This window comes from uncultured Roseobacter sp. (genome assembly GCF_947499265.1).
GTDB lineage: Bacteria > Pseudomonadota > Alphaproteobacteria > Rhodobacterales > Rhodobacteraceae > Roseobacter.
The window spans coordinates 592,981-648,534 of sequence record NZ_CANMNK010000001.1; the positions used below are offsets into that span (position 1 = coordinate 592,981).

Below are 55,554 nucleotides of genomic sequence, written 5' to 3' on the forward strand. Positions count from 1 at the left end.
CGTTCGTGCGATTGGGTGGCGACGAATTCGTCATCGTTCTTGAGGATATCCCTTCCGAACTGGAGCTTGCCGCAAAACTTGAAGACCTGCGCGCCGCCATCTCCAAGCCGATTTGTCACGATGCCACCCGGGTGAGCGCAACGGTGAGCATGGGGGTCGCGCTCTTCGTGCCGTCGTCCGCCAATTATACGGCTATCATGCGCGAGGCGGACATCGCGCTTTATGCATCCAAGCAAACCGGGCGTAATCGCGCGACTTTCTTCAGTGACGAAATGGGCGCTGAAGCAAAAGCACGCGATATGGTCGAAATTGAGCTGAAGCGGGCCATCGAAAATCGCGAATTCATGTTGCACTATCAGCCGCGTTTCAGTCTGAAAAGCAGCAAGGTCGTGTCAGTCGAAGCGCTTGTCCGATGGCAAAATCCGGATCGTGGCTTGATTATGCCAGCAGACTTCATCCCGATTTGTGAAGAGACAGGGATGATCGAGGATCTTGGACAGATGATCTTGGAGATGGCCTGCGCCGAAGCTATTTCATGGCATCAGAACGGTTGTGATATCGAGCTTTCAATCAATATTTCACCGCGCCAATTCGACGACAAAAGACTGCTGCAATCTCTGGCATCATTTGCCGAGCGCTCGGATTTTCCGAGGGGAAAAATCGAATTGGAAATCACCGAAAACGTATTGATTGGTGATCACGATCTCATCGCGGAGAAACTGCAAGCCATCTCACAAATGGGATATCGAATTGCAATTGACGATTTCGGTACAGGCTATTCCAATCTTTCCTATATTTCGCGCTTTCCATTGAATTGCCTCAAGATCGATCAGTCGTTTATCGCCCAGCTTCCAACGTCAGGGCCTATTATCAGCCTCATCCTCACATTGACGAAACAGATTGGTGCGACGATCGTCGCCGAAGGCGTTGAAACAAGTGACCAACTCGATTGGCTTTGCAAACATGATTGTGATCAGGTTCAAGGGTATTATCTGTCGCAACCCGTGGAAAGCCGCGAGCTTATGGGCGTAATCGCAGAGCTGGATGCCATGGGGCTGACTGATGGTAAAAATGATCGCATTATCATTCCCTGAAGACTAAAAAATTGAGTGAGGTACGAAAAGTCACCTCAGGCCAACAAGCTCCAACCTCCGTAGACTGATGAGTAGCGTAATGCTGAAGTGATCAAGGGTGGCTCCGCCTTTATCATGAAAGTTTTTATGTGCCTCTAACAAAGTCCGAACTGCTCCAGGCGGTTTTGACAAGAGCACCTAAGCTATCTGTTCAAGTCGGACTTGCGTTAAAATTGAAAGCTGCTTCTGGTTTGGTTTAATTGCGTGATGGTTCAAATGGGGCCAATATGGTCTGTTCCATTTGTCGCCTGTGCCACCGTGTCTAGAGTCCAAAAGAAGCGCGGTCTATCATCGAAGCGGAGCCGCATTCAAACCGTATTTCTGTACACTTTCGGCCCATTCTTCAGAACGCTTCAATTGCAATATGGCCTCTTGGAGGAATTCATGCAGGGACTCTAAATGCGGTTGGACCATAATGTATCGTTGATAGGTGGAGTGAGGCTTTTTTGAAAAGTGAATCGCATCACTCAAATCTAGCTCTCTGACAAAGTAGCGTGCCGCTGAGTTGGCGATAATTGCGACCTGACCCCGACCGCTGGCGACGAAACGCATCAACTGGCCTTCAGCATTCAAGTCAATTCTGTCGACAAGGCCCTCTTCCACCAATCCGTCGACTTCCGTATAGCTATGGCCTCTGACCCCAATCAGGGTCATGCCGTGAAGCGATTGCGGCCCTTCATACTGGAATGACGCCCCCTTTGGTGAGACGATAACATTTTTGTCCGCCAGAATGGGATTGGTCCAAAGAAATCTGGTTCTGTCCGGGTCTCCGAACCAAACATGGTTCACCCACAGCACAATTCCCGGGTCTCCGGACATGAAGCGTTTTTCCAGCCTTGGCCTCGGGAGTACTTCTACATTGAACTGAAAACGTCCGTCCGACATTTCGGTTAGCAACCGGACCAAATCATAGCTAATGCCTTCCTTTTCGGTTGCGTTCACAATGTAGGGCGGAAAGTTGTGATAAACCCAAACAGAAACCTCCTCGGCTGCTGCCCTTGCTCCAGCCGATATGGTTGTCGCGGCGAAGAGCAGAAGGAAAAAGAAGTGCCGTGCCCGGGCATTTTTTGAGTCGTGCTTGATTATCTTGACCTCCAAGTCAGTGTCCAAAGGCATGTCTGACTTTGATGGTCCCGTATACCGCATTTTCCGCGTTCCCAGAACTTGTTCTCCAACGTCAGAAGATATTGCGCATTGGGGTGGTCGGGTTTTGGAGACTCAGGCTCGTTTATGTGATCGATCTTTCGCCTGTATCAGGTGCGTCTGCTTCAATATTTGGCACGCCATACCCCCGCCAGTTCACCATATGCTCAAGCGTCGCCTCGAACGCGCAGACAGAGTTTAGCAAGATTGTGGAGGGTGAGCGGGGACGGGAGCCATACGGGCACTAAGACGCCTCTTAGACGCGCGTGGAGTGTCGAGTTCGAGGCGCTCCGCGCAGCGCTTATCCGAAGCGGTGGCCAAGTTTACAAAATTATATGCTGCGAGCAGACCAATCCAGACGGCACGTGTTTTGCGTGGTTCGACATGAGGTCGTTTCCTGCGTTACCGCTGCTGGTAGTTGCGAGGTCAAATCGAGGTTGCTAACACATTCGCCCGCACATCGGCTTAACGACACGCGCAATGCAACCGGTTGAATTTAAAAGAACTCCTAAAGGTTCTGAGGCCGCTCAGACCCTGGCGTGTCTTCGCACAAGCACAAGGCCACCCAGTCCACCAATCAGAAACGGGAGCGTCGCGGGCAGTGGCACTTCAGGCACGCTGGCTACGACGAACGAGCCACTCTGTTCAAACTCAGATAGGGTCGTCGCTGGCACATTCACCAAAATCCCGGTCAAGACCCCCGTGTCGAAGCTGCAAAGACCATCAATACAGAAATAGATCGCTTCTGTATCATCATCATTTCTAAAGCCGCCAATGAAGCCTGGCGCGCTCGCAGAAAAATCGAAGACCAGTTTGTCCTCCGTCAGAATCCACGGCGAACCCGTCCCGCGCACAAAGTCGTAATTCGGACCGACAAACGTGAAATCAAAGCCCGGAACCGATACGTTCAAGCTAAAATCCAGGAACTCATCAACGCCATCGACCGCTCCCAGCGTGCCGTCGGTTGTGATGAAGCCGCCGACAGAAATGTCACCAGCGGTAAAGTCGACGTTGTAAGTAGTGGCATTGGCAGACGACGCAATGAATATTGCGGTTGCCGTTGCTAGGGCGGATTTGTACATGATTTTATCCCAAAATTGGATGACCGAAGCCGTATCTATGGTGCTTAGCGCAGCTACATAGAAGTGCCATCTCGGGCGCTGTGTCGATTGTCGGTGGCGAATTTGTCCGAAATATCACCATTTTTGTCCGATATGGAGCATGCGAGGCCTGTTTCAGGCTGATCCTATCTGCATCGGATAAAAGCTATGGTGTGGTTTTCCAGTATGGGTCCGTTAGTCGCGACGCACTTGGGCATCTGCACTTTACCGTCATCAAACAAAGGACAGTTCGCAACTCAATTCCAGAACGATGCGTCACGCGGCGCATCCAGCGGCATCTTATGCACCCGGGGGATAGCAAGAGCGTCCAGACGGCCCGTCAGCTCCAGCGCGTCAACCATGCTGCCAGCGATGGCGTACCCTTGGCCGCCGACGGGATCTAGCCTGTGCCGGTAATTTCGACTTTTCCCAAGACCTTCGCGCCACTCTCGGTGGTCATCGTCTCGGCTTTTACATCGGCCTGAACGCTGGATGTCGATGCAAACGTGACATCATCGCAATTCAGGCTGCCTTTGTGTTTACCTTCGATAACGATAGTCTTCGCAGACACCGCGCCCTCGATTGCTCCACCTGAGTTGATAACAACTGCGGTGGCAGTTACGTCCCCTAAAACGTTGCCTTTTATTTCCACGCTTCCTTCATTTGACTTGATGTTACCCTTTATCGTCAGTTCACTTTGAATGATTGAGCTAGCCACTTTGAGTTCCTTTATATGGCAATCTCAGCGACAGTAGATTGTGGGCAATGTTAAGCACAGGTCGCTTGGAAATGAGCTGTGCTCTGAGCAAAAGGCCGCCAAAAGCCGTGAACCAGGTCAGCGGGAATGGCTGCACGGTTGGTTACCTTCGTCGGTGGCAGCGTCCCATTAATGGCTAGTCACTTAGGTAGACGCAAGATTGGCTCAAAAGAGGAAAAGCCTGTCGCAAGGAAAAATCACGTGTCGTTTGGCAATTGGTGTCAGTAACGCATAAGAGTGCAATTTTTGACTCTCTCCAATCGAAAGAAACGTAACTAGCTGACAATATGAGAAAAATTACTACACTTTCGACCACCTAACCATATGTATACAGGCGAAACTCACAAGTTCGCAGAAATTCATGTGGGCCGAAAAGAAACACCCGTGAGCCCCAACTCAGTCATGGTGTGAATGTCACGTACGCTTGGCGAGGATTGAAAGAGATGTGCCTGAGATTCCTGCGTCGTCTGTCACGAATGGCCTTGCAAGAATTGGTTGCCAGCAAGCAGAAACTGCCTTCAAAGATTTCATACATGAGTTTTGGGGCAGCAGCGCGTACAGATCTGCCTTTCCAGTCCGATATTCAGCTGACGAACGGTTCAGAGTCCGGCAAGACGCTTGATGCAAGAGTTGATAGCCGCTGCACCGTGAGCCGTTCCACCAAGCTTCTCGACTGGCCGTGCGCGTGGGAGCGCATCTTCGGGATTATTGCTAGAAGTGGCCTGGACGGGTGAAATTGAGTAAGCTCCAGGGGCCTGGATTTCTTGCATGCAAGAGTGTACGACTGACTCTTCCTGACTAGGTGAGAATGTTGGGTGCACGGTACAGCCGGTTATGGTCAGAGCTGCAAATGATGCAACGAAAATGATCTCTTTCATTTTCCAACTGAACTTGTGCGATTTCGTTTTCATCTGAGCGTGAAGTGTCTCGTGAAGTTGGCTGGCGTGAGGTCTTCGTGCGTTCACAAGGGAGCTTTGTTGGAACGTGGGATCTAGTCGGATCGATCCGTAACACCCCATTTCAGCATCTTTGGGAGATCGCGCTTGCTTCGATTGAATGAAGCACACAGCCCGAATGGCCGCCATTTCCGCCGCGTTGCAAATAAATTTGTTACCGTAGTGCAACAAGAATTCTTCAGCGAGTGCGTGCAGCAAGATTTGGACACTTCGCTATGGGTTCGGTGCGGACTTTAGCGATCATAGGCAGAAGCAGCACAACTCCACCGCCTAGTTACTCCAGCAAACCCGCTTATCTGGGCTTCAAGGCCACATGCATTGCTGCGGGAACAAGTGGGCGTGGTCCATGCCAACCAAAGCCTGCGCTTCGGCTTCGCTATCAGGACGCACGTATCCTTGCCGTATGTTAGGTATTTGCGGATCTGGATAGATGCAGGCTTTCCAAACATTCATTTGGACATCTCGCTGAAACCAGTGTTAACGCCAAGCTAAATGCTGGTGGGCGGGAGAAAGCGCCTTTTCGCTGCGCTTGCGTGAATGTCAGCTTCTAACACTAGCTAACTGTAAGCTCATCGATTGACGATGCCAGCTTCACTAGGTCGGCTTCATAAAAGCCGGCGGCATTGATGCAATTCGTTTCAAGCATCTTCAATCCATCCTCGGTGCGACAGATGTCGATAACATAGGCGGGCGCGTAACTTGGGTTGGCCTCCACCAATCGCTTGGCAAATTCTAAAGCGTCCTCATCAATTTCGTGTCGGTAAACGACGCGCGCGCCCACTTTATATAGAGAGTACTTGACAATCTCATCTCTTATCGCCCAAAGTAGCTATTCTTTAAGCAAAGTAGCTATTCTCTAAGGATGCGAACGGGTTTGGTGAGCATCAATTCAGTATCGTGACGAATGAACCTTTAGGAATTTCGTGTTCTTCAAGCGCGAGCACCTTGTTAGCCAAATCAATGATTTCACCAGTAGACTTTACGTTTCCCGGCTCTTCTTTGCTGTCTTCTACTGGACGCAAGAACCATTATGTCCCATCATCGGTAAGGTGCTCGGGAACATCTCGCAATGCTAAGAAAAGCGCATCCGCGCCGTTAAGAAGGAACGGGTGCCACGGTGCTTCATGGACAAAGGGCCTTACCTTGAAGACGCCGGGCTTCAGGCCATTGGCCTGTGCATATCGCCATAGGGTATAGGAACCGAACATGACCACGGCGTTCGGGTCACTAACATCGGAGCGGGTGTCAGGTCACCTACGAAAGGAACAACTTTGTGCCATGTGTATGGAATTTCGAGCCGATCAAGTGCGTTAGCCATCTTCCGGGTGTCCTCAAAGTCCTGAAGTACCCATTCCATGTATCTGTGCGCAATTCTGATAATCTTTCTGCGCACCTAGAGAACACCATTCGGGCAAATGCTCAACAGCAGATTTCCGAGCAGCGCATGATCTCGGTAGGTAAGGACTCATCGCAGACATTGACTTCTAATGTTTCATCTCCCGATGTCGGCAACGCAGGACTAACCTGCCTTTCGGAATTCATCGGTCGAAGTCTGCTTCCGAAGGCGCCAGCGACGCGTGCGGCGGCATTTAATATCGAGAGTACAGCCTGTCTCCCCGCCTCTTTCCGTCGTCTGTTTGGAGTTGTCCATTCGGGCGCCCAGTGAATGAAGCGCCTGAATGGGGAGATGGTGTTATTCGCAGACCCACTTCATGGTGTGGAAGTTATACTCAAAACTCTGCATCGGCACCCATGTGAAGCCCTGCAGGCAGTTGTGGAACGCTTGCTGGCTGCGCTGGGTCAGCAGGAAGACCCCCACCTGATCTTTGACCAGCTTGCGTTGCAGGTCCTTGTAGATCGCGTTTTGCTCTTCAACGTCCGCCGTGGCGCGCGCGGCATCGATCATCGCGTCAACCTCGTCGCTCAGCACCCATTCCATAGACGCCCAGGTTCCCGCCGCGCGGCTGTGGTATTGAGGAAAGAAGAATGTGTCGGGCGACGGATAGGTGGCGCCATAGAACACTTGGTTGATCGCAGGCGTCGTTGCCACATCGCCCGCAAGTTCCGTCATCCGGTTCCACGGTTCAGGGCGAAGAATGGTGTTGAAGCCGATGGTGTCGAGGATCGATTTCATCAGCAGGCCAATCTCTTCTTCGAAAGCAAGGCCAGCAACATACATGATTTCCACATCAATCGGACCTTGCCCTGCGTAGCTGGATGCCTCGACATGTTCGCGCGCCTTTTCGAGGTTGAACTCCGGCATAGGAATGTCATCCGCAAAGGCGTCGGCAAAGATCGGCGCCATGGGGCCGGACAGCGGCTCACCCGGCAGAATCAACTCGCGAATGGTTTCGTAATCTGTGGCATAGGCGATCGCCTTGCGGATGTTTACATCATCCGTGGGGGCCCGGTGGTTGTTGAGCTTGAAGTAGAAATTCACCGCCGTCGCGTATTCCTCGATCCGGTAGTCTTCGAGCGCGCCGATACTGTCAAATGTTTCCTGCGCCTGGCTGTCGGCGGACATCGACAGTGTACCGGCAGCAGCGAGCGCCTTCACGGTTGCCTCTTCATTGGTGATGACAAAGCGTACTTCGTCGATGCTCTGTTCATCCCAGCCGAGATGATACCCTTCATAGGCCTTGATCGTCATGCTGGCACCGCGTTCCCAGCTGTCGAGCATGTAAGCTCCGGCCCCGACCGAGTTGCTGGCGACAAAGTCCTGCGCCCAGGGGTCGTCGTCGGTTGCATTCTCCGATGCCAGGTCAGCATTCACGACGAATAGAATAGGGGTTGTCGTCAGGAAGGGCGCATAGGTTTTTTCCAGCTGAAACTGCACTGTGCGCGCGTCAACCTCAGTGACGGACCCTACACTGAGGATGCCTTCAAACAGATAGGCGGGGCCCTCATTGATGCTGAGCAACCGGTCGACTGACCACACGACGTCCTTGGCTTCGATGGTGCTGCCATCCTGAAAGGTAGCGTCTTCTTTCAGCGTAAAAGTCCATGTCAGCCCGTCCTCGGACGCCATCCAGCTTTCGGCCAGAAGCGGCTGAATAGCGCCGCTTCCATCCAGCGTGGTCAGTCCCTCGTAGAGGTTCACACCGGCCATGTATTCGGTGTAATCGTTGATCTTTGCCGGATCGACGGTGCCGAAAATCTGGGTCGCATTGACCGTGATGACGTTATCAGCCGAAGCCATTCCTGCGCCAAGCAGCAAGGCCGATGCGGCCACCGCACTTATGCCTTTCGATCTCAGGGTTTGCATTGTTGGTACCTCCGTTCTGTCAGTTTTTTGCGTTAATGTCTTCGATGGGTTGGTAGGGAATGTCGTAACCAAAGTATTTTGGCCCAACCAATTCCAGCCCGTGATCCGTGCGCCATTTCGGATCGCTGGGTAGGCCGAACACGATCACGCGGTAGCCATAGGCCATCTGTTCTGTCGTGATCGGTTGCCCGGTTTCCAGATCGAGAAGGCAAATCAGATCAGGCGTAATCGCGGCAGGCGTGCCGTCTTCCTCCGCCAACAGGAACTCGTTCTGGAATTTCAGTGTCAGGCTGCGGCCCTGATAGGCTTCCAGCCCTTCGATCACCGCCTGACCGCGGGCAAAGCCACCTTCGGTGCGCCGGTCCACATCTGTGACGCGCCCCTCGAAGAGGCGCATGCCGCCCAGATCGGCGGCCAGCCTGTCGGCAGGGTTGCGATTGGCGGTTTGTTCAGCGGTGATGATCCGCCCGATGCTGGCGATCAGCGACAGGGAGTCCGGCAGGATTGCGCGTTTCGCCTGCGCCCCGGTCATCGGGTAAAGCGCGATCAGCCCGGCGCCACCCATTTCAACGGTAATGACGCGGGCAAACTTCTCCGTCGACAGATTATCGACGGTGTTGAGCACCAGCGCGTTGCCCTTCTCGTCTGCCATGGCCATCGGGCAGGCGTGGACATCAAACATCGTCATCGACACCATCTGCAGTTCAGGAAAGGCACGCCCCATGCCGTCACCATCCACGATGGGCAAACCTGCCGCAGCCGCGACCGCGATGGGAATGGTCGAATTCAAACCACCGGCCTCGATGCAAAAAATGGCATCTGCCTTGCGACCAAGCACCGCCTCGAGCGAGCGCAGCGCTGAGATTGCCTCGTCGCCGCGCGGGAGCTTTTCGAGCATAACTGTTGGCGCCCCCATCATCGCGACCGGCACAATAAGAGCGTCATCATCAAGCGAAGCGATCCCGATGACCGGGACCGGGCCGTTTTCGCCAATGGCCTGTTCTGCCATCAGCTTGCCAATGTAAGGGTCTCCACCGCCTCCGGTACCGAGAAAGGCGCCACCTAGGGCGACATCCGCCATGTCCGCGCGTGTGATCGTCTTGATCTTTTCCATTACGACGTCTCCATCGGGGTGAACGTGATGTCGTCATATCCAAAGGCCGCGGGCCCCACGACGGCCAGTGCTTCGGGTGAGCGCATGAGCGGGTGGGCCGGAAGGCCCAGCACGGCGATCCGCTGTCCGTAGCGCAGCATTTCGGTGGTGATCGGTAGCCCTGTGTCACTGTCGAGCACGACAACCAGATCGGGCGTGCACACCTCGACATTTCCATTGCGCCGAAAGACCAGAAACTCGTTCTGCAGATCAATCCGCCCGGTGTCGCCCGCAAAAGCACCAAACCCTTCCAGCGCCAGATGGCCCACCGCAAAGCCCCCTTTGAGGTGCCGTTCGAGATCGACAATTTTGGCCGTCATTAGCAACCGGCCACGCTCCTGATTGATGACCGTCTGAACCGGGTCGGCATTGGTCTGATGCGCGTTCAGCACGGCCCGGCCCAGGTTGAGCGCCTGCGTAATTGTTCCCGGAATGGCGGCGCGTTTGACGAATGCGCCGCGCATGGGTTGGGTCGCAAGGCCCGCCGCAGCCCCCATGGTCACCACAACCGCGCGCGCGATACGTTCCAGCCAGATGTCGTCCGGCGTGTCACGGATCACCACGATGGATCCCTTTTCGTCAGCCATGGCGGCCGGGGCCTCACGGTGTCCGTAGATCGACCAAGTGCACATCTGCATCTCGGGAAATGCGCGGCCCATGCCGTCGCCGTCTACCACGGGCAATCCAGCTTGCGCCGCCGTCAACATCGGTTCCATCGAGTTGGCGCCGCCAATCTCGACCGAAATCAGCGCATCCACCGGTTTTCCCACTTCGCGTTCGACTGCGCGCAGGGCGCGCAGGCACTCCTCGCCTTCCTCGATCTTTTCAACGCCCACCACCGGCGCGCCGATGCCGCCCAGCGATACGACCAGCGCGTCGTCTGGCAGTTCCTCTAGCGGGATCACGGGAATGCGTCTCCCCTTTTTCAATTCCTCACGGCAGCGGAGCTTGCCGATATAAGGGTTACCGCCTCCCCCCGTTCCAAGGATGGCCGCTCCGATTTCGATTGCATCGAGATCGGCATTGGTGACTTCTCGTAACCGCTCAGCCATTCATGTCACCGACGACTTTGAGGCGGATTCGCGTGGCATTGCCGGGAAGATAGGCTAGCGGCACGTCCTCTTGATCCAAAAGCTCGATGCTGTCTGGTCTGGCACCGGCGGCGATGGCCTTGTCAGTCGCCTCCTTGCGGGCGTCGTTCAGCGCCTCCTCGCGTGATTTGCTTTCCAGCGAGAAAATGCGATCCACCTCGCCTGAAATCTGGCCGATCGCCGCACCAACCGCATTCGCGACAGAAAAATGTTCAGGCCTGATAACCGGTAAGTCGCCTACCTGTTCCGGCACAAGGATGGACCCGCCCCCAACCGCCAGCACCGGGATCGGATCAGGCGACACACGCATCCGTTCGACCGCGTTGAGCAACATGTTGTCGGTGTGCGCCTTGACGGCCTGCATGTGATCCGGTGACACGCCGGTTAGCGCGGATGTGTCGCCGAAATCAGCAAGACCAAGGCCCACGGCGATATCGGAGGTGGTCAAGGTTTTGCCGCCAAAGATCAGGGCCTCTTGCGTCAATCGGTAGCCGACGGATTTCGGGCCAACGCTCAGAGGTTCTCCCTCGGCGCTGACAATCGTACCGCCGCCCAGTCCAATGGCAAAGACATCGGGCATGCGGAAATTCGTGCGGACCCCGCCCACATCAACCGTGGTGCTGGCCGGGCGCGGGAAGCCTTTAACCAAAGCGCCGACGTCCGTGGTTGTTCCGCCCACATCCACAACGATGGCCTCGGTCTTGCCGGATAGGAAGGCAGCGCCGCGCATAGAGTTGGTGGGGCCGGACGCAAAGGTCAGCACGGGGTACGATTGTACGAAATCGCGATTCATCAGCGTGCCGTCATTCTGCGTGATGAAATAGGGGCAGGTCACACCCACCTTTTCCAGCGCCCGACCAAAGGCATCCACGGTCCGTTCTGACAGGGCTCGCAGCGATGCATTCATGATTGCTGCATTCTCGCGTTCCAGAATGCCCAGACGTCCGATCTCGCTCGACAAAGTGAAGCTGGCATCTGGCAGGCGCTCGGCAAGGCGCGCCATCGCTGCGCGCTCCATCTCGTCGCTGACCGGCGAAAACACGGATGTGATGGCGATGGTGTCGATCCCCGCTTCGCCGATCTCGGCGGCGATGGTGTCGATCTCGGCCATGTCGAGCGCTGAAATCTTGCGGCCATCGAATTCGTTGCCACCTTTTGCCATCCAGAAGTGGCCACCGACGGCCTCGCACATGTCATCGGGCCAGTCTACCATCGGGGGCAGGCACTGCGCGGCGGGCAGGCAAAGACGGACGGCGGCTGTTCGCGCAATATGACGGCGCTCAACCACGGCGTTGGTGAAGTGGGTCGTGCCAATCATCACCGCTGTGACACCTGACTTTTCGATGCCAGCGTCGGTTATCGCGCGTTCGACCGCATCGACCACGCCCCCCATCACGTCTTCGGTCGTGGGTGATTTCACACCGGACAGAATCTGATCGCCCTGCATCACGACAGCATCCGTATTCGTGCCGCCAACATCGACGCCAATTCGAAACATCTAGGTGTCCTCCAGTTCTGTTGAGGTGGCAAGCACAGCGGCCCGCTCCTCCTTGCTGACAATGGGTTTGAGCGCGTCTTCTTCAGGGGAGATCACAGGAATCGCCGACAGTAGTGCGCGCGTGTAAGGATGGCCCGGCGTGTCGAAAATCTCCGCGACCGGACCGGTTTCGACGACCTCACCGCGCAACATGACAGCGACGCGGTTGCAGAAATTGCGCATGAGGCTGAGGTCGTGGCTGATGAAGATATAGGTCAGATCAAATTCGCGCCGCAGATCATGCAAAAGGTCGATCACCGTGGATTGCACAAGAACGTCAAGCGCCGAGGTCGGTTCGTCCAGCACAAGGATCTTTGGGTTCACCGACAGCGCGCGCGCGATGGCAACCCGCTGCTTTTGCCCGCCGGACAATTCATGCGGATACATGGCCGAATAGTTCTGCGGCAATTCCACGAGGTCGAGCAGTTCTGAAATGCGGCGATTGATTGACGGCTTGTCAAAGCCGGTGAACTTCAGCGGGACCGCCAATTGATCGCCCACCGTTCGGCGCGGGTTCAGCGACGAGCCCGGATTTTGATAAACGATCTGTATGAGCTTGCGAAATTCCTGCGTGCCCGCGAACCCGTCCAGCGATCGTCCGTCGATCTGCACCGCGCCCTTGGTGGGGGCGGTCAGCCCCATGATGATCTTGGCCAGCGTCGTCTTGCCGGAGCCGCTTTCACCAGCGATCCCGAAGATGTCGCCCTGCTGGACGGTCAGAGACACGTCGTTCACCGCTCGGAAACTGCCGGTGACCCGATTGAGCCAACCGCTACGCGTCTCGAAGTCCTTTGACACGGATGCAACATCGACAATCGGCTGAGTACCCTCATGTTCGGTGGTCTTGACGCCATCGCCATAAAGCGGCGGCACTGCGGCCATCAATTCGCGGGTGTAGGCGTGCTGCGGGGCGTCAAAAATCTCGTCGCGCGTGCCGGTTTCGACGATATGGCCGCGCTCCATCACGTAGACCCGGTCAGCCATCTCGCGCACCACGCCGAGGTTGTGGGTGATCAGCAGAAGCGACAGCCCCTCTTCCACCACCAGCCGGTTGAGCAGCGCGAGGATTTCGTCCTGTGTGGTCACGTCGAGCGCGGTACCCGGCTCATCCGCGATCAGCAGGCGCGGCTTGTTCAACAGAGCCATCCCGATCAACACACGCTGGCGCATCCCACCCGACAGCATCATCGGATAGCTGTCGAGAACACGGCCGCCATCCCTGAGCTGTACCTTGTTCAGCGTCTCAATCATATGTGTGCGACGGTCCGCCCGGGAACGCGAATTTCTGAGCCGCAGGTCGCCGTAGCGGATGACATCATCCATCTGCCGCCCGATGGTCAGCACCGGGTTGAACGACAGCATCGGGTCCTGCAGGACAATCGAGATGCCTATGCCCTTCAGCCGATTACGGTCCTGCTTGTTCAGATCGAGCAGTGATTGACCGTTATAGTAAATGCTGCCCTGTTCGACCTTGCCCGGCGGCATCGGCAGGGTCCCGATGATCGTGCGCATGGTCACGGTCTTGCCTGAGCCAGACTGCCCGATCAGCGAAACCCGCTCGCCTTCGTTCACATGCAAATCGACGTTGTGCAGCACACGCCGGTGCTGACCGTAGGCGTCGAACCCGATGCACAGGTCGCGGATATCCAGAAGCGGGTTCATAATTCGACATCCAGCATGTCGCGCAACCCGTCACCCAAGAGGTTGAAACCGAGGATCGCGTAGAGAATTGCCAGGCCCGGCATCACCGCCTGCCACCACATCTCGGGCAGATATTCGGACCCGGTGGCGACCATCGTGCCAAGGTCCGGGGTCGGCGGTTGCACACCCAGCCCGAGAAATGAAAGTGCTGCGCCAAAGAGGATGACAAAACCCGCGTCAAGCGAGATCTTGACGGCCACCGCAGAAAAGCAGTTGGGGAGCAATTCCCGGAACAGGATATGGGCGTGAGACGCCCCTGCGACGCGGGCGGCCTCGACGTAGTCTTCGTTCATCTGGCCCTTCACTATCCGGTAGATCAAGCGGGTGTGCCAGGTCCACCAAAGAAGCGTGATCGCGATCATCGCATTGATCAGATTTGGCGACAGAACCGCGGTGATTGCCAGCGCCATAGCAAGCGGCGGCAGGGCCAGCATGATGTCGGTGAACCGCATAATGATGGTTTCCGTCCAGCCACCGAAATACCCAGCGCAGAGACCGAGTATGACGCCGAACGGCACCGCAACCCCCAGAACACCCACGACCAGTCCGAGCGAGACCCGGTAACCAAAGATGACCCGGCTGAACACGTCGCGCCCGACGTTGTCGGTACCCATGAGGTTATCCCAGTTCGGTGGGCTGTGCCGATTGCGAAAGTCGACAAAGGACCCCGCACTTTCCGGCGCCGGGGCGATCCAGGGTGCGAAAACCGCCGCGAGGATAACGCTGAACACGATCAGCGTGCCGACAACCGCCAACGGGTTGCGACGGAAGCGATATAGAGCCATCTGGCGCGCAGTCAGCCCGTGGACCGGGGCGTCGGGATCGTTCATCGCGCTCATGCCCCACGCCCCGCCCGAATACGGTGTCGGGGATCGAGGATGCCAAGCAGCAGATCGATGGTCAGGTTGGCGACGACGAAGAACACGCCGGAGACCAGCACGACCCCGATCACTGCATTAAGGTCCTTCTGCAGGATCGTGCGCACGCCATAGCTGGCAATGCCAGGCCAGGAGAAGACGAACTCGACAATGAAGGCATTGCCAATAAGTGAGGCGAATTCCAGCCCGAGAATGGTCAACGGTGCCACCGAGGCAACGCGCAGCATGTAGCGGAACGTCACCACGCGTTCTGGTATGCCGTAAGCCCGCGATGCCTCGACGAAATCGCGCGAGGCGACCTCGATCATCGCTGTACGGGTGATACGCATCACTTGCCCTATGCCAGCAGCAGCCAAAGCAATCGCCGGCAGGAATAAATGCCGCAGCGCGTCGACAACGACGTCGAAGCGTCCAGCAATCAGCCCATCAATGGTCAGAAGCCCCGTCACATCTGCGGAAAAACCGATACCGGGGTCGAGGCGTCCCGTCACAGGGAAGAATCCCAGGTAGTGCGCTGCAATCAGTTGCAGAATAATCGCCAGGACGAACCCCGGGGTGACCACACCCAAAAGGGAAATCACCCGTAGAACGCTATCAATCCATGTATTACGGTAAATGGCGGCGATAACCCCGAGTGGGATCGAAATCAGAACCTGCAAAACGACCGTGAAAAGCACGAGTTCGAACGTGGCGGGCAAAGCACCCATGATGTCATCCATCACCGGACGCGATGTCAGAAGCGACTTGCCCAGATCGCCTTGGACCAGTCCGCTCAGATAGGTCCACAGCTGCACCGGATAGGGATCATTGAGGCCCATTTCCTCTTGCAACTGAGAGACCTGTTCAGCGGTCGCCAAAGGCCCCAGCGCGATACGCGCAGGATCGCCCGGAACAATCCGCGCGATCACGAAGATCAGAACGGCGAGTCCCAAGAGGACAAAAAGAAGCGTAAATGTGCGTCTGAAAAGATAAGCGAACATCAAGATTTCCCCAGGGGAACCTTGGACGACGGATACCAAAGCAGGCATCCAGAATTTAGTCGAATACTGATCTAAAAAGTCTAGAAATACTGAAAAGCTTCTAAATTTGACATTAAATCAATAAGTTGAATTCTATTCGAAACACCCGCCAGTCGGTACACGGATGTCAAATGATACTTCACCGTTGCCTCCGAAATGCCCAATTGTCGGGCAACCTGCTTGTTAGATGAGCCCGATTGCAGTGCTGCGGCGACTCGGTATTGCCGGCTGTTAAAGCCTAGAGCCTTTAGTTCTTCAGGCACCACATAGCTTTGCTCGACGGCCCGTACAATTTGTCTGGCCAGACGAGACAGGGGGATGTTGCCACGCAGGAATTGGCCGGAGGTCATGCGCGCACTTGCGCCCAGAAAAACGTCCCTGTGTTCGATAAACGGCGCGATCTGCCGTTCCTCCAGCGCCAACCTCATCGCGCGTTCGATATGCTGTCGTCGAAGTTTCCCGCGCACGCGTTGCGCATCTTGAAGCGCAGCCACAATGGCACCTCTTGGCGTGGCGGAGGGGGCAGGCTCCTTGAGACGCAATGCGGTTTGCAGCTCATCCCGAACAATTTGACCAATCGAACTGTGGATCGGGGCGGCATCAAGTGCCTCAAGCTGCCGCTCGGCTTCGTTGGGATGCCATTCAAGATGCGATACCTGCGCCTGCAGCACATCAATGGTGAGCGGGGCGCCGCTGTGACGGCGGGCATAATCGGCCTGATATGTCTCAAGCTCAATCTGCGCGGCCTGCCGACCTTCCAGGAAATAGGTGCTCATGACACCGATGCGCGCCAGCTGGTAGAAAAGCTCTGACCAACTGTCGCCGGTCAACAGGCTGTTGCGCAGATCGGGCGCGCGTTGCCGGACGCGTTCCAGATTTCCGCGCTCATACTCGATTGCCAGGCGGATGACCTCAATGACCTCTTCTTCGTTTCCGTATCGGGTGCGAGACACTTCCAGACACCGCTCCGCCGTCCGCAGCCCGCGCGCCGCGCGCCGCAATCGACCGTCCACGACATCGAGATCAGCCAGATGGATATGAATGAAGTGCTCCAGATAGGAGTGACCATCCTCGCGGTAGCACGAAATCGCCTGCTGACCGGCCACCCGAGCGTCCTCCAGCCGCAGCAGGCGCACAAGCATCGCCATCATGGCGTTATAATAGAGCCCCTGTAGTAATGCGTTCGAGATCGGCAGGGCGCGTTCCAGCCTGCGCCATGACGCAAGTTTGTTGTCGCTGACAGGTTCACCAAGATGAAGGGCCAGCAACAAATCCAGTAACTCGAACTGGTAGGTCTTCTCAAACTCCAAGTTGACAGCATGCAAATAGGATTTCGCGCGGGAGGCCTGACCGGACTTCAAAAGGTGCATGACCAGACCGCCTAGCACTGCCTCGTCCTGACGCCACTCATCGGGCTGCAACTTGTCGAGGAGATGCGCAAGCTTGGCGTATCCGTGGCGAAACGGGTAAATAAGCCCGCCACCCCTGATGAACTCTTTACGAGCCTCTGATGCGTCAGCTGCCGGCATGCTGGCAGTAGACTCGGAGTGGCAGGGTTTTTCAAGGTGATCGGATACCGGCCGCAAACCGCAAGACTATGTCCATCAAGAGGTATCGATCTTGAACCTATGTGCGTCGTCGGCTGATCGAAGAATTGCCGCGAGTGCGCCGATGGGTCGAAGCGATTTCAAAATATTGGTTTGAAACGTTAGTCGTGGAATTAGCGGGTGCCCCACAGCGGACACTAGCGAGTTGTGAAGCATGCGTTGCTTTGGGCTCACAGCGGACACTGGTTAGATCCGCCCGCTGCGCAGAACAGCTGTTGTGACCAGGCCAAGCCCGTCCTAGCGTCAGTAGAATATGCTGAGCTCGTATTGTCAGGTTTTGTCATATGTCGGGTGGAACGGTTCAGCGTGTACGGCGACCAACAGACGTGAATTCATAGTACCTTGAATCAAGTCAAAACGCAGCGCTTCGTCCCCCAGCAACACAACGACAGGGCGGGCAACAAGTTACCGCGCGCCAAGTTAGTGATATTATTTATGTAAGATGACACGAAGTTTGGCTCCTAGAATTTCATTATATATTTATAATTCAATATTTTAGCCTTACAGCGCCGACAGCAGTTTGGAACTTTTCGAAAGGAAGTGTGTCGCTTTGCAGTTCAAAAAAAACGCGGTGCGCATTCTGTCTAACGTCATCTCTAATGGGACAGTTTAGGCTAATTAGACAGCCGCCGTTCGGACCGAATTCCGAAGCAGTAGCCAACAAGAAGCATGCGGATCAAAAGCTCAGGATCGACTGAAGGACGGCCTGTGTGGTTGTAGAACTCCGCAAGATGCGTCCGAATACTGCTCAGGTCGACGAAGCGATCAATCGGCCGCAACAGGTGATCTTGGGAACATGGTCTTCCAGCGAGAACTCGTAGAACAGCGCAGCTTGCGCCTCTTGCCTCGGTCCCAACATCGCCAATCCCTCCCTACAGAAAGAATTGAATCAGCGGTTAGTGCACCAATCAAAGAAGACTTTCTCAACAAAATACGCCCTCACCTTGGCTCAACGTCGTTCCAATGCAAGTTCTCAGGCAACTCCAAGGCTCGAGCAGAGACATCATCGAATAGGACGGGCGTAAAATCCCAAACGTCGCCCCGGAGGTTCACAGAGTTTCTCGAACCAAGCCAGTTGTTGTGAACGTGACCAAACATTTGAATGGCGCTACGTCGGGCATGGTTCCATGTGATCATGGGGTAGTGGCAAAGCGTATTGGACTGCTTGAGCGGGCCGTCACGGAGCTCTACAAGTGGAGACACAGTATCCCACGGCAGCCTTAACGTCGGTTCGCGATCATGGTTCCCAACGATCAAGTGCTTTCGAGCGCCCGGCAACTGATCGAATATCCCCTTAAGGTAGCCAGCATCCTTTGACCTTAGGCCGAAAGCAAAGTCCCCGATGATCCAGAGATCGTCATCCTCGTGAACCCTCTCGCACATGTTCGCGATCAAGATGGCATCCATCTCCTCCACGGAGGAAAAGGGGCGATCACAGAACTTCATGACGTTCTCATGACCGAAGTGCGTATCAGCAGTGTATCAGTGAGCCATGGCTGCTATCCGAGTTTCCCTGATTTGTTCGGAGGATAGCTGGTCATACCCAGGCTGCAACATCGGAGATGTCAGGCCACAACGCTGTCTTCAGCGATACTGGCCAAAGCGCCAAATCCGCACTCTTATGAGTAAATGACACTGGTGTTTCAGTGGTGAGCCGTGCAGGATTCGAACCTGCGACCCACTGATTAAAAGTCAGTTGCTCTACCAACTGAGCTAACGGCCCACTAGAGCGCTTACTTAGAAAGGTGGTGCGTAAGGGTCAAGCCCTTATTCAGTGTTTTCGCAAGGACATACTGGATAGTTCTGCCGCATCGGCTTATACGCGCGAAATGACCAAAGTGGATCATACCGGTTTGCCCTTCATGAAGATGCATGGGCTGGGAAACGACTTTGTCGTTCTGGACGCGCGTGCGCGGGAAATCGACGTGACCCCGGCGCTGGCACAGGCTCTGGGCGACCGGCATAGAGGCGTGGGCTTCGACCAGTTGGCGATCATGACAAATGAGGCCGATGATCTCCATTTGAAGTTTTACAATGCCGACGGATCCGTTTCCGGCGCTTGCGGGAATGCCACGCGGTGCATCGCCAGGCATGTGATGCAGGAAACCGGGCAGAGTTCATTGCGACTGATCACCGAACGCGGAATTCTCACCGCCGAAGACGCAGGCGATGGCCTGACATCCGTGAACATGGGCCACCCTCAATTCGATTGGGCGGATATCCCGCTGGCGCATGAGATGGACACGCTTTCGTTGCCAATCGACGGCACGCCGGTGGCGACCGGTATGGGCAATCCGCACTGTACCTTCTTTGTCGATGATGTTGATGCGGTCGATCTGGCCACCTTCGGCGCGACCCACGAAAACCATCCGCTCTATCCTGAACGCACCAATGTTCAGGTCGCGCAAATCATCGGGGATGATCACATCCGTATGCGGGTGTGGGAGCGCGGGGTCGGCATTACCTTGGCTTCCGGCTCTTCAAGCTGCGCCACGGCTGTCGCTGCCGCGCGCCGTGGCCTCGCCGGTCGGTCCGTTCAGATCGATCTGGATGGTGGCACGCTCCACGTGGATTGGCGCGATGACGGTGTCTGGATGACGGGCCCGACGACACATGTTTTCTCCGGCACCCTGACATCTGCTTTTCTGGCTGGTCTGACATGAACGCGCCCGTCTTTTCCACCATGGGCTGCCGTCTGAATGCCTATGAAACCGAAGCCATGAAAGAACTGGCAACCGCTGCGGGCCTGGAGAACGCCGTGGTGGTCAACACCTGTGCGGTGACGGCCGAAGCGGTTCGCAAAGCCCGTCAGGACATTCGGAAACTGCGGCGTGCACACCCGGGTGCGCGGTTGATCGTGACCGGCTGCGCGGCGCAGACGGAACCGGACACCTTCGCCCAAATGGCCGAGGTCGATGCGGTGATCGGCAATGCCGAAAAGATGCAGGGCGCGACATGGCAGGGGCTCGCTGCGGATTTCATCGGTGACACCGAGACCGTACAGGTCGACGACATCATGTCGGTGACCGAGACCGCAGGCCACCTGATCGATGGTTTTGGGACCCGCAGCAGGGCCTATGTCCAGGTGCAGAACGGCTGCGATCATCGCTGCACCTTCTGCATCATTCCCTACGGGCGTGGCAATTCGCGATCAGTGCCCGCCGGTGTTGTTGTGGATCAGATCAAACGGCTCGTTGACACAGGCTATAACGAAGTGGTTTTGACGGGCGTCGACCTGACCAGTTGGGGCGCGGATTTACCGTCCGAGCCGAAACTGGGGGACCTTGTTATGCGGATCCTCAAACTGGTGCCGGATTTGCCGCGGTTGCGGATCAGCTCCATCGACAGCATCGAAGTGGATGATAACCTGATGCAGGCCATTGCCACGGAACCACGGCTCATGCCGCATCTGCATCTGTCGCTGCAACACGGCGATGACATGATCCTCAAACGGATGAAGCGGCGGCATCTACGACAGGATGCCATCCTTTTTGCGCAGGAGGCACGCAGGCTGCGCCCGGAAATGACCTTTGGCGCGGATATCATCGCGGGTTTCCCGACCGAGACCGAAGCCATGTTTCAGAACTCTCTGGCTCTGGTGGAGGCATGTGATCTGACGTGGCTGCATGTGTTCCCCTATTCTGCGCGCCCCGGTACGCCCGCCGCGCGCATGCCAGCCGTAGACGGCAAGGCCATCAAGGCGCGTGCGGCCCGCTTGCGGCAAACAGGTGCCGCGCAGGTACAGCGGCATCTGGAAAAGCAGGTCGGACACAGCCACAGGATATTGATGGAAAGCCCGACCATGGGCCGGACAGAGCAGTTTTGCGAGGTGCGGTTTTCTACGCCTCAGCAAGAGGGAAGCATCGTCCAGGTGCCGATTACAGGGCATGATCAGACAAGGTTGCTGGCCTGATCGCGGGATCGCCAAACTCAGCTATTTTAGAAAAGCCGTGACAAATACCGGCACGGGTCGCTACTCTGAGCCTACCTTGTGGGAGAGGTACTTTGAGCGATCACATCGAATGGGTCCTGGAAATGGATGTCCAGGACGGCATGTCCGAGGCTGTTTTACCACTGATCAGTGAAATGGTTATAGCGACCCGGGAGAATGAGCCGGGGGCGCTCACATACGAATACTATCTGACGGAAGACAAATCACGCTGCACTGTGCTGGAGCGCTATGCGGACAGTGACGCGCTCATGACGCATCTGGGAAACTTCGGTACCCATTTTGCTGAAAGGTTCTTCAAAACCTTTGCCCCGGTTCGGTTCACGGTGTATGGCCCTGCCAATGACACGGTTCGATCCGCACTTTCTGAGCTTGGGGCAACTTTCGACACACGTATTGGCGGCTTTCACAGGTAAAGCCCCACTGGTTAACCATTCCAAATCCCATAGGTTACACGCAGACGGTTAACCGGCTGTGCCCGTTTTGATTGAAACTGCGTGTCTGACAAGTTACTTTGAGCGGCCATGACTGCTGAGTGGCCGGAACTGGAGAGGGTGAGATGGATACTGTATTGCTGCCGAATACCGGGTTCTTGGCACATGCCTCCAAAGACCTTTCCGATCTGATGGCCTCGGTCGCAACCGAGGTCCAGCTTTCCGAAGGCGAAGTGCTGTTTGAGCAGGGCGATGACGGGGACACGCTTTATGCGATCATCTCGGGCTCGCTGGAATTCAGCGTCCTGTCGCGTGAGGGGCGCAAGCTGTCTCTGGACGTGATGCGCCCCGGTGCCCTGTTTGGCGAGATTGCCCTTTTCGACCCCGGCACACGAACGGCCACCGTCACGGCTTTGGAGCCCACACGGCTGCGCGGTGTCAAAAACGCAGATATGCTGCGGGCGATCCGCGAGGCGCCCGATCTCGGCATTGATATGATCCAACTCGCCGGTGAACGCATGCGCTGGATGAGCAGCCAGCTAAATGAGCAGGTCTTTCTGCCAATGCCCGCCCGTCTGGCCCGCAAAATCCTCTATCTGACCGTGGCCGGATCCGAGCAGCTTTCGATGTTGACCCTGTCGCAATCGGAACTGGCCGAGTTCGTGGGCGCGACCCGTGAAGCCGTTTCAAAGACGCTCGCCCTGTGGAAACGGGCAGGTGTGATCGAGGCGACGCGGGGCGGTGTGCAGGTACTGGACCGTGAAGCCCTGCAGGTCATGGCGGATCTACATCAAATTTAACGCCGACATGTGATCGGTTTCACAGACCCCGATTCGATTTTGCGTCATGTTAGGTGCATTGAAGGGCGCTTTGCCCGAACCTAACGACCAGTATTTTCTGGACCAGACACGCAAAAGGGGCTGCGAAATGGAACATGAACATAGATTTGAGATGGATCGCATGCGAACCACTCCGAACACCTCCCGGGTAAAGGCCGTGATTGCATGGCTGCTGGAGGCGGACCGCGAATTTCGGGTGGCTCAATCGATGGTCGACAAGACCAAGAACCGGTTCTGAGGGTTGATCGATGTCTGTTGCTGTCAAGCTTTCAATCCGGATTGGCTCTGTCGTGTCTGAGGCCAAATTGGGAGCGGCAAATAAGGCGGCTCAGGCATCAAAAGAGCCAGCAAATGCGACGAATGTGATCCAGTTCACATACAACGATTCTACATTAATCTATTCTAAACTTATTAGTGGTGACCGGTAAAAAGTAATCGCCTTGGATTGCAAGGCACACGATCTGGTAAATCAAGACATTGTAACGATCAGGGACAGGAAAGAGATCACGGCAAAAGATGCTTACGCTGCCGATTAACCGTGAACCCTTGGACCCCCCTATTCTGACTCTCCCCAGGGTCTGTCATTAGCCTTTGTGACTGAAGGTGCAGACAGGAAACCCCCCGCGCAGATGCACGGGGGGTTTTTTTAATTTCAACAGTAGCGGTGAGTGTTAGAGGGTTTTCTTGCCCTTCACCGGCGCCCAGAGACGCTTGTTGGTCAGGTAAAGCAGAACCGACAGCAGGGTCAGGAAAACAACGCCGACAAACCCGGCCTGTTTCCGCGCCATCATCTTGGGCTCGGCCGTCCACATCAGAAACGCGGATACGTCTTCGGCAATGTGGTGCAGGTCATTGGCGTGACCATCGGCAAATTCGACGTCCTCGCCGTAAAGCGGCGGGGCCATGGAGATCCAGCCGCCCGGAAACGCTTTGTTCTCATAAAGCGTCACACCGGCCTCTTCTCTCTCCTCACCGGTGTATTCGGTCAGCAGGGACGCGATGTATTCAGCACCGCCGATCCCTTTGAAGAACTGGTTGATGCCCAAGCCGTAAGGTCCGTGGAAACCCGCACGCGCCTTGGCCATCAGGCTGAGGTCCGGCGCATTCTCCAACCCGGAGGCCGGGAAGTGATCCGCGGGGAGGGCCGGGCGGAAATCATCAAGCTCTGCGTCAAAGACTTCGAAGTTCTCCGCGTAGGCGCGCACCTGATCTTCTGGCAGCGATGGGCCGCCTTCCTCAGACAGCGACCGGATCGGCACAAATTTCAGCCCGTGGCAGGCAGAGCAAATCTCAGTATAGACCTGAAGGCCGCGTTGCAGCTGGTTCTGGTCATATTTACCGAATGGGCCTTCGAAGGAGAAATCAAAGTCCTCAACATGGCCTTCGCCACCAGCCGCCAAACCCGCGGTGGCCAGCCCGAAAGCCGCCACAGCACTAAGTGTAAGTGTTCTGAACATGATCATCTGGTCCTTTATTCAGCGGGCGTGCCGTCGGAAGACTTCGGATAGTGCGCGGTGAAGTCCTCTTCGATCGTATCCGGGCTTGCGAGCGGTTTCTCAACCACGCCCAGCAGCGGCAGGATCACGAGGAAATACGCGAACCAGTAGGCCGAGGCGATCAGTGAGAAGGTCGCGTAGGGTTCTTCCGCAGGCATGGCACCCAGCCACATCAGCGCGAAGAAATCGACGACCAACAGGGCGAACCACCATTTGAACATCGGGCGATACCGGCCCGAGCGCACGGAGGATGTGTCCAGCCAAGGCGCCAGCGCCATCACCGCAATCGCACCGAACATCGCCAGAACGCCGAAGAACTTGGCGTCGATGATGCCCGCGGTCAGGAAGGACGCAATCTGTACCACCCAGACCTCGCTCGTGAAGGCCCGCAGGATCGCGTAGAACGGCAGGAAGTACCATTCTGGCACGATGTGTGCAGGCGTCGCCAGAGCATTAGCCTCGATGTAGTTATCCGGGTGGCCCAGGTAGTTTGGCATGAAGCCCACCACCGCAAAGAACACAGCCAGGATCACCGCCAGCGCGAACAGGTCCTTGATCACGAAATAGGGCCAGAACGGCAGTGTGTCTTTCTCAGCTTCTTCTTTCGAGGAACGGCGCACTTCAACGCCCGTAGGGTTGTTATTGCCGGTGGTGTGGAAGGCCCAGATGTGCACGATCACAAGGCCCGCAATCACGAAGGGCAACAGGTAGTGCAACGAGAAGAAACGGTTCAGCGTGGCGTTATCTACCGCAGGTCCGCCCAGCAGCCAGGTCTGGATGCTCTCCCCCACAAAGGGGATCGCGCCGAAGAGGCCGGTGATCACGGTCGCACCCCAGAAGGACATTTGTCCCCATGGCAGCACGTAGCCCATAAAGGCGGTGCCCATCATCATCAGATAGATCAGCATGCCGATGATCCATGTGATCTCGCGCGGGGCCTTGTAGGACCCGTAGTAGAGACCGCGGAAAATATGAGCATAGACCGCAATAAAGAAGAGCGACGCGCCGTTGGCGTGCATGTAGCGCAGCATATAACCGCCATTCACGTTGCGCATGATGTGCTCAACGGAGGCGAAAGCCATATCCACATGCGGCGTATAGTGCATGGCCAGCACGATACCGGTGACGATTTGCAGTGCCAGACAGAAGGTCAGAACAATGCCCCAGATCCACATCCAGTTCAGGTTCTTGGGGGTCGGGATCATCAGCGTGTCATAAAGCAGGCCAACAACGGGGAGACGGCTGTGCAGCCACTTCTCGCCCCCGGACTTTGGTTCGTAATGGTCGTGAGGAATTCCAGCCATATCAGATTTCTCCCTTAACCCAATTTGATCGTGGTTTCGTCCACGAATTCTGCTGTTGGCACCGGCAGGTTGGTGGGTGCCGGCCCTTTGCGAATGCGTCCTGCGGTATCGTAGTGCGACCCGTGGCAGGGGCAGAACCATCCGCCAAAATCACCCGCGTCGCCCAGGGGCACGCAGCCAAGGTGCGTACAGACACCCATCATCACCAGCCATTCACCGGTCTCATCCAATGCGCGGTTCTCGTCGGAGGCATCGGCATCCGCGGCGATATTCGCGTTTTCCGCACCCTGATCCGGCAGATCGGAAAGGGCAACGTCACGCGCCGCCGCGATCTCTTCCTCGGTCCGGCGGCGGATGAACACCGGCTTGCCCAGCCATTTCACGGTCAGTTGCGTGCCTGGCTCGACATCGCTCACGTCAACGCGAATGGATGACAGGGCGCGCACGTCAGCAGAGGGGTTCATTTGATGGACCAGAGGCCAAATCGCGGCACCTGCGGTAACAGCACCAGCACCAGCCGTGGCGTAATAAAGGAAATCCCTCCGGGTGCCTTCGTGATCTTCTGCGTGGGACACGGGTTTACTCCATTTCCGGGGCCGGTGATCGGCCAAAAGACAGATCGGCCGCAAAATAGCAGCCACACTCATGCGGGTATGTAGCGTCGTGCTGACGCGCCGTCCAGTGATCAAACGCGCGCAAACGGTCGCAGGCATGCCCGGCAGCCGCGATTTCTAGGCGCAACCCGCGTCGATTCGGTTAAGCTTTGGCGGTTTCTAGGCTTCTGGCGGTTTTGTCGCATGCATTGAGGCGCGCGAATCAAATTCGGCGTGCCATGCTGCCAGGGCCTCGTTGCCCTTGCGCCAATTGCGCGCGCCGTGGCGAAAATCGACGTAGGACAAAGCGCAACCGACCGAGATGTGGCCCATGTCCATGGGGCCGGACAGATGGCTCATCCAACGCGCATTCAGCACTGAAACGGCCCGCGCAACCTTCGCCCATTGGGCTTCGATCCAGTCGCCATATTGCATCTCCGCCGGACGCAGGCGCGCCTCATAGGACATGGAAACCGCCGCATCCATGATACCGTCGCCGGTGGCTTCAAGCGTCAATGTCTCCCATCGAGACGTGCCGGTCGGGTACATGTTGCCGCCATAAAGATCGTTGAGAAACGCGGTGATCACCCGGCTGTCATAGAGCGTGGTGCCGTTGTCGCGCACAAGGGATGGCAGTTTGGCCAAGGGGTTGCTGGCCGCCAAGGCATCATCCGACGCAAAGGCCGTCGATGCGACATCGAGCAGTTCAACGTCATCTGCTTTGTCCAACTCATGCAGCAGGACAACAACTTTGCGCACGAACGGGGACGCCGAGGAATGAAACAGCTTCAGGGGATTTCCTTTCACGATTCGGTCGCGACCCTAACAGAGCTAACCGCCCTGTCTATTGGCGCCGCGCATCAGAGCCGCCAGCACCGCCAGATCCGTGCCCTGACCGTAGGCTTCCACATGATCGGCGGCCTGCAGGCGCACCGCGTCGGGTTTGTTCTGGTTGAGTTTCCAGGTGCCATCAACGCCCGTGACCGACATCCGGCAGGGCACGATGGCGCGCATCATCTTCTCCATCACACCCTCCGACATCTTTGACGGGGTCCAGGGAGGTTTCGGCAGCAGCCGGTCTTCGAAGAACGCCGATTGGCAATCCAGCAGGTCATGCAATTCTTCCTGTGGCCGCACCTCCAGCGTCCCCGTCACATGCACAGCGATGTAGTTCCAGGTCGGGACCTGATCATCCACGCCGTACCAATCGGGCGAGACATAGCTGTCAGGACCGGAAACGGCGATCCGGGCAGGCAAGGGTGCTGCTTTCAAGGCACGTGCAATGGGGTTGGAGCGCAGCAAGTGCAGCCAAAGGGTCTGGCCATCCTCATCCAGCAGAAACGGAATGTGCGACATCCACGGCCCATCTGCGCCACTTGCCGCCAGAACACCAAAGGCGCGCTCCCGTGCATAGGCCAGATTGGCGTCATCTTCTTGGGTGTGGAAAATCGGATTCGGGTGCATCGTTTTGCCTTTGCGATGTGTCGTATTTTCTCTTGCAGGCTTTGATACAGATTGGCAAGCTGGCGGCATTCTCAGGGCGGGGTGAAATTCCCCACCGGCGGTATGCAGCCTTGCGCTGCGAGCCCGCGAGCGCAAGGGATTTCCGGTGGGAACCCCCTTGGTCAAGCAGATCTGGTGAGACGCCAGAGCCGACGGTCACAGTCCGGATGAAAGAGAATGCGGATGCACGCGGGTCTTGGCCCGTGCGCAATCGTGATCGCCTTGGGTGGACGTGTCTGAACCTAAAGGAGATCACTATGACACACACCCGTTTCGCCTTTGTCAAAGCGCAGTGGCACGCTGATATCGTGGACCGCGCCTATGACGGCTTTACCCAGACCATTTCCCCCGCGCAGGTGGATGTTTTTGACGTGCCGGGCGCCTTTGAAATGCCGTTGATGGCGCGCGACCTTGCGGCATCGGGGCAGTACAGCGCGGTGATATGCGCCGCCTTTGTGGTGGACGGTGGCATCTACCGGCATGATTTTGTGGCCCAGAGCGTGGTTGACGGGCTGATGCGCGCCGGCCTTGAGACGGGCGTGCCCGTGTTGTCGGTGTCGCTCACGCCACATAACTATCAGGAAACCGATCACCACACTGCCATCTACCGCGACCATTTTGTCACCAAAGGCAAAGAGGCGGCGGCTGCAGCGCTTGGCATTCTCAAAGCGCGCGAGGGGTTGCAGGCAAAAGCAGCCTAGCCCAGATAGGCCTGCAAGGCAGGCGGCGGGTTCTCCAACAGAGCGCCCGCCGGTTGCGGTGCCGCCGCCCGACCGCCTTCGACAAAAATCACGTCATCGGCAATGCGGCGCACATCCTGCGGATCATGCGTGACCATCAGCAAGGTGGCATTGGCCTCCTCGCTGAGGTCATGCACAAGATCGAGCATTTCATGGCGCAATGCGGGGCCGAGCGCTGCGAAGGGCTCGTCCAGCAAGACAACGGGTCGATCCTGCACCAATACCCGCGCCAGTGCCGCGCGGCTTTGCTGACCGCCGGAGAGTTCACCGGGTTTGCGGTCGGCCATACCCGCCAGGCCGACGCGCTTCAGGGCCTGTTCCACCCTCAGATGATCCTCCGGTGTGAGCTTCAGGTCGGGCCGGATGCCCAACCCGATATTCTTGGCGATAGAGAGATGCGGAAACAGGTTGTTATCCTGAAACAGCATCGCAATCGGGCGCTTACCCGGTGTGGCATCGGTGATGTCGACATCGTTCCACCAAAGCTTGCCGCCGCCCAAAGGCAGAAAACCACCAAGCGCCGCAAGCAAGGTGGACTTCCCGGCACCCGACGGGCCGATGACAGCGGTCTTGCGCCCTTGCTGAACCTCGAAATCGGCTTGCAACAGGAAACCACCCTGCGAAATGGTGACATCTTCAAGCCTCAGCATGCCAGCGCCCCGCTTTGTCAAAAACCCAGAACAACGCAAGCGCCATGGCCAACAGCAGCAGAGCCGCACCGGCGGCAGCCTCCGTCCGGTAAGCGCCCATCAATCGGTACATCTGCAAGGGCAGCGTCGCACGATCCGGATCAGCGAAAAGCGCAATCACGCCAAGATCGCCGACAGACAGCGCGCCGGTCAGCCCCGCGGTAAACCCGATCTGCGCCCGCAACCGCGGCAGCACCAGCCACCGCCACGCGGGCCAGCCGTTCAACCCCAAAGATCGCGACAAACGGTCATAGGTGGTCAGCACATCGCGCATCGGTGGCACAAGTATGCGCAGGGCAAAGGGCAAGGCCATCAAGGCGTTGATCAGCGCGGTGACCGGCAGGGCCAGCGGCACCGGGTCGGCAATCGGGTTGATCAGGATGAACCAACCGGTGCCGATCATCAGCGGCGAGGCGGAGAGGCCGATCAGACCAATGGCCTCTGCGCCGCCTGCCCGCCGGGTGCTGATCCAGCCCGCCATCGGCAGGGCGATGGCAAGGAGCAAGGCAATGCTGAGCATGGCCACGCCCAGCGAATTCCCCGCTGTTTTCCAGACACCGATGGGCATTTGCGGCAGACCCTGCACGCCCGCCAACGTGATCGCAAAAAGCGGCAGCAGCAGAAATGCGCTGCCCAAGGCGATTACACAGGCGTCGATTGCCGATTGGAGACCCCCGCGCGCATCCCAACGTCGTACCGCGCGGTCAAGACCGGCGCTCAGCGGAATGTTGGGAATCACCCAAAGCGCAACAAGGGCCGCGCTGCCCGCCAGAAACAGCTGAATAAATGACAAGAGAGCGGCCCGCGCGAGATCGAAGTCGAAGCGAAACGCCTGATAGATCGCCAGTTCAATGGTTGTCGCGCGCGGTCCGCCCCCAAGCGTCAACGCGACGGCGAAACTGGTCAGGCAGATGACAAAGATCAACGCCGCGGCCCCTGGTACAACCTGCACCAACAACGGCACTTCCAGAGTGCGGCGGACCATACGGGGCGGCAGGTTGAGCTGCGCGGCCAGGCGAAACCGTTCTGCGGGAATGCTTTGCCACCCCTGCAACAGGAGCCGCGTGGCCAGCGGGAGATTAAAGAAGACATGGGCCAGAACCACACCGTGCAGCCCGTAAATCGACAGGGTCGGCAACCCAATTGCCTCAAAGGCTGTATTGACCCACCCTGTGCGTCCAAAGACGGTAAGCAATCCCAAGACGGCGACGATGACCGGCAGAATAAAGGGGGCACCCAGCAGCGTGATCAACACCCCGCGCCCCACAAAGCGACGCCGCGCCAGGGCACGCGCCAGGGGAATCGCACAGGCGACGGATATCAGGGCGGAGAGGGCCGCCTGCTGCAGGGTAAACCGTATTGCCGCCCATTCCGCGGGCTCGATGCCGCGCCCCAATTCCGCGCGCAGACCGATGCCCAGAAAGGACAAAAGGACCGCCACGACGACAAAGCCGCCCGCGGCGATCCCCGTGGTGCCGATTATTGGCTGAGCGCGTTGCGCCATGTCTCAATCGCCTGATCCTTGCGGCTTTCAGCCTCTTCTTCCGAGTAGAAGAGGACTTTTTCCGGCAGCGCCAGTTGCGCCCAGCCTTCGGGCCATTGATCTTCGGGCAAGGCGGCGGGCAGCGACCAGTTCGCGGTTGGGATCATTTGCTGAAAATCCTGCGACAACACATAGGCCATGAAGGCGTCGGCGAGTTCAGGCTCCTGAGTTTGTGCAATCTTGCCCACGGTTTCGACCATGAAGTAGTGACCTTCCGGGAAGATCGCGGCCTTCTTGGTGAAATCCTCTTCGGCGAACATGTGGTAGGCGGGCGAGGTGGTGTAGCTCAGCACCATATCGACCTCGCCATCGGTGAACATGCCGTAGCTGGCGGACCAGTCCTTGGTCACAGTCAGGATTTTCGGCGCAAGTTTGGTCCAGACTTCACCGGATTTTTCGCCGTAAACAGCCTCGACCCAGAGTACCAGTGCGAGACCCGAGATCGATGTGCGCGGATCCTGAATGACCAGCTTCACATCATCGTCCATCTCCAGCAGCGCATCAAAGCTCGCGGGCGGCGCGTCCATCGTGGTCTCATTATAAATAAACGCTGTGTGGCCGTAGTTGAAGGGCAGGAAGGTGTCGTCCGTCCACTCAATCGGCAGGGTCAGGGCGGAATTGTCCTGACCGTGTGGCGCAAAGAGCCCGGTGGCACGGGCCTTGGCGGTGACATCGGAGGTCAGACCGATCACCACATCGGCCTTGGTGCGCTCCCCTTCGAGCAGCAGGCGCGGCAATAGATCGCCAGTAGCAAATTGCAGATCGCAGTCACAGGTTTCTTCAAACCCCGCTTCGATCATCGGGCCAGGGCCCCATTCCGACGTGAAATAGTCGCCTGCATAGACGGTCAGTACGGGCGTGTCCGCCCCCGCCTGAGAGGCCAGCAGCAGCGTTGTGGCAAGTAGGGTTCTCCGCATGATCAATCCTTTCAAATGCGACGAACGGATGAGAGGATGATCAGCTCACCTTCCCTCCGCCGGTCTTAACCGGTTCAGGTTCTACGGGTCCGCGATGGTTCGCATCTCAGCCGGAAAGGCCCCCCGAGGTATGCCCAGACCTAAAGCCGCGCCCGGGGATTGGCAAGCGATAAGCTCTTGAGGCGGGTGGCCCGCCCGGCTAAGCACCGTCGCAAAGGAGCGTTTGCGATGTCGATCAACAGTTTTGGCCATCTTTTCCGCGTGACCACATGGGGGGAAAGCCACGGGCCTGCCCTGGGCGCGACGGTAGATGGCTGCCCGCCCGGCGTGGCGATTGACGCGGCGATGATCCAGCAGTGGATGGACAAGCGCAAACCGGGACAGAACAAATACACCACGCAGCGCCGCGAAGCAGATGAGGTGCGCATTCTGTCAGGTGTGTTCGAAGGGGTGACCACAGGCACGCCGGTGCAGCTGATGATCGAGAACACGGATCAACGCTCGAAAGACTACGGGGATATCAAGGACAAGTTCCGCCCGGGTCACGCGGATATCACCTATTACCAGAAGTACGGGGTGCGCGATTATCGCGGCGGCGGTCGGTCAAGCGCGCGCGAAACGGCGGCGCGCGTTGCTGCGGGCGGTCTTGCGCGCGCGGCGATTGCGTCGCTTGTCCCGGGCGTCGAGATCAAGGGGTATATGACCCAGATGGGGCCGCATGCCATCGACCGGGATCGGTTTGATTGGGATCAGATTGATCAGAACCCGTTCTGGGTGCCGGATGTTAAGGCGGCGGAGGACTGGGCCGGGTATCTGGATGGGTTGCGCAAATCCGGCAGTTCCGTGGGTGCGATCATCGAAGTTGTCGCACGGGGTGTGCCCGCTGGTTTGGGCGCCCCTGTCTACGGCAAGCTCGACACCGATCTGGCGGCGGCGATTATGAGCATCAATGCCGTCAAGGGCGTGGAAATCGGCGAGGGCATGTCCGCTGCCATGCTCACGGGCGAGTTGAATGCGGATGAAATCACCATGGGGCCGGATGGGCCAATCTATTCCTCGAACCACGCGGGCGGCATCTTGGGCGGGATCAGCACCGGACAGGACATCGTGGTACGGTTTGCGGTGAAACCCACCTCCAGCATCCTGACCACACGGCGTACGATCACAAAAACCGGTGAAGAGACTGAAATTATCACCAAGGGTCGGCATGACCCCTGTGTCGGCATTCGGGCGGTGCCGGTGGGTGAGGCGATGATGGCCTGCGTTCTGCTGGACCATCTGTTGCTGCACCGCGGTCAGGTTGGCGAAAATCAGGGGCTTATCGGCTAGGTGCTTTCAACGTCCAGAAGCCGCGCGATGCTCTCGATACTTTGCTCAACAATGCCCAGCGGCATGCGGGACCGGGCCAGCACGCGCAGTCCGATATATTGCGTGAGCAGGACGTTGGCCAGCGCACGCTGCTCCGCCTCCGGCAAGCCGGCATGCACCGGCGACGCACGTAAAGCCGCCTCCAGACCTTCGCGAATACCGCTCATCCCTTTTTCAACCGCCGCCGCGATGTCCGGGTCCGACATTTCAAATCCAGCGGCGGCTGAGCACAGCAGACACCCGCGCGTGTCCCCTGCCGCCACGGCGGCATAAAGGGCGGCGAAAAGGCTGACAATTCGGTCGCGACCGTCCGGTACGGATGCATTGGTCAAACGCGCCCTGGCCGCCCCTACCGCTTCGTCGTCGTAATGGGCGAGCACCAGCAGGAACAGGTTCTTCTTGTCCTTGAAAGCCTTGTAAAGACTGCCCCGGGTCAACCCCATGCCCTCCAGCAAGTCAGGCAAGGACGCGTCAAGATAGCCCTTTTCCCAGAAAACGGCTGTCGCCTTCCTGATCGCATCATCCGTGTCGAATTCTCTGGGTCGGGCCATCTGCGTCTCCTTCCGATAGGCATGATATAGTTCGGAACTGATTGTTACACAACTCACGCAGACGTGTATTGTACTGCTCGGTTCCAAACCATAGTTTGCCTGCATCACCAACTGCAACCGCACAAAACAGAAAGACCGACCCCATGAAAATCCTCATCAACGCTTTCCTCGCCTTGAGCCTTACAATGCTTGCCACCTTTGGCGCATCTGCGGGCACTTCCGGCAGCTTTATCGGCAAGAGCGATCACATCACCACCGGTGGCGTCACCATCGTCAAAAACGCCGACGGCACGGCAACGGTCACGCTGGACGAAAACTTCTCCCTGGACGGTGCGCCAGACCCCCGCGTCGCCTTTGGCAAGGACGGCAGCTACGCGCCTGAGGCCGATCTGGGTGTGTTGCAAAAACTGAACGGCAAGCAAGTCTATACCGTGCCCGCCTCCGTGAACATTGAAGACTACAACGAAATCTACATCTGGTGTCTGAAATTCTCGGTGCCGCTTGGCGTCGCCGCTTTGAACTGAGTGTGACGAAAGGTCGGGCGCGGCTTGCCTTGCGCGCTTGATCTTTCCTTTCCAGGGGCGCAAGAGACGCCCATGGCCCAAGACCTTACCGAACATCGTCCCGGCCGCGCAATTGCCCTCAAGCTTTGCGCGGTTTTTCTGTTCATGGTCATGGCCGCGATCATCAAGAGCGTCTCGGGCAAGGTCCCACCGGGTGAAGCCGTCTTCTTCCGATCCTTCTTTGCCATTCCGGTGATCGCCGTCTGGCTGGCGCAACGGGGTCAGCTGCGCCAGGGCCTGATCCCCTCAAACCTGATGGGCCACGTGTGGCGCGGCATCTTCGGCACCTCGGCCATGGGATTGACCTTTGCCGGGCTGGGGTTGCTGCCACTGCCGGAAGTCACCGCCATCGGCTACGCCACACCGATGTTCGCAGTCCTTTTTGCCGCGCTCTTTCTGGGGGAACGGGTGCGTCTGATCCGCCTCTCTGCAGTAGCACTTGGCCTTGTTGGCGTGATGATTGTCATCGCACCACGCCTGAGCGTGGGGGCCGATGAGATGTCGCGCGCCGCGACTTTGGGTGCGGCGATGGTTCTGATCGCATCGATCCTGCGCGCGATGGTGCAGATCCACGTACGCCGGTTGGTGCAAACCGATCATACCGCAGCCATCGTGTTTTACTTCTCCGTGACAGCGACGGGCCTTGCGCTTTTGTCCGCGCCGATTGGCTGGGTTGTGGATCATCCCGCGTTTGTCTGGGTCTGGCCGGAGACCTCCGTGGTGCTGATGCTGATCGCCGCCGGTCTCATCGGCGGCATTGCCCAGATCATGGTGACTTCCTCCTATCGCTTCAGTGGTGCGTCTATGCTCGCACCCTTTGACTACGCGTCGATGATCTTTGCGAGTATCATCGGGTATGTGGCCTTTGACGAAGTGCCGACCGGACCCATTATGCTTGGCGCCAGCCTTGTGATTGCAGGCGGTGTTCTGATCATTTGGCGCGAACGCCAATTGGGGCTGGACCGCAGCAAATCAAAACCCAATATGCCACCCTCAGGTGCCCCTTAACCAAAGGATGATCAGGATGAGTGACGCGGAGACCCACAAAGAAGAAATGAAGAAGGTGCAGGCCAAGCACCGCGCCAAGGTTGCCGAAGCCCAGGATCCGGAAAAGGGTCTGGTGCTGGTACACACGGGCAAGGGCAAGGGCAAATCTTCCAGCGCTTTCGGCGTGGTCATTCGCGCCTTGGGCTGGAAACAGACCGTGGGCGTGGTGCAGTTCATCAAAGGCAAGTGGATCACCGGCGAACGTCGGTTTTTTGACCAGTTGGGCAATGTGACCTGGCACACGATGGGCGAAGGCTTCACCTGGGACACACAAGACAAGGAGCGCGACATCGCTGCAGCTGAGGCGGCTTTTGCCAAGGCGGTCGAGATGATGGAGAGCGGGGATTACGACCTGGTCGTGCTGGATGAGATCAACATTGCACTGCGGTATGACTATCTCGACGTGCACGAGGTGATCGACAGCCTGGAGGGCCGCCACAAACGCACCGGCGTGATCCTCACCGGCCGCGATGCCAAGCCCGAATTGATGGAATATGCCGATCTGGTCACCGAGATGACCGAAGTCAAACATCCCTACCAAGCGGGCATAAAGGCACAGCGCGGGGTGGATTTCTGATCGCAAAGAAACATCTTGCCCTCAAAATGCAGGATGTGAGCGATGCGAAGGAAAGCAGAAAACCGACCTGACATCGCGTCAATCACCAGCGGTGCGGAATTGCGCCGCTGGTATTGGCTGAAGGCCGAACTCGATGTGCAAGCCAAGGCCTGTGGGCTGCGCCGGTCGGGCGGCAAATTCACGATACTGGAGCGTTTGGCGCATTTTCTGGATACAGGTGAGACCTCCTGGCCTAGTGACGTGAAGGTCACGCCCAGGTCAAAATTTGACTGGCACAGTGCCGATCTGACGCCGCAGACGGTGATCACCGACAGCTACCGAAACTCACAGAATGTGCGGCGGTTTTTCAAGCGGCATGCCGATCCCAAATTCAAGTTCAACATCGCCTTTATGGCGTGGATGAAAGAAAATACCGGCAAAACCCTTGCTGACGCCGTTGCCGAATACAAACGGCAACAGGTGGAGGTCGCGAAACCGGGCTATCAAAGCGACATTGCCCACCATAATCAGTTCAACCAGTACACGCGTGATTTTCTGGCGGATAACCCGGATATGGGCATGTCCGACGTGCGCAAATACTGGGCCCTGAAACGCGACATGCCGTCCGAGAATGGACGGCATGCCTATTCGAGGTCGGACTTGGACCTTACTGATTAAATGCTGACCCCTTTGGGATCCAGCGTCACCGCGTAAAGCTCTGTGTCTGCGCGATCCATCAGCCGCACTTTCATCTGTTGCGTCTGCTCATCGATATCCACCAACCCGAAAAACTGCAGGCCAGCGCTGGGCGGTAGGTTGACACCTTGCTCTTCTGTCGGCGCTTTGACGAATTTCACTTCGGCGCCAAAGGTGCCGTCCATCTCATTCGGCCCGAAGGTGCCCGCGTGCAGTGGGCCGGACACGAACTCCCAGAAGGGCTCGAAATCCTGGAACTGCGCTTTGTCCGGATTGTAGTAATGCGCAGCGGTGTAATGCACATCCGCGGTGAACCAGACCGTATTGTCGATCTTGGCGGTTTTGATGAAGCGCAGCAGTTCTGCGACCTCAACCTCGCGCCCCATCGCCGGGCCGCTGGTGCCATCCGCGATGCCTTCCGCGCCCGCCTGTTCGCGGAAATTGTCCCAGACAATCAGGCCGATGGGCTGGTCGGAGGCGATCACCTTCCACGTGGCCTTGGATGCGGCCAATTCGCGTTTCAGCCATGCCATCTGCTCCGCGCCCAGCACGCGCTGATCATCGGTCAGTTCGGTGGTCGGCGTGGCCGTGTTCGGCCCCCGATAGCTGCGCAGATCCAGAAAGAAAACATCCAGCATCGGGCCATAGTTGATCTTGCGATAGACGCGGTTCGGCTCTTCGGGTGTGATCCGCAGCGGGGTCATCTCGTGGAAGGCGCGTGTGGCGCGGGCCTGCAACAGATGCACCGATTTCTCGGTGTAGCGGTCATCGGCCATCATGTCCTTGCTGTCGGACCAGTTGTTCACCACCTCGTGGTCATCCCACTGCATGAAGGTCGGCACGTTTGCGTTCATCTGACGGACGTGTTCGTCGAGCAGGTTGTATTTCCATTGACCGCGGAATTCATCCAGCGTCTCGGCCACTTTGCGCTTTTCATCGGGCAGCACGACGTTTTTCCAGATGACCTCGCCGTCCTTTTCCACCTCGTCCTGCATCGGTCCATCGGCATAGATGGTATCGCCTGAATGGATGAAGAAATCGGGTTGGTGCTGCGCCATGGTGGCATAGGTGGCCATGCCCTGATCGTCGATGCCCCAGCCCTGACCGGCGGTATCGCCGGACCAGGCAAACCGGATGTCACGCCGGGCCATCGGCGCGGTGCGGAACCGCCCGACCAGTGGCTCGGAGACCGCGTTCACATCACTGAGATCGGTCGCAACAAAGCGGTAAAAGATGTCCTGATCCGATGGCAGGTCACGCACCAGGCGTTTGATCGCCATGTCGCTGGAGGGGATGGCATCCATCGAGGCCAGGCGCCGCACATCGGCGAAACTCTCGGTGGTGGACACTTCCATGCTGACGCGGGCGGGCCGGTCCGTGCGTGTCCAGATCATGCCCGACGACGTATCGACGTCCCCCGATTGAACACCATGCGTGAAGATCGGGCGTGACCCTGCACGGCTGAGGCTGGGCATGGCGAGGCTTGCGGCAAAGGCGGTGGAACCGGCCAGAACGGCGCGGCGGGTGGGACGAATGAGTCGTGTCATGAAGGTCTCCATGTGGCGATTGGCTACCGCAACATGGGACACCTTCTCTGTGACGTCCGTGGCACACCCGTGTAACGGGTATGAAAAACTTTTGTGACGCCTGCGTTTGCGCACAGGCGTCAGAGTATTCCATTAGCTGCGCACGAGCGTTTCATAGCTTTCGGCAATCTCGCGGGTGATGCTGCCGACCTCGAAGTTATAGTCGCCGATCTGACCCACGGGTGTGACCTCAGCCGCCGTACCCGTCAGCCAGCATTGCTCGAACCCTTCCAGCTCTTCCGGCATGATGTGGCGCTCATGCACTTTGATCTGGCGATCCTTGAGCATGCCGATCACGGTTTGACGGGTGATCCCGTTGAGGAAGCAATCCGGGTCCGGCGTGTGCACCTCGCCTTCTTTGACAAAGAAGATATTGGCGCCTGTCGCCTCAGCCACATAGCCGCGGTAGTCGAACATCATCGCGTCCGAGCACCCCTTGGCCTCTGCCGCGTGCTTGGACATGGTACAGATCATGTAGAGGCCCGCGGCCTTGGCATGACTGGGGATCGTTTCCGGGCTTGGGCGTTTCCATTTGGAGATGTCGAGCTTGGCGCCCTTCATCTTGGCGTCTCCGTAATAGGCGCCCCATTCCCAGGCCGCGATGGCCAGTTGCACCGGGTTGCGCGCTGACGCGACCCCCATATCCTCGCCTGCGCCGCGCCAGGCGATGGCGCGCACATAGGCGTCCTGCAGACCACTGGCGGCAAGCACCTCGACCTTCGCGGCCTCTATTTCATCCACCGTGTAGGGGATTTCGAAGTCGATCATCTGGGCCGACCGGACCAAACGTTCGGAATGCTCGCGGCTTTTGAAAATCTTGCCGTTGTAGGCGCGCTCTCCCTCAAAGACCGAGGAGGCATAGTGCATTGCATGGGTCAGAATATGGACGTTGGCCTCGCGCCATTCGGTCATTTGACCGTTCATCCAGATCTTGCCATCGCGATCATTGTAAGCGCCTGCCATCGTCTTTCCTTCCTGGGTTCGTCGCAAACTTTTCAAATATTGCGCAAAATACGTCCGATACGGTCATAAAGTTGCGCAAAAGATGCGATTCGATAGCCCTTCACCCTTGGAATGTCAACAACACTGACATATGCTGACACAGATTAAAGCGATAGTTATTGAGGCATGGTATGGCAGACGGGCGGAGCACGACGGCCCAGAGCGGTGAAAACCTTCTGTTTTTGACCGACGAACAATTGCGACAGGGGATCGAGGCAATGTTCTTTGCCTATCGCGGTTTCACCGCCGACCCTGATCGCATTCTGGCCGATATGGCATACGGTCGGGCACATCACCGTGCCGTGCACTTCATCAACCGCGCGCCGGGCACCACGGTCAATAATCTGCTCAACATTCTTGGCGTTACGAAACAATCGCTCAACCGTGTCTTGCGCACACTGATCGAGGATGGTCTGGTAGAGAGCAAAGTTGGCAAGCTCGACAAACGCGAGCGGCATTTGTTTTTGACAGAGGAAGGGCAGGCGCTGGAACAGAAACTCTCGGATGCGCAGCGCGCGCGGATGCGGATGGCCTTTCGCGATGCGGGGCCGGACGCGGTTGCCGGCTTTCGGCAGGTGCTGGAAGCGATGATGGACCGCGAAATGCGCTATGCCTACACGCGGCTGCGGGATAGCGGCACATGAGCGACATGGATGCACATCTGCTGATCGTTGATGACGATGAACGCATTCGGACCTTGTTGCAGAAATTCCTGATGCGGAGCGGTTTTCTGGTGACCGCGGCCCGGGATGCAGCCCATGCGCGGCGCATTCTGTCGGGTCTGGATTTCGATCTGATCGTCCTGGACGTGATGATGCCGGGCGAAGACGGTCTGACGCTGACGAAATCGCTGCGCGAAACCCGCGCTGTGCCGATCCTTCTGCTGACGGCCAAGGGGGAGACGGGCAATCGGATCGAAGGGCTGGAAGCCGGGGCAGACGATTATCTCGCCAAACCTTTCGAGCCCAAAGAGTTGTTGCTGCGGATCAACGCCATCCTGCGCCGGATGCCGGAGGCGCCGGTTGACCAGACGGCGCCCAAGGTGCTGACACTGGGCACCATCCGCTATGATATGGAGCGCGGCGAGATGTGGCAGGGTGAGGATCTTGTGCGGTTGACCGCGACCGAGATGCAGCTGATGAAAATCTTCTCCGCCAGCTGCAATGAACCCATCAGCCGCGCGAAGCTGGTGGAAGAGCTTGGGCGTGACCGCGGGCAGGCACAGGAACGTGCGGTGGACGTTCAGATCACCCGGTTGCGTCGCAAGATCGAAGAAGACCCCAAGCAGCCGCGCTATTTGCAAACGGTGCGCGGCGCGGGGTACATGCTGGCACCGGAATAGGAGCCCGGGCATTGGGGGCTTTCTGCCCCCGGCCCTGACGGGCCTCCCCCGAGGATATTTCTGGCCAGAAGAAAGAGGCGGCGGGCTGGCACCGCGCTGAAATACCCGTTAGAAAACCGCCAGTGCACAGACAGGACGTTCCAACCATGACCGATACACCCGTAGATCAGATGAGTTTCGAGCAGGCAATGGCCGAGCTGGAAAAGGTGCTGGGTCAGCTGGAGCGTGGGGATGTGGCGCTGGATGAGAGCATCGCACTTTATGAGCGGGGCGCGGCCCTGAAAGCGCGCTGCGAGACGAAGCTGAAAGAGGCCGAAGAAAAGGTGGCTGCCATCACCCTGGACGGTGAGGGCACCCCGACGGGAACAAAACCGGCTGAAGGGCTCTGAGCATGTTTGCCGACCGTCTGGGCGAGGCCGCCCAGACCATTCAACACCACTTTGACCTGATCCTTGGCGTTTTGGACACTCTGCCCGTGGTGGATGCCATGGCGCATGCGACACATGGCGGCAAACGGTTACGCGGTTTTCTGGTCTTGGAAAGCGCGCGGCTGCATGGGATTGATGCGTCACAGGCGATCTGGCCCGCGACCGGTATTGAGGCCCTGCACGCCTATTCTTTGGTGCATGATGACCTGCCTTGTATGGACGATGATGATCTGCGCCGTGGGCAACCGACGGTTCACAAGAAATGGGACGAGGCGACAGCGGTGCTGGCAGGGGACGCGCTGCAAACGCTGGCGTTTGAATTGGTCAGCCGGGAAGAAACCAGCCCCAACGCTGCGGTACGCGCGGAACTGGCGCTGCGCCTGGCACGGGCAAGTGGCGCACAGGGCATGGTGCTGGGGCAGGCGTTGGATATCGCCGCTGAAACGGCGCAGTCACCGCTGACATTGCAGCAGATTACCGCCTTGCAACAAGGCAAGACCGGCGCATTGATCGAATGGTCGGCAACCGCAGGCGCTTGCATGGCGCAGGCTGATACGACCGCTTTGCAGGCTTATGCGCACGCGCTTGGGCTGGCCTTTCAGATCGCAGATGACGTTTTGGATGTCACGGGTGACAGTGTTACGGTTGGTAAGGCGGTGGGCAAAGACGCGGATGCGGGCAAGGCAACCTTCGTGTCCCTTTTAGGCCTTGAAGCGGCACGCAAACGCGCGTCTGAACTGGTGGAGACGGCCTGCGACAGCCTGGCGGGTTACGGAAAAGACGCAGACACTTTAAAAGAGGCTGCGCGCTTCGTTGTGACACGCGCGCATTGAGAGACAGATCATGACGTCAAAGCGACCTGATACCCCCTTGCTCGACACCGTTCAGCGGCCTGCCGATATGAAACAGCTGACGGACCGGCAGTTGACGCAGCTGGCGCATGAATTGCGGTCCGAAACGGTGTCGGCCGTCTCCGTCACCGGCGGCCATCTGGGCGCGGGGCTTGGCGTTGTGGAACTGACCGTGGCGCTGCATGCGATCTTCGACACGCCGCGCGACAAGATCATCTGGGACGTTGGCCACCAGTGTTATCCACACAAGATCCTGACGGAGCGCCGGGACCGCATCCGCACCCTGCGCATGAAGGACGGGTTGAGCGGATTCACCAAGCGCAAGGAATCGCCCTACGATCCCTTTGGGGCAGCGCATAGTTCGACCTCGATCTCGGCGGCTTTGGGGTTTGCCGTGGCGCGTGATCTCGGCGGCGTGGTGCCCGAAGGTCTGGGCGATGCCATCGCGGTGATCGGCGATGGCTCGATGAGCGCGGGCATGGCCTATGAGGCGATGAACAACGCGGGCCATTTGGGCAAACGTCTGATTGTGATCCTGAACGACAATGAAATGTCAATTGCGCCGCCGGTGGGCGCAATGTCGACCTACCTCAGCCGTCTCTATGCCGAAGAACCGTTCCAGGATCTCAAGGCCGCAGCCAAGGGTGCGGTGAGCCTGCTGCCCGAACCCTTCCGCGAAGGGGCCAAACGCGCCAAGGACATTCTCAAGGGCATGGCCGTGGGCGGGACCCTGTTTGAGCAACTGGGGTTTTCCTATCTGGGACCCATCGACGGGCATGACATGGACCAGCTGCTACCGGTCCTGCGCACGGTCAAGGCGCGCGCCACGGGTCCGATCCTCATCCATGTGCTGACCAAGAAGGGCAAGGGCTATGAGCCCGCCGAAACGGCCCGCGACAAGGGTCACGCCACGGCCAAATTCGATGTGGTAACGGGCGAGCAGAAAAAAGCCCCCTCCAATGCGCCAAGCTACACCCGTGTCTTTGCGGACAGCCTGCTGCAGGAGGCTGCGGAGGACGACAAGATTTGCGCGATCACCGCGGCGATGCCGGATGGCACCGGCCTGAACCTCTTTGCTGAACGCTATCCCAGCCGCTGCTTTGATGTGGGGATCGCGGAGCAGCATGGTGTGACCTTCTCCGCCGGGCTGGCGGCGGGCGGTATGAAACCCTTCTGCGCGCTTTACTCGACCTTCTTGCAGCGCGGGTACGATCAGGTGGTGCATGACGTGGCCATTCAACGGCTGCCTGTGCGCTTTGCCATTGACCGTGCCGGATTGGTCGGGGCGGATGGGGCCACGCATGCGGGTGCATTTGATGTGGCCTATCTGGCCAATCTGCCCGGCTTTGTGGTGATGGCGGCTGCGGATGAGGCGGAACTCAAACATATGGTGGCCACTGCCGCCGCCTACGACGACGGACCCATCGCCTTTCGTTTCCCTCGTGGCGAGGGTCAGGGTGTGGAGATGCCGGAGCGCGGCACGCCGCTTGAGATTGGCAAGGGGCGGATCATCTCTGCGGGCGCCCGCGTGGCGCTCTTGTCTTTTGGTACCCGCCTGGCGGAAGTCGAAAAAGCGGCCGAGGCGTTGTCGGCGCGTGGGATCACCCCGACCGTCGCCGATGCGCGGTTTGCCAAGCCGCTGGATCGCGAATTGATCCTCAATCTCGCGGCAGAGCATGAAGCGTTGATCACCATCGAAGAAGGGGCGGTGGGCGGTTTCGGCAGTCACGTCGCCCAGTTTTTGGCGGAGGAGGCGGTGTTTGATACCGGCCTGAAGTACCGCTCCATGGTCCTGCCTGATATCTTCATTGATCAGGCGAGCCCAGCGGACATGTACGCGGTGGCAGGCATGAATGCCTCGGATATCGAGAGCAAGGTTCTGGATGTTCTCGGTGTCGCGCAGATTGGCGAAGCGCGGGCCTGAGAGCAACCGTCCGGAAGGTGAGGCGAGGAGGCGCCGCCACCCTGTTCACCCAACGCCTTTCTGAAAACGCTCACCTTCTTTCAGCAGGCTCGTTCTGGACTTCTGCACGCAGTAAAGCCGTCAATCCGGCACGGTAGTCTGGGTAGAGCAAGGTCACGCCAAGTTCGTGCTTAATCCGGTCATTTTGCACCTTCTTGCTTTCGGCGTAAAAGCTGCGCGCCATTGGTGTCATCTCTGCGGTCTCGAAATCGACCGCTGGCGGCAAGGGCAACCCCAGAAGCTCGGCGGCATGGGCGATCACGTCCTGCGGCGGCGCGGGATTATCGTCACAAAGGTTATAAACCGCGCCGGGATTGGGCTGCGCGAGCGAGGCCTCCAGCACCTGGGCGATATCCTCGACGTGGATGCGCGAAAAAACCTGCCCTTTCTTGATGATCCGGCGCGCCGTTCCCTTGCGGACCTTGGCAAAGGGGCCACGCCCGGGCCCATAGATACCAGCCAACCGAAAGATGTGTAGCTTCAGGTCCGGGATCGCCTGCCAGGCTGCCTCTGCCGCGACGCGTGCCAATCCGCGCGCTGTTGAGGGGGTCAGCGGGGAGGTTTCATCCACCCATCCCCCCTGGTGATCGCCGTAAACGCCGGTAGTGGAGAGGTATCCGGCCCAATCTAACCGGGGCGCTGCGGCTTCGATTTCGGCGCGCATCACCGCCAGTGTCGGATCGCCCTCCGGGCCCGGCCCCGCAGAAACCAGCAGCGCATTCGCCTGTTCCAGCGCGGCGTTCAAATCCCTGCCGGGCCAAATCACCGGCTCAACACCCGTTGCGGCGATCTCTTCGACCTTGGCTGCGCTGCGGGTTGTCCCTATCACGCGCCATCCGTTCGGGATCAACCGCGCCGCAAGCGCGCGCGCACTGAAACCGTGGCCAATAGAAAGAAGTGTCTTTGTCATGCGCTCAAAGTGAACGTCTCAGCGGTAAGGTTCAAGCGCGGAACGCGAGGATGCTAGCGCCCTTTCCACACGGGGTCACGTTTTTCGGCAAAGGCGCGCGCGCCCTCAAGCTGATCCTCGGAGGCATAAAGGCGATCCACTGTTTCCAGCTGACGTTTGGTGATGCGGTTCATCGCGTCCTGGAACTTCGCATCTTCCGCGTCACGCACGATTTCCTTGATCGCCGCGTAAACAAGCGGCGGCCCGGAAGCGAGCAATTCCGCCAGCGCCCAGGCGCGGTCCATCAGCGCATCCGCAGATAGGATTTCATTGACCAGCCCCCAGTTTTTAGCCTCGGAAGCGTCAAACCAGCGCCCGGTCAGCAAAAGCTCCATCGCGATGTGATAGGGGATACGTTTCGGCAATTTCACAGAAGCAGCGTCAGCGACGGTCCCGGAACGGATCTCGGGCAGTGCAAATGTCGCATGGTCTGCGGCCAAAATCAGATCCGCACTCAGCGCCAGTTCCAGCCCGCCACCGCAGGCAATGCCGTTCACGGCAGCGATCACCGGTTTGTTCATCCCGCGTAATTCCTGCAACCCGCCAAAGCCGCCGATGCCGTAATCGCCATCCACCGCGTCGCCGTCTGCCGCCGCTTTTAAGTCCCATCCCGGACAGAAAAACTTCTCACCACCCCCGGTCAGGATGGCGACGCGCAGGTCGGGATCGTCCCGGAAATCTGCAAAGACCTCACCCATGATGCGGGAGGTTTCCAGATCAATGGCATTCGCTTTGGGCCGGTCCAGCGTGACCAGCAAAACGGCCCCTTTTCGGGTGGTTTTGATCGGGTTCATCTAAGCCTCCTTGGACGTGTGTGGGGGGGGACATTAGGATCAGCGCATCCGCCGCCACGGCGCGCTCCGGGGTACATATGAGCGGATTGACCTCAACCTCGCTGATTGCGCCTGCATGCGCAATGATGCAAGCCTGCACGGCCATAACGGCGGTGATGATTGCATCCATATGCGCAGCGGGCCTGCCCCGATATCCGGTCAAAAGCGAATAGGTTTTGAGCGTTTCAAGCGCGTCTGCGACATCTGTTTCCGTCACCGGCAACAAAAGCGATACGCTGTCCTGCCACAGTTCGGTCAAGACACCGCCTGTCCCGAGGGTCAGCACGAAACCATGTGCTGCATCGCGCGTCACCCCAACGAGCAGTTCCGCAACCGCCCCCTGCACCATTTCCTCTACGAGAAAGCTGTTGGCCGACATTTCCCGGGCCTTGGTCAGCGCCTCGTGTGTCAGATTCAGCCGAACCGCACCCGCTTCGGATTTATGTGCGCTACCTTGCCCTTTCAAAACCAGCGGCGCTGCCAGCCCGCGTGCCGTGCTTGCATCCGGAGGGCGATCAGAAACGATACTGTTCGGCGTTGGCAAACCGTATCGCCGTAACAGCGTTTTGGCCTCTGCCTCGCTCAGCATGATGGACGCCCGTTCAGGCCCCGGGGGTACGGGCGGAACATCATCCGGTGGCCTTATGCTGGCGGCGGCCTCGGCGGCGCGCATGGCCTCGCACAGACCGCATATAGGAGTCACACCCGCAGCCATCAGGCGATCCGACACATCCGGTGGCATCAGCTCAGGCAGTGTCGCGACCACGGCCACGGGGCGTCCGCTGCGCGCGCGCACGGCAATGGCCGCCTGCGTCGCACTTTCCCAATCACTTGCGTCGGTGTGCGGGTAATCAATGACCAGCATCAGCAAACCAATGTGGGATGCCGCCATCGGCAGCCAGGCCGCCGTCATTTTTGCGACATCTCCCCAGATATAAGTATGATAATCCAAGGGGTTGGAAAGTGCCACCATCGGACCCAACGCATCGGACAATGCAGTCTTTTGCGCCGCTTTTAGGGGTGGAAAATGCAGGCGCATATTGGTCGCCGTATCCGCCGCCAGACTGGCCTCGCCCCCCGAGCAGCTGATGCAAGACAGCGCGTTTGTCTCAAGCGGACCGTTGCAGTGCAGCAGCTTCAGGGTCTCCAGAAAACTGGGCAGATCGTCCAAACGGGCGATGCCCAACCGGCGCAAAAGCGCTGTGGCACCGGCATCGCTCCCTGCCAAAGACGCGGTATGGGAGACGGTTGCGGTTTGCGCCTGCTTAGACGCACCAACCTTCAGCGCGATCAATGGCACCGCCCTGTCGCGCGCCTTCAGCGCCAGGGCATGCCATGCACTGGGATCCCCAAACCCCTCGACATGCAGGCCGATGGCCGTGATCCGTGGATCATCCAGCAGGGCCATCGCGATCTCGGCCTGGCCGATCTGCGCCATGTTTCCGCAGGTCACGACAGCCGCAATCGGCAGCCCCCGCCGCTGCATGGTCAGGTTGATCGCAATGTTGGAACTTTGCGTCAGTATGGCGACACCCTGATCGACCCGCTTACACCCGTGCTGATCCGGCCAGAGCAGCGCGCCATCCAATGCATTGATGAACCCATAGCAATTGGGGCCAAGGATTGGCATGTCGCCCGCTGCGGCAACAAGCGCGGCCTGCAAATTCTGGCTCTGCGCATCTTCAGATGCCGCTTCGGAAAAGCCCGAGGCAAAACACACCGCCCCGCCTGCGCCCATGTCCGACAGCGCTTTTACGGTCTGAATGGTGGCATTCCGGTTGACCCCAATAAAAACCGCATCGGGCGGTCCCGGCAAATCTCTAACATCCACAACTGCCTTGACGCCTGCAACCTCGATCCGCCCCGGATGCACCAACCAGATCTGTCCCGAAAAGCCCATTTTCTGCGCCTGCATGATGACCTGACGACACCACGCACCACCACCAATCACCGCAATGGACTGCGGCGCCAGCAACCGCGAAAGATTACGGCTCATCGCAGCCCTGCCGGTTTCTTCTGGCCGAAAATATCCCCGCCGGAGGCATAAAACCTCATGCGCCCAGCGCCCGCAGCAAATCGCGGCTGATGATATGGCGTTGAATCTCAGATGTCCCGTCCCAGATCCGCTCGACCCGCGCATCGCGCCAGAACCGTTCCAGCGGATAGTCATCCATCAGCCCCATGCCGCCATGGATCTGGATCGCGGCGTCGGTTACCCGTGCCAGCATCTCCGAAGCGTAGAGCTTGGCACTGGCAATCTCCCGGTTCGCGGGCAGCCCCTTATCCAACCTATCCGCGCTGGCCAGCGTCAGCAGATCTGCGGCATCGATTTCCGTAACCATATCGGCAAGCTGAAAACTGACGCCCTGAAACTTGCCGATCTTCTGGCCGAACTGCTCGCGCTCGGCGGCATAAGTCAGCGCATAGTCAAACACGCGGCGCGCGCGGCCCACCGACATGGTCGCAACCGTGATGCGCGTTGCATAAAGCCAGGTGTTCATCACCTCGAAACCACCGTCCACCTCCCCAAGAATCTGCGTGTCCGGTAGCCTGCAGTCGTCGAAATCGAGGATCATGTTCTTGTAGCCGCGATGGCTGACGGATTTATACCCGTCGCGGATGGTAAACCCCGGCGTGCCACGATCGACCAGAAACGCTGTGATCCGTTTCTTCGGTCCTTTTGGCGTCTGATCCTCGCCGGTTGCGATGAAAACGATGATGAAATCGGCATGCTCCGCGCCCGAGATGAAATGCTTGGTCCCGTTCACCACCCAATCGCCCCCCTCGCGCACGGCGGCGCATTTCATGCCCCGCACATCAGATCCGGCCCCGGGCTCGGTCATCGCCAGCGCGTCCATCTTTTCACCCCTTACGGCCGGCATCAGGTAGCGCTCCACCTGCTCACCTTCACAGGCCATCAGGATGTTCTGCGGACGACCAAAGAAGTGATTGAGCGCCATGGAGCCACGTCCCAACTCCCGCTCCACCAATGCAAACTCAAGGTGGTTCAGCCCCGCACAACCGACGCTTTCGGGGAAGTTGCAGGCGTAAAACCCCAACTCAAGGGTCTTGCGCTTGATCTCCTGCGCGATCTCATGGGGCACTTCACCGGTGCGTTCCACCAACTCTTCGTGCGGGTAGATCTCTTTTTCGACAAAGCTGCGGACAGTCTCCGCAATCATCTGGTGTTCTTCAGTCAGGCCATAGGCGGTCATGGGATCAGGTCTTTCATAAACATTGGAAAAAAGCGCAGGGATGCGCTTATCTCCCCAGACGCCGTGTGCTTGTCCAGACCGACAGATCGTCAATAACCACACGACGCCGCATCACGTGTACATCTGCTTTTTATGCGTGCGCGCGTCATCCCGTGGGCGCAGCATCCATTGAAACAGCGGGGTCTGCACCAATCGCGCCGGGGGGTGATCGTTCCCGCGCCCGGCTCCCCGGGCTTCGGCGTCATTGGGCATAGGTTGACCCTTCTTCATCCAGAATGGCCATGAGTTCCGCCAAATGACGCGCGTCCTGTTCGGGATAGGTCTCCAGCTCCTGCGCCGTCTTCTCGGCCACATCATCCGACAATACGCGCAAGGGCTGTCCGGTTTGCAGCGCCATGATGTAGGTCATACAGGCCCGCTCGAAATAATAGAGCCGGTTGAAGGTGTCCGCGACGGTGTCGCCAATGATCATGATCCCGTGGTTGCCCATGATCATGACCTTCTTTTTCGGGTCATCAAAGAGCTGCGCGCAGCGCTCCCCTTCCTCTTCGAAGGCCAGCCCACCGTAGTTTTCATCGATGACATAACGATTGAAAAACGTGCAGGCGTTCTGATCCACTGGCGGCAGGCGGCTGTCGGCCAGGGCTGCCAAAGCCGTGGCATAGGGCGAATGCACATGCATCGCGCAGCGGGCGTGGGCGCAGTGCCTATGCAACCCGCCGTGCAACCCCCAGGCGGTGGGGTCGGGGGCATCCGGCCCTTGCAGTGTTTCCGGATCATTGGCGTCCACCACGATCAGATCGGACGCCCTGATGCGCGAAAAATGCATTTGGTTGGGGTTCATCAGGAATTTGGTACCATCGTCATTGATCGCCAGGCTGAAGTGGTTTGCCACCGCCTCGTGCATGTTCAGCCGCACCGTCCAGCGGAAGGCGGCGGCAAGGTCCACGCGTTCCTGCCAGTGTTCCATATTCGGGCGCATCTCGGTCACAGACATGGGGCTTCCTCCGCTCAGGCTTGACCATATGACAACACCGCCACGCCTTGCTTGACCAACGAAAAAAACGCAATCTGTCCATAAGTTGAACTAATGGATGAGTTATAATGGCTGACTTGCCGCCCCTTAACTGGCTGCGCGCTTTTGAGGCTTCCGCCCGGAACCTCAGCTTCACTGGCGCCGCGCGGGATCTGAACATGACGCAAAGTGCCGTGAGCCAGCAGATCAAATCGCTTGAGGCCTTTCTGGGGCGTCCCCTGTTTCATCGCCGAACCCGGGCGCTGGAACTGACCCAGACCGGCATCAGCTACCTGCCCGTGGTGCGTGACGCCTTTCGCACGCTGGCCCATGGCACCCGTGCGCTGACGCGGAAAGAAGGCGACGTGCTGCAGGTGCAATCCAACCTCAGCTTCGCCATTCATTGGCTGGCGCCCCGGCTAATCGATTTTCGCCGCAAGCATCCTGAGGTCCAGATCAACATCGAAACCGAGCTTTGGGAGCCGCGCGAGATGGCCGAGGGCGCGGATGTCGAGATCCGGTTTTCCCTGCGCCCCTCTGACCGTGTGCATGCCGAGTTGCTGCTCACGGATCACTACTATCCCGTCTGCGCGCCCGGCTATCCTGTCACGCTGGACACGCTGGCTGCACAGCCGCTCTATGATTGCTCCAACATGATGGGGACATGGGCGGTCTGGGCCGAAGAACAGGGGTTGCAGTGGCCCGACCCGCCCGTCACCTATGCCACCACCTATTCGGTTCCCCTGTCTGTCGCCATGACGGGAGGTGGCATGGCGCTGGGGCATGACGCCATAGCGCAGGGTCCGATCAAAGCGGGACACCTGATCGCGCCTTTCGCGCATCGCGCGGAGATGCAGGAAGCTTATTACCTGATCCTATCGCCCCGCGCGCAGGAAATGAGCGCAGCAGAGGCCTTTACCAGCTGGCTCAGAGCGGAAATCGCACAACAGAAAGCGGCTCGCACCTCGCCTTAGGTTCAAAGCGGACGGCTCGGCACCCACGCATAGCCATCGTTGCACAGGATATAAGCCTCGCGCAGGCCGTGTGGTTTGTCGGTGGGCGGTTGCAGGATCATGGCACCCAGCGCTTCGGCCCGGGCGACCGCCACTTCTGGATCGGTGTCATAGAGGCGGATTTCGATCCCCGCCCCGCGCGGCGGGTTTTCCGGCACCAGACCCAGGAGCGGGTTTTCGGCATAGGTGCCGTCGCTGTGCAGTTGAAACACCTCTGCGCCATAGGTGATGATCGCAAAATCATCGCTCAACCGGTGCACGCCCACTGCAAAGACCGCCTCCAGAAACGCGCAGGTTGCCCGCACATCCCGCACCAACAGGTTCAGCCCGATGCCGCGCAGGCTTTTGCCGAAATCATCCGCCGAGACCGTTTCATAGTCCATCCGTTGCGCTCCCCGCTTGAACATCCCCAAAACCCATGGCACCTAGGGACATGACGCATGCATCTTTCCCTTCATGGCCCTCATCCGCAGCTCAGTTGGTCGCCGTCGCCACGGGACGCAGCCCAGCCGATACCGTCATTCGCGCAGGCAAATGGATCAATGTCCATACCCGCGAAATCCTGCCCGATCATGATATCGCGATTGTCGCCGGGCGCATTGCCTGCGTGGTGCCCGATGCCTCTCATTGCCTGGGTCCTGAAACGCAGGTGATCGAGGCCGACGGCCGCTACATGATCCCCGGTCTGTGCGACGGGCATATGCATATTGAATCCGGCATGCTGACCCCGGCGGAATTCGCCCGTGCGGTGATCCCCCATGGCACGACCAGCATGTTCACCGACCCACATGAGATTGCCAATGTGCTGGGCCTCGACGGCGTGCGCATGATGCATGATGAGGCGTTGATGCAGCCGGTGAACATTTTCACGCAGATGCCCTCCTGCGCGCCGTCGGCGCCGGGGATGGAGACGACAGGGTTTGAAATCACGGCTGAAGATGTCGCCGAGGCGATGCAATGGCCGGGGATTATCGGATTGGGGGAGATGATGAATTTCCCTGGTGTGTCGAACGCCGACCCCAAGATGCTGGCCGAGATGGCCGCAACGCAAAACGCGGGCAAAACGGTGGGGGGGCACTATGCCTCGCCCGATCTGGGGCCTGCCTTTGCGGGCTATGTGGCGGGCGGTCCGGCAGACGATCATGAAGGCACCTGCGAGGCCGATGCCATCGCGCGGATGCGGCAGGGGATGCGGTCGATGATCCGGCTGGGTTCGGCCTGGTATGACGTGGAAAGCCAGATTACCGCGATCACCGAAAAGGGCCTCGATCCGCGCAACATGATCCTCTGCACAGATGACAGCCACTCCGGCACGTTGGTGAATGACGGGCATATGAACCGCGTGGTGCGCCACGCCATCGACTGCGGCTGCGACCCGCTGGTGGCACTGCAGATGGCCACGATCAACACGGCCACGCATTTCGGGCTGGAACGCGAGATTGGTTCGCTGACGCCCGGCAGGCGGGGCGACGTGATCCTGACATCCGACCTGAAAACCCTACCCATCGAGACCGTGATCGCCCGCGGCCAAATCGTCGCGGAGAACGGCACCTGTCTCGTGGAGTGCCCACACTACGACTGGCCCTCCGCGGCGCGACAGACTGTGCATTTGGGCAAGACCCTCGCTGCGGATGATTTCGCTATTGCGGCGCCTACGGGGGCCAATGCCGTGCGCGCCAATGTCATCGGCGTGGTGGAAAACCAAGCGCCTACCAAAGCGCTGCAGTTCGAACTGCCGGTCACCGAAGGCCGCGTGCAGGCCACGGGCGAGGTTTGCCAGATCGCGCTGGTCGAACGCCATCGCGCCACCGGGAAGGTCACCAACGCCTTTGTGTCCGGCTTCGGCTATGACGGGCCGATGGCCATGGCCTCCACCGTGGCTCATGACAGCCACCATATGATCGTCGTGGGGACCGATGCCGATCATATGGCAATGGCCGCGAACCGGCTCGGCGCAGTCGGCGGCGGCATCGTGATCTTCAAGGACGGTGCCGAGCTGGCGCTGGTGGAGCTGCCCATCGCAGGGTTGATGTCTGATCGCCCTGCGGCAGAGGTCGCAGCCAAAGCCGACCAGATGATGGTGGCCATGCGCGCCTGTGGCTGCACCCTAAACAATGCCTTTATGCAGCACTCGCTGCTGGCGCTCGTCGTCATCCCCGAGCTGCGCATCTCCGACCTCGGATTGGTCGATGTTCGCAGCTTTGAATTCATTCCCGTGGTGGAACCCCTCTCATGACCGATATCCTGACCCCCGATGCCCCAGCGGCCGAAGAATTCCTCGATGCCAAAGCCGCCGTGGCGCGATTGGAGGCGCTCTATACCCAGGCCACCGAGTTTCTGTGCAGCCATTTCATGAAGGCGATGTCAGACGGTGCACCCGCCGCGCGGATCCGGGCGTTTTATCCCGAAGTGTTGTTCAAGACCTCCAGCTATGCGCAGGTCGACACCCGCCTCAGCTTTGGCCATGTCTCCGCGCCGGGCAGTTTCCGCGCCACGATCACCCGGCCCGATCTTTTCCGCAGCTACCTGACCCAGCAGATCGGACTGCTCATCGAAAACCACGGCCAACCGGTCAGTATTGGCGCCTCTGCCACCCCGATGCCGGTCCATTTCGCCGTGGCCCATGATGCCAGCATGACCGTCCCGCAAGAAGGGGCGGCGGATTTCACCCTGCGCGATGTCTTTGACGTGCCGGACCTGACCACCACGAACGATGACATCGTGAATGGCACCTATGTGTCGCCAGATGGTATCGGGCCGCTGGCCCCCTTCACCGCGCAACGGGTGGATTATTCTCTGGCACGGCTGTCGCATTACACCGCAACGGACGCGGCGCATTTCCAGAACCACGTGCTTTTCACCAACTACCAGTTCTATGTGGCCGAGTTTGAAAGCTACGCCCGCGCGCAACTGGATGACCCGCAATCGGGCTACACCGCTTTTGTCTCGACTGACAACGCCACGATCACCGCCGGGGATGAGCCGCTGGCCGCCCCGGTCAAGACGCCGCAGATGCCAACCTACCATCTGAAACGCGAGGATGGGTCTGGTATTACGCTGGTGAACATCGGCGTCGGGCCCTCCAACGCCAAAACCGCGACGGACCACATTGCCGTGCTGCGCCCACATGCCTGGCTGATGGTTGGGCATTGTGCGGGATTGCGGAATTCTCAGGCGCTGGGGGACTTCGTGCTCGCCCATGCCTACCTGCGCGAAGATCACGTGCTGGACGATGACCTGCCCGTTTGGGTGCCGATCCCGGCGCTGGCGGAAATTCAGATCGCGCTGGAGCAGGCCGTGGCGCAGGTGACCAACCTGGAAGGCTACGAGTTGAAACGCATCATGCGCACGGGCACGGTTGCCACCCACGACGACCGCAACTGGGAGCTTCGCGACCAGTCCGGCCCGGTGCAGCGGCTCAGCCAATCCCGCGCCGTCGCACTGGATATGGAAAGCGCCACGATTGCCGCCAATGGCTACCGGTTCCGCGTCCCCTACGGCACGCTGCTCTGCGTCTCCGACAAGCCTTTGCACGGCGAATTGAAGCTCCCGGGCATGGCCTCTGACTTCTACAAAACACAGGTCGCGCGGCATTTGATGATCGGAATTCACGCGATGGAACATCTGCGCACAATGCCGCTGGAGCGCATCCACAGTCGGAAATTACGCTCCTTTGAGGAGACAGCCTTCCTTTGAGACCGGAAAACCCAATAAAATAGGTTAATTTTGCATGTTTTTCCTTGCATTGCTCTACTAATCGTTGTGTTCATACACAACATCCGGGTAGATTTCGGTTATGAGGCCCTACTGTTCGGGCAGCGAAGGAGAATAAGAACATGGCAAAACCAATGACAAAGACACAACTCGTCGCGGCACTGGCCGATGAAATGGGTGGTGACAAGAAGTCTGCAGGTGCGGCGCTGGAAGCGGTCTGCAACCTGATCACACGTGAAGTTTCCGGCGGTGGTGCTGTCACCCTGCCCGGCGTTGGCAAAATCTACTGCCGCGAACGCCCGGAGCGCATGGTGCGGAACCCTGCCACTGGCGAGCAATTCAAAAAAGACGCGGACAAGGTGGTCAAAATGACCATCGCCAAAGCGCTCAAGGACAGCGTGAACGGCTAATTGCCGGTCATGTGAGACTACGTCAGGGTCGCCTTCGGGCGACCCTTTTTTGTGCGCTGAGCCGGGGTTTCCAAGGACCGGGCATCTGGGCAAATGCCCCGCCCGACCCCGCAGCGTTTTGTCAGGACAGCTCGTTTATCGACGAAACCACCCGCCCGACCAGACCATAATCCAGCGCTTCCTGTGTCGTCAGCCAGAAATCGCGACGGATGTCGGCTTCGATCTTTTCGCGTGTCTGGCCGGTGGCCGCTGCGAAAAGCGAATAAAAGCGTTCCGTCATGATGCGGATTTGCTCCGCCTGGATCATCATGTCGGTGGCCTGCCCACCGATGCCGCCACGCGGTTGATGCAGCAGAAACCGCGTGTTGGGCAGACAATAACGATTCTCCGCTGCGGCCCCGACAAAGATGAGCGCACCCGCACTGGCCACCCAACCCGACCCGATGGTCCGAACGGTGGGGCGGATGAATTTGATGACGTCATGCACCATATCACCGCTTTCCACATGCCCGCCTGGCGACGAGATATAGACGTTGATCGGATCGTCGCTTTCCTCGGCCAACGCCAGCAGATGGGTTACCGTGCGCTGCGCCAGCTTGTCGGTGATCTCACCGGTGATGATCACATTGCGGCTTTTGAAAAACAGCGCCTCAATGCGCCCGTCACCGGGCTTTTCAGGCTCCTGACTTGTGTCGTCGAGCATCTTTTCGGACATGGCAGTTCTCCGCAAAATTAAACCTATGCGGGAAGTCTAGCCAGCTCTGCGGGATTGTCCATCGACCGCGTGATATTGCTTTGCGCTGGGGGGGCGACATGGCGCATCCGCTTGCCTGGATCTGCGCCTTGCCCTTACCGAGGATTTGGGAAATGGTCCGCCGCGCAGGCAGGCACGAAAGGCACCCCATGGACATACGCGCGATACTTGCCGGGCTGGCCTTTGCTCTGATGTGGTCTTCTGCCTTTACCTCCGCGCGGATCATCGTGGCCGATGCCACACCCTTGGCGGCGCTGACCCTGCGCTACCTGATTTCCGGGCTGCTGGGTGTGGCGATTGCGCGGATGCTGGGCCAGACGTGGCATCTGACGCGCGCGCAATGGCGCGCCA

General features: G+C 58.5%; 55 protein-coding genes, 1 tRNA gene, 1 pseudogene and 2 riboswitches (2 of these 59 cut by a window edge). Of the genes and pseudogenes, 23 read left to right on the forward strand and 34 right to left on the reverse strand.

Annotated features, from left to right (window positions below; genetic code table 11):
* Window positions 1-1,094: the 3' portion of a bifunctional diguanylate cyclase/phosphodiesterase gene (locus tag Q1A63_RS02865; protein WP_298969115.1), read on the forward strand. It extends 994 nt beyond the left edge of the window; the window shows 1,094 of its 2,088 coding nt (coding positions 995-2,088); its start codon lies beyond the left edge, outside the window; it ends in the stop codon at window positions 1,092-1,094.
* Between the two features lie 327 nt (window positions 1,095-1,421).
* Here the strand turns inward: Q1A63_RS02865 and Q1A63_RS02870 are convergent, their stop codons facing one another.
* From Q1A63_RS02870 to Q1A63_RS02880, 3 genes are all read right to left on the reverse strand, one after another.
* Window positions 1,422-2,249 (reverse strand): transporter substrate-binding domain-containing protein, encoded by an 828-nt coding sequence (locus Q1A63_RS02870; RefSeq protein WP_299630592.1) that lies wholly within the window; start codon window positions 2,247-2,249, stop codon window positions 1,422-1,424.
* A 554-nt stretch (window positions 2,250-2,803) separates the two neighbouring features.
* A complete protein-coding gene (locus Q1A63_RS02875) occupies window positions 2,804-3,358 on the reverse strand; it encodes a VPLPA-CTERM sorting domain-containing protein (protein WP_298969118.1) in 555 nt (184 codons plus the stop codon).
* A gap of 418 nt (window positions 3,359-3,776) precedes the next feature.
* Window positions 3,777-4,094 (reverse strand): polymer-forming cytoskeletal protein, encoded by a 318-nt coding sequence (locus Q1A63_RS02880; RefSeq protein WP_298969120.1) that lies wholly within the window; start codon window positions 4,092-4,094, stop codon window positions 3,777-3,779.
* A gap of 515 nt (window positions 4,095-4,609) precedes the next feature.
* Between Q1A63_RS02880 and Q1A63_RS02885 the strand changes: the two genes are divergently transcribed.
* Window positions 4,610-4,867, forward strand: a complete 258-nt coding sequence (locus Q1A63_RS02885) for a hypothetical protein (protein ID WP_298969122.1) — start codon at window positions 4,610-4,612, stop codon at window positions 4,865-4,867.
* A 775-nt stretch (window positions 4,868-5,642) separates the two neighbouring features.
* Here the strand turns inward: Q1A63_RS02885 and Q1A63_RS02890 are convergent.
* The 12 genes and pseudogenes from Q1A63_RS02890 to Q1A63_RS02945 all read right to left on the reverse strand — a co-directional run bounded on the left by Q1A63_RS02890 (window position 5,643) and on the right by Q1A63_RS02945 (window position 19,063).
* Window positions 5,643-5,906, reverse strand: a complete 264-nt coding sequence (locus Q1A63_RS02890; protein ID WP_298969577.1) for an ATP-grasp domain-containing protein — start codon at window positions 5,904-5,906, stop codon at window positions 5,643-5,645.
* Between the two features lie 876 nt (window positions 5,907-6,782).
* A complete protein-coding gene (locus tag Q1A63_RS02895) occupies window positions 6,783-8,354 on the reverse strand; it encodes an ABC transporter substrate-binding protein (RefSeq protein WP_298969123.1) in 1,572 nt (523 codons plus the stop codon).
* A gap of 19 nt (window positions 8,355-8,373) precedes the next feature.
* On the reverse strand, window positions 8,374-9,468 hold the full coding sequence (locus Q1A63_RS02900) for a DUF917 domain-containing protein (RefSeq protein WP_298969124.1): 1,095 nt from the start codon (window positions 9,466-9,468) through the stop codon (window positions 8,374-8,376).
* Entirely contained in the window at window positions 9,468-10,559 is a 1,092-nt protein-coding gene (locus Q1A63_RS02905) for a DUF917 domain-containing protein (RefSeq protein ID WP_298969126.1), read from the reverse strand. Before Q1A63_RS02905 ends, Q1A63_RS02900 begins: the two co-directional genes overlap by 1 nt.
* Entirely contained in the window at window positions 10,552-12,096 is a 1,545-nt protein-coding gene (locus Q1A63_RS02910) for a hydantoinase/oxoprolinase family protein (RefSeq protein WP_298969127.1), read from the reverse strand. The genes Q1A63_RS02905 and Q1A63_RS02910 overlap by 8 nt, the downstream gene beginning before the upstream one ends.
* The gene (locus Q1A63_RS02915) at window positions 12,097-13,797 is read right to left on the reverse strand and encodes an ABC transporter ATP-binding protein (RefSeq protein WP_298969129.1); all 1,701 of its coding nucleotides are present in this window, start codon (window positions 13,795-13,797) and stop codon (window positions 12,097-12,099) included.
* Window positions 13,794-14,675, reverse strand: a complete 882-nt coding sequence (locus tag Q1A63_RS02920; RefSeq protein WP_298969130.1) for an ABC transporter permease — start codon at window positions 14,673-14,675, stop codon at window positions 13,794-13,796. The genes Q1A63_RS02915 and Q1A63_RS02920 overlap by 4 nt, the downstream gene beginning before the upstream one ends.
* A complete protein-coding gene (locus Q1A63_RS02925) occupies window positions 14,672-15,742 on the reverse strand; it encodes an ABC transporter permease (protein ID WP_298969131.1) in 1,071 nt (356 codons plus the stop codon). The genes Q1A63_RS02920 and Q1A63_RS02925 overlap by 4 nt, the downstream gene beginning before the upstream one ends.
* 32 nt (window positions 15,743-15,774) lie before the next feature.
* Window positions 15,775-17,262, reverse strand: a complete 1,488-nt coding sequence (locus Q1A63_RS02930) for a LuxR C-terminal-related transcriptional regulator (protein WP_298969133.1) — start codon at window positions 17,260-17,262, stop codon at window positions 15,775-15,777.
* A gap of 701 nt (window positions 17,263-17,963) precedes the next feature.
* Window positions 17,964-18,199: pseudogene (locus Q1A63_RS02935) on the reverse strand (transposase); the annotation flags it as partial.
* A gap of 80 nt (window positions 18,200-18,279) precedes the next feature.
* Window positions 18,280-18,786 (reverse strand): metallophosphoesterase, encoded by a 507-nt coding sequence (locus tag Q1A63_RS02940; RefSeq protein WP_299630596.1) that lies wholly within the window; start codon window positions 18,784-18,786, stop codon window positions 18,280-18,282.
* A gap of 201 nt (window positions 18,787-18,987) precedes the next feature.
* A tRNA-Lys gene (locus Q1A63_RS02945) sits at window positions 18,988-19,063 on the reverse strand.
* A 106-nt stretch (window positions 19,064-19,169) separates the two neighbouring features.
* On the opposite strand from Q1A63_RS02945, the gene dapF reads away from it, so the two are divergent.
* The 5 genes from dapF to Q1A63_RS02970 all read left to right on the forward strand — a co-directional run bounded on the left by dapF (window position 19,170) and on the right by Q1A63_RS02970 (window position 22,800).
* Window positions 19,170-20,003: a diaminopimelate epimerase gene (dapF, locus tag Q1A63_RS02950; protein ID WP_298969135.1), complete on the forward strand. Its 834-nt coding sequence runs from the start codon at window positions 19,170-19,172 to the stop codon at window positions 20,001-20,003.
* Window positions 20,000-21,253 carry a tRNA (N(6)-L-threonylcarbamoyladenosine(37)-C(2))-methylthiotransferase MtaB gene (gene mtaB, locus Q1A63_RS02955; RefSeq protein ID WP_298969136.1) on the forward strand — a complete coding sequence of 418 codons (1,254 nt, stop codon included), beginning with the start codon at window positions 20,000-20,002 and terminating at the stop codon, window positions 21,251-21,253. The genes dapF and mtaB overlap by 4 nt, the downstream gene beginning before the upstream one ends.
* A gap of 92 nt (window positions 21,254-21,345) precedes the next feature.
* Entirely contained in the window at window positions 21,346-21,705 is a 360-nt protein-coding gene (locus tag Q1A63_RS02960; RefSeq protein ID WP_298969138.1) for an antibiotic biosynthesis monooxygenase, read from the forward strand.
* 143 nt (window positions 21,706-21,848) lie between these two features.
* Entirely contained in the window at window positions 21,849-22,523 is a 675-nt protein-coding gene (locus Q1A63_RS02965) for a Crp/Fnr family transcriptional regulator (RefSeq protein WP_298969140.1), read from the forward strand.
* Window positions 22,524-22,650: 127 nt separating this feature from the next.
* Window positions 22,651-22,800, forward strand: a complete 150-nt coding sequence (locus tag Q1A63_RS02970; RefSeq protein ID WP_298969141.1) for a hypothetical protein — start codon at window positions 22,651-22,653, stop codon at window positions 22,798-22,800.
* Between the two features lie 433 nt (window positions 22,801-23,233).
* On the opposite strand, the gene Q1A63_RS02975 is transcribed toward Q1A63_RS02970, so the two are convergent.
* The 5 genes from Q1A63_RS02975 to Q1A63_RS02995 form a co-directional block, all read right to left on the reverse strand.
* Window positions 23,234-24,019: a cytochrome c1 gene (locus tag Q1A63_RS02975; protein ID WP_298969143.1), complete on the reverse strand. Its 786-nt coding sequence runs from the start codon at window positions 24,017-24,019 to the stop codon at window positions 23,234-23,236.
* Between the two features lie 14 nt (window positions 24,020-24,033).
* Complete coding sequence (gene petB / locus Q1A63_RS02980) at window positions 24,034-25,362, reverse strand: cytochrome b (protein WP_298969145.1); 1,329 nt, start codon at window positions 25,360-25,362, stop codon at window positions 24,034-24,036.
* A gap of 14 nt (window positions 25,363-25,376) precedes the next feature.
* Window positions 25,377-25,937, reverse strand: coding sequence for a ubiquinol-cytochrome c reductase iron-sulfur subunit (gene petA, locus Q1A63_RS02985; RefSeq protein WP_298969147.1), 561 nt, complete (start codon window positions 25,935-25,937; stop codon window positions 25,377-25,379).
* A gap of 198 nt (window positions 25,938-26,135) precedes the next feature.
* Entirely contained in the window at window positions 26,136-26,747 is a 612-nt protein-coding gene (locus tag Q1A63_RS02990) for a glutathione S-transferase (protein ID WP_298969578.1), read from the reverse strand.
* A gap of 39 nt (window positions 26,748-26,786) precedes the next feature.
* On the reverse strand, window positions 26,787-27,419 hold the full coding sequence (locus Q1A63_RS02995) for an FMN-binding negative transcriptional regulator (RefSeq protein WP_298969149.1): 633 nt from the start codon (window positions 27,417-27,419) through the stop codon (window positions 26,787-26,789).
* 63 nt (window positions 27,420-27,482) lie between these two features.
* A riboswitch (FMN riboswitch) is annotated at window positions 27,483-27,641 on the forward strand.
* 74 nt (window positions 27,642-27,715) lie between these two features.
* On the opposite strand from Q1A63_RS02995, the gene Q1A63_RS03000 reads away from it, so the two are divergent.
* Window positions 27,716-28,159: a 6,7-dimethyl-8-ribityllumazine synthase gene (locus tag Q1A63_RS03000; protein WP_298969151.1), complete on the forward strand. Its 444-nt coding sequence runs from the start codon at window positions 27,716-27,718 to the stop codon at window positions 28,157-28,159.
* On the opposite strand, the gene Q1A63_RS03005 is transcribed toward Q1A63_RS03000, so the two are convergent.
* From Q1A63_RS03005 to Q1A63_RS03015, 3 genes are read right to left on the reverse strand one after another with little or no spacing between them, the layout of a single operon-like run.
* Entirely contained in the window at window positions 28,156-28,848 is a 693-nt protein-coding gene (locus Q1A63_RS03005) for an ATP-binding cassette domain-containing protein (protein ID WP_298969153.1), read from the reverse strand. The genes Q1A63_RS03000 and Q1A63_RS03005 overlap by 4 nt on opposite strands.
* Window positions 28,835-30,391, reverse strand: coding sequence for a thiamine/thiamine pyrophosphate ABC transporter permease ThiP (locus tag Q1A63_RS03010; protein WP_298969154.1), 1,557 nt, complete (start codon window positions 30,389-30,391; stop codon window positions 28,835-28,837). The genes Q1A63_RS03005 and Q1A63_RS03010 overlap by 14 nt, the downstream gene beginning before the upstream one ends.
* A complete protein-coding gene (locus Q1A63_RS03015) occupies window positions 30,367-31,347 on the reverse strand; it encodes a thiamine ABC transporter substrate binding subunit (protein ID WP_298969155.1) in 981 nt (326 codons plus the stop codon). The genes Q1A63_RS03010 and Q1A63_RS03015 overlap by 25 nt, the downstream gene beginning before the upstream one ends.
* 34 nt (window positions 31,348-31,381) lie before the next feature.
* Window positions 31,382-31,483: riboswitch (TPP riboswitch) on the reverse strand.
* A gap of 92 nt (window positions 31,484-31,575) precedes the next feature.
* On the opposite strand from Q1A63_RS03015, the gene aroC reads away from it, so the two are divergent.
* A complete protein-coding gene (gene aroC, locus Q1A63_RS03020; RefSeq protein ID WP_298969157.1) occupies window positions 31,576-32,676 on the forward strand; it encodes a chorismate synthase in 1,101 nt (366 codons plus the stop codon).
* Here the strand turns inward: aroC and Q1A63_RS03025 are convergent.
* Window positions 32,673-33,266 carry a TetR/AcrR family transcriptional regulator gene (locus tag Q1A63_RS03025; RefSeq protein WP_298969159.1) on the reverse strand — a complete coding sequence of 198 codons (594 nt, stop codon included), beginning with the start codon at window positions 33,264-33,266 and terminating at the stop codon, window positions 32,673-32,675. The two genes, aroC and Q1A63_RS03025, sit on opposite strands and share 4 nt — an antisense overlap.
* Window positions 33,267-33,409: 143 nt before the next feature.
* Here Q1A63_RS03025 and Q1A63_RS03030 point away from each other — a divergent pair, with 143 nt between their 5' ends.
* The 4 genes from Q1A63_RS03030 (at window position 33,410) to Q1A63_RS03045 (ending at window position 36,110) form a co-directional block, all read left to right on the forward strand.
* Window positions 33,410-33,790 carry a DM13 domain-containing protein gene (locus Q1A63_RS03030; protein WP_298969161.1) on the forward strand — a complete coding sequence of 127 codons (381 nt, stop codon included), beginning with the start codon at window positions 33,410-33,412 and terminating at the stop codon, window positions 33,788-33,790.
* Window positions 33,791-33,862: 72 nt separating this feature from the next.
* Complete coding sequence (locus Q1A63_RS03035) at window positions 33,863-34,837, forward strand: DMT family transporter (RefSeq protein ID WP_298969163.1); 975 nt, start codon at window positions 33,863-33,865, stop codon at window positions 34,835-34,837.
* A 16-nt stretch (window positions 34,838-34,853) separates the two neighbouring features.
* The gene (gene cobO / locus Q1A63_RS03040; RefSeq protein ID WP_298969164.1) at window positions 34,854-35,453 is read left to right on the forward strand and encodes a cob(I)yrinic acid a,c-diamide adenosyltransferase; all 600 of its coding nucleotides are present in this window, start codon (window positions 34,854-34,856) and stop codon (window positions 35,451-35,453) included.
* A gap of 42 nt (window positions 35,454-35,495) precedes the next feature.
* Window positions 35,496-36,110: a DUF6434 domain-containing protein gene (locus Q1A63_RS03045; protein WP_298969165.1), complete on the forward strand. Its 615-nt coding sequence runs from the start codon at window positions 35,496-35,498 to the stop codon at window positions 36,108-36,110.
* On the opposite strand, the gene Q1A63_RS03050 is transcribed toward Q1A63_RS03045, so the two are convergent.
* Together Q1A63_RS03050 and Q1A63_RS03055 are read right to left on the reverse strand one after the other, a co-directional pair.
* Window positions 36,107-37,675: an alkaline phosphatase D family protein gene (locus Q1A63_RS03050; RefSeq protein ID WP_299630604.1), complete on the reverse strand. Its 1,569-nt coding sequence runs from the start codon at window positions 37,673-37,675 to the stop codon at window positions 36,107-36,109. The genes Q1A63_RS03045 and Q1A63_RS03050 overlap by 4 nt on opposite strands.
* A 132-nt stretch (window positions 37,676-37,807) precedes the next feature.
* Window positions 37,808-38,677, reverse strand: coding sequence for a branched-chain amino acid aminotransferase (locus tag Q1A63_RS03055; RefSeq protein WP_298969167.1), 870 nt, complete (start codon window positions 38,675-38,677; stop codon window positions 37,808-37,810).
* Window positions 38,678-38,847: 170 nt separating this feature from the next.
* Between Q1A63_RS03055 and Q1A63_RS03060 the strand changes: the two genes are divergently transcribed.
* From Q1A63_RS03060 to dxs, 5 genes are all read left to right on the forward strand, one after another.
* Window positions 38,848-39,360, forward strand: coding sequence for a MarR family transcriptional regulator (locus tag Q1A63_RS03060; RefSeq protein ID WP_298969168.1), 513 nt, complete (start codon window positions 38,848-38,850; stop codon window positions 39,358-39,360).
* Entirely contained in the window at window positions 39,357-40,058 is a 702-nt protein-coding gene (locus Q1A63_RS03065; protein ID WP_298969169.1) for a response regulator, read from the forward strand. Before Q1A63_RS03060 ends, Q1A63_RS03065 begins: the two co-directional genes overlap by 4 nt.
* Before the next feature lie 146 nt (window positions 40,059-40,204).
* The gene (locus tag Q1A63_RS03070) at window positions 40,205-40,447 is read left to right on the forward strand and encodes an exodeoxyribonuclease VII small subunit (protein WP_298969171.1); all 243 of its coding nucleotides are present in this window, start codon (window positions 40,205-40,207) and stop codon (window positions 40,445-40,447) included.
* 2 nt (window positions 40,448-40,449) lie between these two features.
* Window positions 40,450-41,319 carry a polyprenyl synthetase family protein gene (locus Q1A63_RS03075; protein ID WP_298969173.1) on the forward strand — a complete coding sequence of 290 codons (870 nt, stop codon included), beginning with the start codon at window positions 40,450-40,452 and terminating at the stop codon, window positions 41,317-41,319.
* Between the two features lie 10 nt (window positions 41,320-41,329).
* The gene (dxs, locus tag Q1A63_RS03080) at window positions 41,330-43,261 is read left to right on the forward strand and encodes a 1-deoxy-D-xylulose-5-phosphate synthase (RefSeq protein ID WP_299630608.1); all 1,932 of its coding nucleotides are present in this window, start codon (window positions 41,330-41,332) and stop codon (window positions 43,259-43,261) included.
* A gap of 70 nt (window positions 43,262-43,331) precedes the next feature.
* Here dxs and Q1A63_RS03085 read toward each other — a convergent pair whose 3' ends face one another.
* The 6 genes from Q1A63_RS03085 to Q1A63_RS03110 all read right to left on the reverse strand — a co-directional run bounded on the left by Q1A63_RS03085 (window position 43,332) and on the right by Q1A63_RS03110 (window position 49,294).
* Window positions 43,332-44,210, reverse strand: coding sequence for an SDR family oxidoreductase (locus Q1A63_RS03085; protein ID WP_299630610.1), 879 nt, complete (start codon window positions 44,208-44,210; stop codon window positions 43,332-43,334).
* Window positions 44,211-44,263: 53 nt separating this feature from the next.
* Window positions 44,264-45,043 (reverse strand): carnitinyl-CoA dehydratase, encoded by a 780-nt coding sequence (locus Q1A63_RS03090; RefSeq protein ID WP_299630612.1) that lies wholly within the window; start codon window positions 45,041-45,043, stop codon window positions 44,264-44,266.
* Window positions 44,967-47,078: an acetate--CoA ligase family protein gene (locus Q1A63_RS03095; RefSeq protein WP_299630614.1), complete on the reverse strand. Its 2,112-nt coding sequence runs from the start codon at window positions 47,076-47,078 to the stop codon at window positions 44,967-44,969. Before Q1A63_RS03095 ends, Q1A63_RS03090 begins: the two co-directional genes overlap by 77 nt.
* Window positions 47,079-47,133: 55 nt before the next feature.
* Window positions 47,134-48,297, reverse strand: coding sequence for an acyl-CoA dehydrogenase family protein (locus tag Q1A63_RS03100; RefSeq protein WP_298969187.1), 1,164 nt, complete (start codon window positions 48,295-48,297; stop codon window positions 47,134-47,136).
* A 111-nt stretch (window positions 48,298-48,408) separates the two neighbouring features.
* Window positions 48,409-48,549, reverse strand: a complete 141-nt coding sequence (locus Q1A63_RS03105) for a hypothetical protein (RefSeq protein WP_298969189.1) — start codon at window positions 48,547-48,549, stop codon at window positions 48,409-48,411.
* A complete protein-coding gene (locus tag Q1A63_RS03110) occupies window positions 48,539-49,294 on the reverse strand; it encodes a class II aldolase and adducin N-terminal domain-containing protein (RefSeq protein ID WP_298969190.1) in 756 nt (251 codons plus the stop codon). The genes Q1A63_RS03105 and Q1A63_RS03110 overlap by 11 nt, the downstream gene beginning before the upstream one ends.
* A 107-nt stretch (window positions 49,295-49,401) precedes the next feature.
* Here Q1A63_RS03110 and Q1A63_RS03115 point away from each other — a divergent pair, with 107 nt between their 5' ends.
* Window positions 49,402-50,286, forward strand: coding sequence for a LysR family transcriptional regulator (locus Q1A63_RS03115; RefSeq protein ID WP_366524262.1), 885 nt, complete (start codon window positions 49,402-49,404; stop codon window positions 50,284-50,286).
* Between the two features lie 2 nt (window positions 50,287-50,288).
* Here Q1A63_RS03115 and Q1A63_RS03120 read toward each other — a convergent pair whose 3' ends face one another.
* Window positions 50,289-50,708, reverse strand: a complete 420-nt coding sequence (locus tag Q1A63_RS03120; protein ID WP_298969192.1) for a glyoxalase — start codon at window positions 50,706-50,708, stop codon at window positions 50,289-50,291.
* Window positions 50,709-50,758: 50 nt separating this feature from the next.
* Between Q1A63_RS03120 and ade the strand changes: the two genes are divergently transcribed.
* From ade to Q1A63_RS03135, 3 genes are all read left to right on the forward strand, one after another.
* A complete protein-coding gene (gene ade / locus Q1A63_RS03125; protein WP_298969194.1) occupies window positions 50,759-52,561 on the forward strand; it encodes an adenine deaminase in 1,803 nt (600 codons plus the stop codon).
* Window positions 52,558-54,021: an AMP nucleosidase gene (locus Q1A63_RS03130; RefSeq protein WP_298969195.1), complete on the forward strand. Its 1,464-nt coding sequence runs from the start codon at window positions 52,558-52,560 to the stop codon at window positions 54,019-54,021. The genes ade and Q1A63_RS03130 overlap by 4 nt, the downstream gene beginning before the upstream one ends.
* A 140-nt stretch (window positions 54,022-54,161) precedes the next feature.
* Window positions 54,162-54,449 (forward strand): HU family DNA-binding protein, encoded by a 288-nt coding sequence (locus Q1A63_RS03135; RefSeq protein WP_298969197.1) that lies wholly within the window; start codon window positions 54,162-54,164, stop codon window positions 54,447-54,449.
* Between the two features lie 121 nt (window positions 54,450-54,570).
* On the opposite strand, the gene Q1A63_RS03140 is transcribed toward Q1A63_RS03135, so the two are convergent.
* Window positions 54,571-55,164, reverse strand: a complete 594-nt coding sequence (locus tag Q1A63_RS03140) for an ATP-dependent Clp protease proteolytic subunit (protein WP_298969199.1) — start codon at window positions 55,162-55,164, stop codon at window positions 54,571-54,573.
* A gap of 188 nt (window positions 55,165-55,352) precedes the next feature.
* Here Q1A63_RS03140 and Q1A63_RS03145 point away from each other — a divergent pair, with 188 nt between their 5' ends.
* On the forward strand, window positions 55,353-55,554 hold the start of the coding sequence (locus Q1A63_RS03145) for a DMT family transporter (protein ID WP_298969201.1). Its footprint extends 668 nt past the window's final position; only the first 202 of its 870 coding nucleotides appear in the window; it begins with the start codon at window positions 55,353-55,355; the stop codon falls past the right edge of the window.

What these genes read in the sequence shown, in the direction of transcription:
- Q1A63_RS03115 (WP_366524262.1), top strand. Translation starts at nt 49,402, where the DNA reads ATGGCTGACTTGCCGCCCCTTAACTGGCTGCGCGCTTTTGAGGCTTCC.
- Q1A63_RS03005 (WP_298969153.1), bottom strand. Translation starts at nt 28,848, where the DNA reads ATGCTGAGGCTTGAAGATGTCACCATTTCGCAGGGTGGTTTCCTGTTG.
- Q1A63_RS02885 (WP_298969122.1), top strand. Translation starts at nt 4,610, where the DNA reads ATGGCCTTGCAAGAATTGGTTGCCAGCAAGCAGAAACTGCCTTCAAAG.
- Q1A63_RS03025 (WP_298969159.1), bottom strand. Translation starts at nt 33,266, where the DNA reads ATGGCCCGACCCAGAGAATTCGACACGGATGATGCGATCAGGAAGGCG.
- Q1A63_RS03140 (WP_298969199.1), bottom strand. Translation starts at nt 55,164, where the DNA reads ATGTCCGAAAAGATGCTCGACGACACAAGTCAGGAGCCTGAAAAGCCC.
- ade (WP_298969194.1), top strand. Translation starts at nt 50,759, where the DNA reads ATGACGCATGCATCTTTCCCTTCATGGCCCTCATCCGCAGCTCAGTTG.
- cobO (WP_298969164.1), top strand. Translation starts at nt 34,854, where the DNA reads ATGAGTGACGCGGAGACCCACAAAGAAGAAATGAAGAAGGTGCAGGCC.
- Q1A63_RS03065 (WP_298969169.1), top strand. Translation starts at nt 39,357, where the DNA reads ATGAGCGACATGGATGCACATCTGCTGATCGTTGATGACGATGAACGC.
- mtaB (WP_298969136.1), top strand. Translation starts at nt 20,000, where the DNA reads ATGAACGCGCCCGTCTTTTCCACCATGGGCTGCCGTCTGAATGCCTAT.
- Q1A63_RS02930 (WP_298969133.1), bottom strand. Translation starts at nt 17,262, where the DNA reads ATGCCGGCAGCTGACGCATCAGAGGCTCGTAAAGAGTTCATCAGGGGT.
- Q1A63_RS02940 (WP_299630596.1), bottom strand. Translation starts at nt 18,786, where the DNA reads ATGAAGTTCTGTGATCGCCCCTTTTCCTCCGTGGAGGAGATGGATGCC.
- Q1A63_RS02895 (WP_298969123.1), bottom strand. Translation starts at nt 8,354, where the DNA reads ATGCAAACCCTGAGATCGAAAGGCATAAGTGCGGTGGCCGCATCGGCC.
- Q1A63_RS03010 (WP_298969154.1), bottom strand. Translation starts at nt 30,391, where the DNA reads ATGGCGCAACGCGCTCAGCCAATAATCGGCACCACGGGGATCGCCGCG.
- Q1A63_RS03100 (WP_298969187.1), bottom strand. Translation starts at nt 48,297, where the DNA reads ATGACCGCCTATGGCCTGACTGAAGAACACCAGATGATTGCGGAGACT.
- petB (WP_298969145.1), bottom strand. Translation starts at nt 25,362, where the DNA reads ATGGCTGGAATTCCTCACGACCATTACGAACCAAAGTCCGGGGGCGAG.
- Q1A63_RS03090 (WP_299630612.1), bottom strand. Translation starts at nt 45,043, where the DNA reads ATGAACCCGATCAAAACCACCCGAAAAGGGGCCGTTTTGCTGGTCACG.
- Q1A63_RS03035 (WP_298969163.1), top strand. Translation starts at nt 33,863, where the DNA reads ATGGCCCAAGACCTTACCGAACATCGTCCCGGCCGCGCAATTGCCCTC.
- Q1A63_RS02900 (WP_298969124.1), bottom strand. Translation starts at nt 9,468, where the DNA reads ATGGAAAAGATCAAGACGATCACACGCGCGGACATGGCGGATGTCGCC.
- Q1A63_RS02970 (WP_298969141.1), top strand. Translation starts at nt 22,651, where the DNA reads ATGGAACATGAACATAGATTTGAGATGGATCGCATGCGAACCACTCCG.
- Q1A63_RS03120 (WP_298969192.1), bottom strand. Translation starts at nt 50,708, where the DNA reads ATGGACTATGAAACGGTCTCGGCGGATGATTTCGGCAAAAGCCTGCGC.
- Q1A63_RS03015 (WP_298969155.1), bottom strand. Translation starts at nt 31,347, where the DNA reads ATGCGGAGAACCCTACTTGCCACAACGCTGCTGCTGGCCTCTCAGGCG.
- Q1A63_RS03070 (WP_298969171.1), top strand. Translation starts at nt 40,205, where the DNA reads ATGACCGATACACCCGTAGATCAGATGAGTTTCGAGCAGGCAATGGCC.
- dapF (WP_298969135.1), top strand. Translation starts at nt 19,170, where the DNA reads ATGACCAAAGTGGATCATACCGGTTTGCCCTTCATGAAGATGCATGGG.
- Q1A63_RS02915 (WP_298969129.1), bottom strand. Translation starts at nt 13,797, where the DNA reads ATGAACCCGCTTCTGGATATCCGCGACCTGTGCATCGGGTTCGACGCC.
- Q1A63_RS02925 (WP_298969131.1), bottom strand. Translation starts at nt 15,742, where the DNA reads ATGCCTGCTTTGGTATCCGTCGTCCAAGGTTCCCCTGGGGAAATCTTG.
- Q1A63_RS03055 (WP_298969167.1), bottom strand. Translation starts at nt 38,677, where the DNA reads ATGGCAGGCGCTTACAATGATCGCGATGGCAAGATCTGGATGAACGGT.
- Q1A63_RS03045 (WP_298969165.1), top strand. Translation starts at nt 35,496, where the DNA reads ATGCGAAGGAAAGCAGAAAACCGACCTGACATCGCGTCAATCACCAGC.
- Q1A63_RS02965 (WP_298969140.1), top strand. Translation starts at nt 21,849, where the DNA reads ATGGATACTGTATTGCTGCCGAATACCGGGTTCTTGGCACATGCCTCC.
- Q1A63_RS02920 (WP_298969130.1), bottom strand. Translation starts at nt 14,675, where the DNA reads ATGAGCGCGATGAACGATCCCGACGCCCCGGTCCACGGGCTGACTGCG.
- Q1A63_RS03105 (WP_298969189.1), bottom strand. Translation starts at nt 48,549, where the DNA reads ATGCCCAATGACGCCGAAGCCCGGGGAGCCGGGCGCGGGAACGATCAC.
- Q1A63_RS02910 (WP_298969127.1), bottom strand. Translation starts at nt 12,096, where the DNA reads ATGTTTCGAATTGGCGTCGATGTTGGCGGCACGAATACGGATGCTGTC.
- Q1A63_RS03060 (WP_298969168.1), top strand. Translation starts at nt 38,848, where the DNA reads ATGGCAGACGGGCGGAGCACGACGGCCCAGAGCGGTGAAAACCTTCTG.
- Q1A63_RS03110 (WP_298969190.1), bottom strand. Translation starts at nt 49,294, where the DNA reads ATGTCTGTGACCGAGATGCGCCCGAATATGGAACACTGGCAGGAACGC.
- Q1A63_RS03085 (WP_299630610.1), bottom strand. Translation starts at nt 44,210, where the DNA reads ATGACAAAGACACTTCTTTCTATTGGCCACGGTTTCAGTGCGCGCGCG.
- Q1A63_RS02870 (WP_299630592.1), bottom strand. Translation starts at nt 2,249, where the DNA reads ATGCCTTTGGACACTGACTTGGAGGTCAAGATAATCAAGCACGACTCA.
- dxs (WP_299630608.1), top strand. Translation starts at nt 41,330, where the DNA reads ATGACGTCAAAGCGACCTGATACCCCCTTGCTCGACACCGTTCAGCGG.
- Q1A63_RS02905 (WP_298969126.1), bottom strand. Translation starts at nt 10,559, where the DNA reads ATGGCTGAGCGGTTACGAGAAGTCACCAATGCCGATCTCGATGCAATC.
- Q1A63_RS02995 (WP_298969149.1), bottom strand. Translation starts at nt 27,419, where the DNA reads ATGCACCCGAATCCGATTTTCCACACCCAAGAAGATGACGCCAATCTG.
- Q1A63_RS03135 (WP_298969197.1), top strand. Translation starts at nt 54,162, where the DNA reads ATGGCAAAACCAATGACAAAGACACAACTCGTCGCGGCACTGGCCGAT.
- Q1A63_RS02975 (WP_298969143.1), bottom strand. Translation starts at nt 24,019, where the DNA reads ATGTTCAGAACACTTACACTTAGTGCTGTGGCGGCTTTCGGGCTGGCC.
- Q1A63_RS03050 (WP_299630604.1), bottom strand. Translation starts at nt 37,675, where the DNA reads ATGACACGACTCATTCGTCCCACCCGCCGCGCCGTTCTGGCCGGTTCC.
- Q1A63_RS03075 (WP_298969173.1), top strand. Translation starts at nt 40,450, where the DNA reads ATGTTTGCCGACCGTCTGGGCGAGGCCGCCCAGACCATTCAACACCAC.
- Q1A63_RS03130 (WP_298969195.1), top strand. Translation starts at nt 52,558, where the DNA reads ATGACCGATATCCTGACCCCCGATGCCCCAGCGGCCGAAGAATTCCTC.
- Q1A63_RS03095 (WP_299630614.1), bottom strand. Translation starts at nt 47,078, where the DNA reads ATGAGCCGTAATCTTTCGCGGTTGCTGGCGCCGCAGTCCATTGCGGTG.
- Q1A63_RS03000 (WP_298969151.1), top strand. Translation starts at nt 27,716, where the DNA reads ATGACACACACCCGTTTCGCCTTTGTCAAAGCGCAGTGGCACGCTGAT.
- aroC (WP_298969157.1), top strand. Translation starts at nt 31,576, where the DNA reads ATGTCGATCAACAGTTTTGGCCATCTTTTCCGCGTGACCACATGGGGG.
- Q1A63_RS03030 (WP_298969161.1), top strand. Translation starts at nt 33,410, where the DNA reads ATGAAAATCCTCATCAACGCTTTCCTCGCCTTGAGCCTTACAATGCTT.
- Q1A63_RS02875 (WP_298969118.1), bottom strand. Translation starts at nt 3,358, where the DNA reads ATGTACAAATCCGCCCTAGCAACGGCAACCGCAATATTCATTGCGTCG.